This window comes from Streptomyces sp. NPDC056452 (assembly GCF_042796085.1).
In the GTDB taxonomy this organism is placed as follows: Bacteria; Actinomycetota; Actinomycetes; order Streptomycetales; family Streptomycetaceae; genus Streptomyces.
In genome coordinates this window covers 1-57,671 of record NZ_JBHTRI010000008.1, presented here as the reverse complement: position 1 = coordinate 57,671, position 57,671 = coordinate 1, and the positions used below count along the sequence as shown (strand labels likewise).

35 protein-coding genes (1 of these 35 running past the window's edge) are annotated in these 57,671 nt (G+C 70.3%); 14 read left to right on the top strand and 21 right to left on the bottom strand.

Annotation, left to right across the window (positions count from 1 at the left end):
• Positions 1-959 carry the 5' portion of an oxygenase MpaB family protein gene (locus ACFQ6X_RS10390; RefSeq protein WP_383178930.1) on the bottom strand. It extends 103 nt beyond the left edge of the window, so only the first 959 of its 1,062 coding nucleotides appear in the window; its start codon is at positions 957-959; its stop codon lies beyond the left edge, outside the window.
• Between the two features lie 114 nt (positions 960-1,073).
• On the opposite strand from ACFQ6X_RS10390, the gene ACFQ6X_RS10385 reads away from it, so the two are divergent.
• The 4 genes from ACFQ6X_RS10385 (at position 1,074) to ACFQ6X_RS10370 (ending at position 6,100) form a co-directional block, all read left to right on the top strand.
• A complete protein-coding gene (locus ACFQ6X_RS10385) occupies positions 1,074-1,724 on the top strand; it encodes a TetR/AcrR family transcriptional regulator (RefSeq protein WP_383178927.1) in 651 nt (216 codons plus the stop codon).
• A 205-nt stretch (positions 1,725-1,929) separates the two neighbouring features.
• Complete coding sequence (locus ACFQ6X_RS10380; RefSeq protein ID WP_383178924.1) at positions 1,930-2,997, top strand: glycoside hydrolase family 43 protein; 1,068 nt, start codon at positions 1,930-1,932, stop codon at positions 2,995-2,997.
• 188 nt (positions 2,998-3,185) lie between these two features.
• Entirely contained in the window at positions 3,186-4,247 is a 1,062-nt protein-coding gene (locus tag ACFQ6X_RS10375; RefSeq protein ID WP_383178921.1) for an ATP-binding protein, read from the top strand.
• 71 nt (positions 4,248-4,318) lie between these two features.
• Positions 4,319-6,100 (top strand): hypothetical protein, encoded by a 1,782-nt coding sequence (locus ACFQ6X_RS10370; protein WP_383179305.1) that lies wholly within the window; start codon positions 4,319-4,321, stop codon positions 6,098-6,100.
• Positions 6,101-6,226: 126 nt separating this feature from the next.
• On the opposite strand, the gene ACFQ6X_RS10365 is transcribed toward ACFQ6X_RS10370, so the two are convergent.
• Positions 6,227-8,005, bottom strand: coding sequence for a pectate lyase (locus ACFQ6X_RS10365; protein ID WP_383178918.1), 1,779 nt, complete (start codon positions 8,003-8,005; stop codon positions 6,227-6,229).
• A 340-nt stretch (positions 8,006-8,345) separates the two neighbouring features.
• Between ACFQ6X_RS10365 and ACFQ6X_RS10360 the strand changes: the two genes are divergently transcribed.
• The 5 genes from ACFQ6X_RS10360 (at position 8,346) to ACFQ6X_RS10340 (ending at position 15,579) form a co-directional block, all read left to right on the top strand.
• Complete coding sequence (locus ACFQ6X_RS10360) at positions 8,346-8,762, top strand: nuclear transport factor 2 family protein (protein WP_383178915.1); 417 nt, start codon at positions 8,346-8,348, stop codon at positions 8,760-8,762.
• Between the two features lie 259 nt (positions 8,763-9,021).
• On the top strand, positions 9,022-11,424 hold the full coding sequence (locus ACFQ6X_RS10355) for a beta-galactosidase (RefSeq protein ID WP_383178912.1): 2,403 nt from the start codon (positions 9,022-9,024) through the stop codon (positions 11,422-11,424).
• Between the two features lie 91 nt (positions 11,425-11,515).
• Positions 11,516-12,589 carry a LacI family DNA-binding transcriptional regulator gene (locus tag ACFQ6X_RS10350; protein WP_383178909.1) on the top strand — a complete coding sequence of 358 codons (1,074 nt, stop codon included), beginning with the start codon at positions 11,516-11,518 and terminating at the stop codon, positions 12,587-12,589.
• Positions 12,590-12,683: 94 nt separating this feature from the next.
• Positions 12,684-14,108 (top strand): MFS transporter, encoded by a 1,425-nt coding sequence (locus ACFQ6X_RS10345; RefSeq protein ID WP_383178905.1) that lies wholly within the window; start codon positions 12,684-12,686, stop codon positions 14,106-14,108.
• Positions 14,098-15,579: a pyridoxal phosphate-dependent decarboxylase family protein gene (locus ACFQ6X_RS10340; RefSeq protein WP_383178902.1), complete on the top strand. Its 1,482-nt coding sequence runs from the start codon at positions 14,098-14,100 to the stop codon at positions 15,577-15,579. Before ACFQ6X_RS10345 ends, ACFQ6X_RS10340 begins: the two co-directional genes overlap by 11 nt.
• A 3-nt stretch (positions 15,580-15,582) precedes the next feature.
• Here the strand turns inward: ACFQ6X_RS10340 and ACFQ6X_RS10335 are convergent, their stop codons facing one another.
• Positions 15,583-16,176, bottom strand: coding sequence for a TetR/AcrR family transcriptional regulator (locus ACFQ6X_RS10335; RefSeq protein WP_383178899.1), 594 nt, complete (start codon positions 16,174-16,176; stop codon positions 15,583-15,585).
• A 198-nt stretch (positions 16,177-16,374) separates the two neighbouring features.
• On the opposite strand from ACFQ6X_RS10335, the gene ACFQ6X_RS10330 reads away from it, so the two are divergent.
• Entirely contained in the window at positions 16,375-18,312 is a 1,938-nt protein-coding gene (locus tag ACFQ6X_RS10330; protein WP_383178896.1) for a protein kinase, read from the top strand.
• Between the two features lie 140 nt (positions 18,313-18,452).
• Here the strand turns inward: ACFQ6X_RS10330 and ACFQ6X_RS10325 are convergent, their stop codons facing one another.
• On the bottom strand, positions 18,453-19,268 hold the full coding sequence (locus ACFQ6X_RS10325; protein WP_383178893.1) for an SAM-dependent methyltransferase: 816 nt from the start codon (positions 19,266-19,268) through the stop codon (positions 18,453-18,455).
• Positions 19,269-19,660: 392 nt separating this feature from the next.
• Here ACFQ6X_RS10325 and ACFQ6X_RS10320 point away from each other — a divergent pair, with 392 nt between their 5' ends.
• Positions 19,661-21,058 carry a hypothetical protein gene (locus ACFQ6X_RS10320; protein ID WP_383179302.1) on the top strand — a complete coding sequence of 466 codons (1,398 nt, stop codon included), beginning with the start codon at positions 19,661-19,663 and terminating at the stop codon, positions 21,056-21,058.
• A gap of 64 nt (positions 21,059-21,122) precedes the next feature.
• Here the strand turns inward: ACFQ6X_RS10320 and ACFQ6X_RS10315 are convergent, their stop codons facing one another.
• A complete protein-coding gene (locus ACFQ6X_RS10315; RefSeq protein ID WP_383178890.1) occupies positions 21,123-23,030 on the bottom strand; it encodes an RICIN domain-containing protein in 1,908 nt (635 codons plus the stop codon).
• Positions 23,031-23,324: 294 nt separating this feature from the next.
• Between ACFQ6X_RS10315 and ACFQ6X_RS10310 the strand changes: the two genes are divergently transcribed.
• Both ACFQ6X_RS10310 and ACFQ6X_RS10305 read left to right on the top strand, forming a co-directional pair.
• A complete protein-coding gene (locus tag ACFQ6X_RS10310) occupies positions 23,325-23,987 on the top strand; it encodes a TetR/AcrR family transcriptional regulator (RefSeq protein ID WP_383178887.1) in 663 nt (220 codons plus the stop codon).
• Positions 23,988-25,703: 1,716 nt separating this feature from the next.
• On the top strand, positions 25,704-28,583 hold the full coding sequence (locus ACFQ6X_RS10305) for an AAA family ATPase (RefSeq protein WP_383178884.1): 2,880 nt from the start codon (positions 25,704-25,706) through the stop codon (positions 28,581-28,583).
• On the opposite strand, the gene ACFQ6X_RS10300 is transcribed toward ACFQ6X_RS10305, so the two are convergent.
• From ACFQ6X_RS10300 to ACFQ6X_RS10285, 4 genes are all read right to left on the bottom strand, one after another.
• Positions 28,544-29,239, bottom strand: coding sequence for a 4'-phosphopantetheinyl transferase (locus ACFQ6X_RS10300; protein WP_383178881.1), 696 nt, complete (start codon positions 29,237-29,239; stop codon positions 28,544-28,546). The two genes, ACFQ6X_RS10305 and ACFQ6X_RS10300, sit on opposite strands and share 40 nt — an antisense overlap.
• A complete protein-coding gene (locus ACFQ6X_RS10295; protein WP_383178878.1) occupies positions 29,236-30,093 on the bottom strand; it encodes a metallophosphoesterase family protein in 858 nt (285 codons plus the stop codon). The genes ACFQ6X_RS10300 and ACFQ6X_RS10295 overlap by 4 nt, the downstream gene beginning before the upstream one ends.
• Positions 30,090-30,836 carry a thioesterase II family protein gene (locus ACFQ6X_RS10290; RefSeq protein WP_383178875.1) on the bottom strand — a complete coding sequence of 249 codons (747 nt, stop codon included), beginning with the start codon at positions 30,834-30,836 and terminating at the stop codon, positions 30,090-30,092. The genes ACFQ6X_RS10295 and ACFQ6X_RS10290 overlap by 4 nt, the downstream gene beginning before the upstream one ends.
• A 107-nt stretch (positions 30,837-30,943) precedes the next feature.
• Positions 30,944-32,416, bottom strand: a complete 1,473-nt coding sequence (locus ACFQ6X_RS10285) for an MFS transporter (protein WP_383178872.1) — start codon at positions 32,414-32,416, stop codon at positions 30,944-30,946.
• Between the two features lie 188 nt (positions 32,417-32,604).
• Between ACFQ6X_RS10285 and ACFQ6X_RS10280 the strand changes: the two genes are divergently transcribed.
• Positions 32,605-33,336, top strand: a complete 732-nt coding sequence (locus tag ACFQ6X_RS10280) for a TetR/AcrR family transcriptional regulator (RefSeq protein ID WP_383178869.1) — start codon at positions 32,605-32,607, stop codon at positions 33,334-33,336.
• A gap of 86 nt (positions 33,337-33,422) precedes the next feature.
• Here the strand turns inward: ACFQ6X_RS10280 and ACFQ6X_RS10275 are convergent, their stop codons facing one another.
• The 12 genes from ACFQ6X_RS10275 to ACFQ6X_RS10220 form a co-directional block, all read right to left on the bottom strand.
• Complete coding sequence (locus ACFQ6X_RS10275) at positions 33,423-33,776, bottom strand: nuclear transport factor 2 family protein (RefSeq protein WP_383178866.1); 354 nt, start codon at positions 33,774-33,776, stop codon at positions 33,423-33,425.
• Entirely contained in the window at positions 33,773-35,008 is a 1,236-nt protein-coding gene (locus tag ACFQ6X_RS10270; protein WP_383178863.1) for a cytochrome P450, read from the bottom strand. The genes ACFQ6X_RS10275 and ACFQ6X_RS10270 overlap by 4 nt, the downstream gene beginning before the upstream one ends.
• A gap of 58 nt (positions 35,009-35,066) precedes the next feature.
• On the bottom strand, positions 35,067-36,323 hold the full coding sequence (locus ACFQ6X_RS10265; RefSeq protein ID WP_383178860.1) for a cytochrome P450: 1,257 nt from the start codon (positions 36,321-36,323) through the stop codon (positions 35,067-35,069).
• 30 nt (positions 36,324-36,353) lie between these two features.
• Complete coding sequence (locus ACFQ6X_RS10260; RefSeq protein WP_383178857.1) at positions 36,354-38,066, bottom strand: acyl-CoA dehydrogenase family protein; 1,713 nt, start codon at positions 38,064-38,066, stop codon at positions 36,354-36,356.
• Positions 38,067-38,181: 115 nt separating this feature from the next.
• Positions 38,182-39,438: an NAD(P)/FAD-dependent oxidoreductase gene (locus tag ACFQ6X_RS10255; RefSeq protein WP_383178854.1), complete on the bottom strand. Its 1,257-nt coding sequence runs from the start codon at positions 39,436-39,438 to the stop codon at positions 38,182-38,184.
• Positions 39,435-39,626 carry a ferredoxin gene (locus ACFQ6X_RS10250; RefSeq protein WP_383178851.1) on the bottom strand — a complete coding sequence of 64 codons (192 nt, stop codon included), beginning with the start codon at positions 39,624-39,626 and terminating at the stop codon, positions 39,435-39,437. Before ACFQ6X_RS10250 ends, ACFQ6X_RS10255 begins: the two co-directional genes overlap by 4 nt.
• Before the next feature lie 94 nt (positions 39,627-39,720).
• Positions 39,721-41,475: an acetyl/propionyl/methylcrotonyl-CoA carboxylase subunit alpha gene (locus tag ACFQ6X_RS10245; RefSeq protein ID WP_383178848.1), complete on the bottom strand. Its 1,755-nt coding sequence runs from the start codon at positions 41,473-41,475 to the stop codon at positions 39,721-39,723.
• Between the two features lie 26 nt (positions 41,476-41,501).
• Complete coding sequence (locus ACFQ6X_RS10240) at positions 41,502-41,696, bottom strand: acyl-CoA carboxylase subunit epsilon (protein WP_383178845.1); 195 nt, start codon at positions 41,694-41,696, stop codon at positions 41,502-41,504.
• A gap of 10 nt (positions 41,697-41,706) precedes the next feature.
• Positions 41,707-43,257 (bottom strand): acyl-CoA carboxylase subunit beta, encoded by a 1,551-nt coding sequence (locus ACFQ6X_RS10235; RefSeq protein ID WP_383178842.1) that lies wholly within the window; start codon positions 43,255-43,257, stop codon positions 41,707-41,709.
• A 36-nt stretch (positions 43,258-43,293) separates the two neighbouring features.
• The gene (locus ACFQ6X_RS10230; protein ID WP_383178839.1) at positions 43,294-44,754 is read right to left on the bottom strand and encodes an FAD-dependent monooxygenase; all 1,461 of its coding nucleotides are present in this window, start codon (positions 44,752-44,754) and stop codon (positions 43,294-43,296) included.
• Between the two features lie 44 nt (positions 44,755-44,798).
• Positions 44,799-50,387, bottom strand: a complete 5,589-nt coding sequence (locus ACFQ6X_RS10225) for a type I polyketide synthase (RefSeq protein ID WP_383178836.1) — start codon at positions 50,385-50,387, stop codon at positions 44,799-44,801.
• Between the two features lie 4 nt (positions 50,388-50,391).
• On the bottom strand, positions 50,392-57,671 hold a 7,280-nt coding region (locus ACFQ6X_RS10220; RefSeq protein WP_383178833.1), incomplete at its 5' end, for an SDR family NAD(P)-dependent oxidoreductase.

Genomic DNA, 57,671 nt, shown 5'->3' with positions numbered 1-57,671 from the left:
AGATGCGCCTCGGCGGGCTTGGCGTAGCCGTGACGGGCGCGGGCCTCGGCGGGGGTCAGCACCTCGTCGGTGCGCGGGGGGATGCCGAGCTTGACCGGTGCGACGACAGGGACGGTGGAGGGCGAGAGCTTCTCCAGGATCGTCAGCTCGGCACGGGGGCTGAGATGCAGGAGGGCGAAGCCGGCCTTCATGACGGGCACGATCAGGACGTCGGTCAGGCGCGACTGCCGGATGCCGGCCATCCGGCGCATCCAGCGAGGGAGTGTGGCGATGGTGGCTGCCCGGATCGCCCTGGCCGCCATCAGGGCACCGGGCTTCTCCCACCAGGGCATCCCCGGCAGGAGGACGAGTTCTGTCCTGAGCAGGTGGTGCATGGCCTGCCTGGCGATCGGGCTGGCAGACATCTGCGGGCGCATCCGCTCGAAGTACGCGCGGACGCCGGCACGGTCGCGCGGGATGTCACCGGGCGGGCAGGTCTGGAACTCCGCGGCCACGGCACAGGATTCCCAGTACTCCTTCTCCTCGTCCGCGGAGAGCTTGCCCGGCCCGTACTTCTCGTAGGCGTAGAGGATCGAGTGCCAGCCCGTGAGCTGGATCCACAGCTGGGAGTCGGGGTCGTTGGCGTCGTAGGTGCCCCCGCCGTAGGGCAGGTTCCCGATCGCCTTGGAGTGGACCTTGACCAGGATGTCCGCTGCTTTGCACACGTCCCGTGAGCCTGCGAACGCCACCATCGAGAAGTAGCGCAGGGTCCGGTCGTAGCGGGTGCGGGGCCGCCGGTAGATGTCCTGGGTCCCGTGCACGGCCGCCACCAGGGGCGGGTCGAGTTCCTCCACCACGACAGCCCGCTGCAGAGCGACAGTCGGCGCCGTGGGATAGCCCCAGACCTTCCACACCACCGAGCCGGGGCCGAAGAACCCGTGGTCCTCGTGCGGCTCGACCGTACTGTGCCGTTTCGGCATGCTGCGCCTCCTCGTGTCCGTGCTGCGTACGCCTGTTGGCTGTCCCGGGTCCGCCCGACCGCATTTACGACACTGCCGTCGTAAATTAAGACACGGATGTCGTAAGATGCCAAGGTGTCGACCACGAGCAGTCCGAAGGCCAGGCCGCGCAAACGTCGCCCCTACGCCCCGCGGGTACCGATCGAGGAGCGCCGCGAGCAGCTGCTCGACGCGGCGCTCGCGGTGATCGTGGACGCGGGGCACGACCGGGTGTCCATCGATGCCGTGGCGAAGCAGGCCGATGTCGCGCGGGCCGTGGTCTACAGCGCCTTCGGTGATCTGAACGCACTGCTGAGTGCGTTGCTCGACCGGCAGCAGGCGCGCGCCTTCGGTCGTCTGCTCGCCGTATTTCCCCAGGGGGACGGGCTGCGTGATCCGGCCGGGTTCGTCGCGGAGTCGGTGCGCCGCGGGGTGGAGATGCTCTCCGAGGACCCCGACACCTGGCGGCTCATCCTGCTGACCCCGTCGGCCATGCCCCCCGTGGTCCACGAACGCATCGAGGCGGACAGGGAGCGGGTGCGGCAGCGCACGGCCCTGTGGATCACCCGGCTCGGGGCCGCACGCGAGGACGCCCCTGCCCTCGATCCCGAGATCCTGGCCCATGCGCTGGTCGCCTGCGCGGAACACTTCTGCCGCATCGAGCTCACCGAACCCGGCAGGTTCGCCCCGGAACACCTGGCCGGACAGATCCGAGCGGCCCTCGGCGCGTTGTGGCCGCCCGGCTGATCGACCGCCAGAAGGCTTCCGGTGGGAAGTCGTTGTACCTGGCGGGTCCGTCAGGCGCCGGGTGAGGCGAAAGCGGCGCATCCGCCGCCGCTCCATGCGTTGACATGTCCCGGACTAGTCAGGATGCTGTGAGAGCGCTCTTCCATCGATGTAAATCCCCCCGCCGGCCCGGCGTCGCAGCGGAGGCCAACCTTGGAACGGGACCATGAAGCTACCTCGACTTCTTTCCGGCGCCGCCGCCGTTGCCCTGTCCGGCGTCCTCGCTGCCGTCATGTCCCTGTCGTCCGCCCAGCCCGCTCAGGCCGAACAGACCATCAGGGCCGCGGACCCGAGTGTGATCCGGGTCGGCAGCACCTACATATCGGTGCAGTCCACCGGTGGGGGCCTCGCCGTGCGGCAGGCGTCGTCGACGGCGGCACTGGCCTCGGCGCCCGCACGGCAGGTGTGGTCGGACACGGCAGGCCGCGGTGAGGTCTGGGCCCCGGAGATCGTCACCGACGGAGGCCGCTACTACATCTACTTCTCGGCCGGCCGCGGATCGGCCCACCGGATGTACGTCATCAGCTCGGCCGGCCCGGACAGCGGATACACCGGCGAGAGCCAACTGGCCCTGCCGGACGGCAAGTGGGCCATCGACGGGACGCTGTTCACCTTCGGCGGGCAGCGCTGGTTCGTGTGGTCCGGCTGGGCCGGCGACACCAACGTCGAGCAGAACCTCTACATCGCGCGGATGAGCAGTCCCACCACGCCGACCGGAGCGCGGTACGTCATCTCCCAGCCCCGGGAGGGCTGGGAACGGGTGGTCGGCAACCCGTTCATCAACGAGAGCCCCGAGGCCATCAAGGACCCCAACGGGCAGTTGCACATCGTGTACTCCGCCAACGGCAGCTGGAGCGACCAGTACTGCCTGGCCGACCTGCGCCTGCGGGCAGGCGGCGACCCCACGTACGTCTGGGACTGGTACAAGTCGAACGGCTGTCTGTTCGGCTCCAACCGCGCGACCATGATGTCCGGCTGGGACCCGACGCTGTACGTCAACGGCCCCGGCCACCACAGCTTCGTCCTGCTCAACGGCGACATCGACACCAGCCCGCCCGCCGGACCGAGGTTCCCGCTGATGTTCCACGCGGTCCCGAAGGGGACGCCGTACGCGTGGGAGAACCGGTACTGGTACACGGGCACGTTCGCCTGGTGGGGCAACACCACCTACAGCCGCGCCAACGTCCCCGGCCCGACCGCCGACACCGGCTGGAGCCTCAAGTTCTTCGAGTAGCGCGGAGAGTGGCACGCTCGGTCGAGGTCCCGGCGCATCGGGGCGGGCCGGAGAACGTGCGGGGGACCGGTCGGCCGTCGTCCCCGGCCGGCCCCGCACCGGCCGGCCCGATATTCGGCTGCGGTGCTCCGCGGGGCCTCCCATACTGAGCGGGCTCGAACTCCCAAGCCCCGAAGGAACTTCCCCGCGTGCAGGCCGCCGTCACCGTCACTCCCGCCCAGATTCCCGAGCTCCTGCTCGGGCTCGCCACCGTGCGGCCCGTGTTCCTCTGGGGAGCCCCCGGGATCGGTAAGTCGTCGCTCGTGCGGAGGTTCGCCGAGTCGCTGGGGCTGGAGTGCGTCAGTCTCCTCGGGACGCAGCTCGCGCCCGAGGACCTGATCGGCGTGCCGCAGATCCGTGACGGGCGTTCCGTGTTCTGCCCGCCGGAGATCATCGCCCGCGACGAGCCGTACTGCCTCTTCCTCGACGAGCTCAACGCCGCCACCCCCGATGTCCAGAAGGCCTTCTACTCGCTGATCCTGGACCGGCGGATCGGCTCGTACGAGCTGCCCGCCGGGTCGATCGTCATCGGGGCGGGCAACCGTGCCACGGACAACGCGCTGGCGAGGCCCATCGCGTCCGCTCTGGTGAACCGCCTCACCCACGTCCATCTGCGGGCGTCCGGAGCGGACTGGCTGGTGTGGGCGGGGGAGAACGGCATCCACCCCTGGGTCACGGACTACCTCATCGACCGTCCCGACCACCTGTGGTCGCAGCCGCCCAAGACCGAGGAGCCGTTCTCCACGCCCCGCTCCTGGCACATGCTCTCCGACGCCCTGCACTCCTTCGGGCCGGCCATCGACGAGCAGACGCTGAAGGTGATCGTGCACGGCACACTGACGCCCGCGCACGCTGTCTCCTTCTGCGGCTACGCGAAGATCGTCCGCCATACTTTCGGCATCGAGGCGATCCTCAAGGGCGACGCCTCCTGGCCCGCCCGGCTCGAGGACCGTGACCTCCTCTACTACCTGGCCGAGGCGTTCCGCGGACGGCTGGTGAAGGAACTCCCGCGGCAGAAGGAGCACGTCTCGGCGTCCATGCGGCAGACCTCCTACCGGGCCAAGTCGCTGCTCGTGCAGCTGGCCGAGATCTCGGTCGAGGTCGCGCAGACCGTCATCGCGGACGACGCCGACGGCCAGCCGGTGCTGCCCGCCTGGTTCCTCATCGACGCGGCGCGCGACATGCCCAGGCTGGTCGAGGCCCGGCGATGAAGGCCACCGCACGCGGGGCCGACGGCAGGAGCGGGAAGAACGGCAAGGGCCGGAAGAACAGCAAGGGCGGCATGTCCGACCCGGCCGCCGAGGCGTTCGCGGCGGGGCTCGCGAGGGTCAAGCGGAACCCGGCCTTCGCCGCCGTCCACGCTTCCGTCTGCCGACAGGACAACTGCGCCCTGACCCCGGCCGGGGGACTGGCCGCCGTCACCTCCAACGGCACCATCCACGTGCACCCCACCAAGCGCGCGGATCCCGCCGAATGGGCCTGGGCCCTGGCCCACTGCCTGCTGCACCTGGGCTTCGGGCACGTGCCGGCCGCCGCGGACGACCCGCGCGAGCAGCCCGACCGGTTCGACCTCGCGGCCCGCTGCACGGTCGTCAACCGTTTCCTGCTCACCTTCCCGGTCGGCAGTCCCCCCGTACACCTGCCGGAGTCCTTTCCCGGCGGTGACGAGGCGGAACTCGCCGCCCGCTGGCGCCGCGACGGCATCCCCGCCGCCCACGAGCTCTGCGGCACCGCGGGCGGGCACCCGGACCAGGTCCTCACGACGTGGCCGGCATGGAACAACACGGCAGTCCCGGACTGGGAGACGGCCTTCGCACGGGCCCTCACCCGGAGCGTCTCCACCGCCATGGACGTGGCGGGCGGACGCGTCGACCGGATCACCGGAGAACGCGCACCGCAGCGCCCCTGGAGCCGGGCCATGAACTGGTTCGTCTCCTCGTACCCGCTGCTCGGCGGAATCGCCGCGGGCCTCACCGTCGTGGCCGACGCCGAACTCGCCCGCGCGCAGGGCATCGCGATCGCCGCGGTGAGCTCGGCCGCGGGTGAGATCTACATCAACCCGCTGCGTACGTTCACCGATGACGAATGGCGCTTCATCCTCGCCCACGAGATGCTGCACGCCGCGCTGCGCCACGGCGAACGCCGCGGTGGCCGCGACCCGTACCTCTTCAACGTCGCGGCCGACTACGTCGTCAACGACTGGCTCGTCCAGATGCGCGTCGGCGACATGCCCGAGGGGCTGCTGTACGACCCCGACCTGCGGGACCTGTCCGCCGAGGAGGTGTACGACTGCATCGCGGTCGACCTGCGCCGCCGGCGGCGGCTCGCGACCCTCCGCGGCAAGGGTGCCGGCGACATCCTCGGCGAGCCACTGCCGCACGGTGAGGCCCGCCCGTACACGGACCTGGACGAGTTCTACCGGCGCGGCCTGGTGCAGGGTTTCGATCTGCACCAGTACGGTGAGCGCGGCCTGCTGCCGGCCGGGCTGATCGAGGAGATCCGGGCGCTGGCCCACCCGCCCGTACCGTGGGACGCGCGGCTCGCCCGCTGGTTCGACGAGTACGTCCCCCGACCGGAACCCCTACGCTCGTACGCCCGCCCGGCGCGGCGGCAGGCGTCCACACCCGACATCCCGCGCGCGGGCCGGTACTTCCCGCCCCAGGAGACGGCCCGCTGCACCTTCGGAGTGGTTCTCGACACCTCCGGCTCGATGGACAGCGCCCTCCTCGGCAAGGCGCTCGGTGCCATCGCCTCGTACGCGGAGGCTCGCGACGTACCCGCGGCGCGCGTGGTGTTCTGCGACGCGGCGCCGTACGACGCAGGCTATCTGCCACCGGCCGAGATCGCGGGCAGGGTCCGGGTGCGCGGCCGTGGCGGTACCGAACTGCAGCCGGGCATCGACCTGTTGCAGAGGGCGGACGACTTTCCGCGGACGGCCCCGGTACTCGTCATCACCGACGGCTGGTGCGACATTCTGCGGATCCGCCGCGAGCACGCGTTCCTGATCCCGCAGGGTGCCTCCCTGCCGTTCACACCGCGCGGCCCGGTGTTCCGGCTGAGCTGAGGGCGGCGTCCCCACGTGCCGTCACGGATGTCCGGCACCGTCCGGGCCCCGCGTGATCACGCGGGGCCCGGACGATCGGCCGACGGGGCATGTGCCCGTACGGGCGTCCACCGGCGCATCACGGAGTCAGAGGGCGGCCGTGTACGCCGTGAGGGTGTTCAGATTCTTGATGAAGTCCGACGTCGTGATGCCCGGCGGGCCGGCCTGCGGCGTATAGGGAGGCATCTGCGGCGGGCTGAGCGGGTCATAGGGTGAGGTGTCGTAGAGGTCGCCCACGTGGCGGCTCACACAGGCCTTGCCGTCATAGGGCGTTGCGGGTGGCGGCCCCTGGTACGGATTGGTGATCGAACCGATCCGCGTCAGCCAGTGGTCCCTGTCGCCCAGTCCCGACACGACCGCGTCCGCCTGCGCAGGGGTCACGGTGGGAAGCGTCAGGTCGGCGCCCCGGAAGAGGTCGTCCAGTCCCAGGTCCCTCGCCGAGAAGTAGCCGGGCAGTTCACGCCTGCCGCGCGCGGCGAGGGGCGATCGCGCCCTGAGGTCGGCGACCTCGGACCGGCTCATCGACATGAGCTCGTCGTAGGTCGCGCGCAGGGCAGCGGTGTCGACCTTGCGTCCGCCGCCGTAGTGGCTCGGGGTGTCCCGGTGGTCATGGTCGTTGTAGTAGGCGCCGTTACGGACGTTCGAGCCGAAGCGGTGTACGAACCGGGCGCGGTTGGTGCCCAGTTCGATGAAGGTCGGGTGCGTACTGGAGGCCAGGAGCGGGTTCTCCGCCTTCTGCTGGTCCGTCAGCCGGCAGCTCTCCAGCCAGGCGATGGCTTCCGGTGCCCGGCGGAGGAACTCGTGGTCGCCGGTGAGCCGGAAGTAGGCGAAGAGCTGCTGGACATTGGTCTGGGTGGTGTGGGTGACGAGCGCACGCGGTTCGTAGGAGCGGGCACCGGCGGGCGCTCCTGCCTTGCGGCCGCCGGCTGCGCGGGCGAGGTGCTGGAGGCCCCAGCCGGCCTGCGGTCCCGGCTGTTGCATGCGATGGAGGCAGGCCATGGCCCGCCCGACGTTCGGGATCAGATCGCGGCGCCCGAGCGAGGTGACGCACATCAGCAGGAACTTGATGTTCTCGCCGAGCACGTTGTCGTTGAAGGTGACGTGTCCGGTGTAGTCGCCGTCCTCCATGCCGTGCCGGATGCCGGCGGGCAGCCAGGACGGCAGCTCGTCCGGCCACGGCGTCTGCTCGACGGAGCCGGAGAACGCCGGGAAGCGCTGCGGCCAGCCGCCGTCCGCGACGCCGCCGCGGTACTGCGCCGCGACGACGAAGCGGATCGCCCTGTCCAGGGCGGCCTCGAACTTCGGGTGGGGCCTTTCCAGCTGGAGCCGGAGTATCAGCTGGGCGGCTGTCGCGGTCGCCGCGTCGTCGAAGGTGGCGTTGCCGTAGAAGTGCTGGAACTCCTCCAGACGCCAGCCGTTGGCACCGATCGTCTCGTACCAGCTCCGGAGTGAGCCCTGCCCCGCCGTGTCATGGATGTAGTTCCAGCCGCCGCAGGCAAGTTGGGCGTCCACCAGGGCCAGCCCGGTGCGCCTGGCGGCCCGGTAGCAGACCTCTGATCCGGTGGCGTGGTAGGCATCGAGCATGCTGTGGCCGACGGACGGTGTGCCGGGCGGCTGGATCCAGCACATGGTGCGCCGGGCCTCCATCTCGCCCCATGTGGTCGAGAGGTCCGGCAGGTAGCTCCAGACGTAGCCGCCTCGGTAGGAGACGTGCTCGTCCATGAACGCGGTCGCGCGGGCCACGGCGGCAACGATGTCGGCGCGCCCGGCTGCGGGGGCGGCCGCGGCCGAGGCGCGGTCGGCCGATCCGAGGACAAGGGCCGCGGCCGGTGCGGCGGCGAGGCGGGCGAAGGTACGGCGGCTCACTGGCAGGTGCATCGAACGACTGCCTCCAACTCTGGTGCGGAGTGCGGGTTCCAGACATGACGCAGTGTCACCACGTGGCCTGCTGCGCCATGTCTGAGGAGTTGTAGCACCGCCCGACGGAGCCGCCAAGAGTTCAGACACAACTACGGTGTTCATGTATGTGTCTCAAGGTGGGGTTCATCAGCTCATTCGGTGCTGAACGGTTCGGATACATGTGCGGGGTGGTCCATGTGGTGCGCTGTTTTGGAACGGGGCGGTCGTCACGCTGCGTCTGTGCGGGAAGCCGGTGCTTACCTCCGACGTAATCGACGCTCCGTCACCGCCTCGGCAGACTGCCCCCATGACACTCACCACCGCGGAAGTCACCCGCGCCACCGTGGAGAAGTTCCTCGCCCTCCGGCTCGCCGGGGACACCGAGGGGCTCACCGCTCTCTTCGCCGACCACGTCGACTGGCTGCTCGCCGAGAACCCCGCGGTCCCCTGGATCCGCCCCCGCTCCACCGCGGCGGAATGCGCGGCCCAGGGTGCGGAGTTGGCGGAGTACACCGTGCCGGAGGATGCCCGCGCCTCTGTCGACACCTTTCTCGTCGACGGTGCCGACGCCGTTCTGACGGGTCACCTCTCAGGGACCGTCCGCGCGACGGGCAAGTCCTTCGCGGGCCCCTTCGCGCTGCACCTGACCGTCGAGGGCGGCCGGGTCACCCGGCACCACCTTTACGAGAACAGCCTGTCGATCGCGGAGGCGTGTGCTCCCTGAAAGCGCCTCGTGGGCGCGGCGTCCTCGGGAGCGCCCGGGCCGGTCGGCGTGGGACCGCTCGCGGCCCAACCCTGGTTGCGGTGCGGGTGGTTACGCGTTCCGGGCGCGCCACGCCTCGTGCCGCCGACGCCTGCGCGGGCTTCTTGACGCGATGCGAGTTACCGGTAACATCAGGCCTGCTCCGAGTGGCCCCGCGTCCGAGTGCGGCGGGTTCCTCGACGGGCACGGCAGGCCCGCCCGCGGAATCGGAGATCTCCTGATGCGAAACCACCTGCGACTGCCGCCCCCTGCCCCCGCCCCGTTGTCGGGCCACCTGCCGTTCAGCGACGCGACGGAGGCCACCGACCCCATCGAGGTGACGAGCAGATACCTCACCCGCGGCGGCCGCCCCTGGTTCCCCGTCTCCGGCGAGTTCCACTACACCCGCTGCCCCGCACGGCACTGGGAGGAGGAACTCCTCAAGATGAAGGCCGGCGGGATCACCGTCGTCGCCACCTACGTGATCTGGATCCACCACGAGGAGACCGAGGGCCGTATCCGGTTCGACGGGGACCGCGACCTGCGGCGTTTCGCCGAGCTGTGCGCCCGCCACGACCTCGGCATCGTCCCCCGCATCGGCCCCTGGTGCCACGCCGAGGTGCGCAACGGTGGACTGCCCGACTGGATGCTTGCCCGGGACTGCACGCCACGCACCGACGACCCCGCCTATCTGGAGCCCGTGCGGCGGTGGTTCGCGGCCGTCGGGGAGCAACTGCGGGGAATGGACCGGGCCCACGGCGGTCCTGTCGTCGCCATCCAGATCGAGAACGAGCTCTACGACCGGCCCGGCCACCTGCTCACGCTCAAACGGCTCGCCCAGCACAGCGGCCTCGGCGCACCGCTGTGGACGGCCACCGCCTGGGGCGGCGTACAGCTTCCCCCCGACGAACTGCTGCCGCTGTACGGCGGATACCCCGAGACCTTCTGGACCGAGGCGGACGGCGGCTGGCCCGACACCTGCCGCAAGCACTACTTCTTCACCCACCAGCGCGACGACGAAGGCATCGGGGCAGACCTGCGGCCCACGACCGTACGGGGCGGGGCGGGTGCGCCCACCGACCGGTTCCCCTGGGCCACCTGCGAACTCGGCGGCGGCATGGCCCACTCCTACCACCGGCGGCCGCGGGTCGACGCCGCCGATGTGGCCGCACTCGGGCTCACGAAGATCGGATGCGGTTCGGCCTGGCAGGGCTACTACATGTTCCACGGCGGCACGAACCCGACGGGTGAACTCACCACCCTGCAGGAATCACACGCCACCGGCTATCCGAACGACCTGCCGGTCCTCAGCTACGACTTCCAGGCTCCGCTCGGCGAGTACGGCCAGTACAGGCCCTCGTACCACGAACTGCGCCTCCAGCACCTGCTGCTCGAGGACTTCGGACACCGCATCGCACCCATGACCTCCGTCCTGCCCGGCAGACAGCCCACCGGGCAGGACGACCGTTCCACCCTGCGCTGGGCGCTGCGCTGCGACGCAGCGGCGGGATTCCTGTTCGTCAACAACCATCAACCGCACGAACCGTTGCCCTCCCACCCCGACACCACCTTCGGTGTCGACTGGCCCGACGGCACCGAGCTCTCGCTCCCCAGCACGCCGGTGGCCATCCCCTCCGGCGCCTCCTTCTGCTGGCCGCTCCGCATGCGGGTGGCCGGCGCACAGCTGGAGTGGGCGACCGCCCAGCCCGTGTGCCGGGTCGAGAACGACGGGCAGACCGTCCTCGTACTCGCCGCCGTCGACGGCATCGACCCCGAACTCGCGCTGGACGCCTCCACGGTGTCGTCGGTGCGGACGCCGAGCGGCGACATCACCCAGGTCGACGGGCGCGTCCTGGTCACCGGCCTGGCAGCCGGGACCGACGCCCTCGTGGAGATCGACACCGCGGACGGAGGCCGCGTCGCCCTGCTGGTACTGGACGCGGCCACGGCCCGGAGTGTCTACCGTGGGCCCGCCTGGGGCGCCCGACGCCTCGTGCTGTGTTCCGAAGGGGTGGTCTTCGACCACGATGAGGTCCGCATCCACAGCGCCGCCGGGGAACCGTCCTTCGCGGTGCTCCCGGCCCCTCAGCAACAGCTGGAGGTGACAGGCGCCCAGGTGCGCACGGAGCCCGACGGAGTCTTCACCCGGTACCGCCTGACCCCGACCCCGGAGCAGGCGACGGCCCCGGTGGCCCTCGCCGCCCGGCTCACCCGGCCCGCAGGCCCCGCTCCCGCGCCGAAGACCAACGCCCTGGGCAGGGCGAGCGCTCCGGTCGACGAGGACTTCGACACCTCGGCCGCCGAGTACCGCCTCGACATCCCGGACGATGTCCTCGGCCGGCCCGACGGCGTCCTTCTGCACATCGACTGGACGGGCGACGTGGCACGCGCGTACACGGGAGACACGCTCGTGGCCGATCAGTTCCAGGCAGGGCAGCCCTGGGAGATCGGCCTGGACCGGTTGGACGCGACGGCGGTACGCACCCACGGGATCACGCTGCGGCTGCTTCCCCTGCACGAGGAGGAACGCGGAGTGCACCTCCCGCCCGCCGCGGAGCCGGCCCCCGAACGGGATCACCGAGAGGCACGGGTCATCGGTGCCACGCTGAGCGTGACGCGGCCTTGGGCGGTCCGGCGGGGCTGAGCCGGGTGGGCACCCCCGGCCGTCCGGCATATCCTGCTTTCCGGCCGGACGGCCGTGCCCGATCACCGGTGCTCCGGAGGGGACCCCAACGATGCCCGCAGCCGCTACCGGCGGATCGGCTCCGGCCGGGCGCAGCCGCCGCAGCTTCGCCCGGTCCAGGCCGGTCATGGACGATGTCGCCCGGCTCGCGGGCGTCTCCAAACAGACCGTCTCCAGAGTCCTCAACAAGAACCCCTCCGTGCGTGCCGAAACGCGTATGAAGGTGCTGGCAGCGATGGACGAACTGGGCTACCGGCCCAGTTCGAGCGCCCGCTCCCTGGCCAGCGGCCGTACCCGGGTGCTCGGCGTGATCTCGTTCGACGCGGCCCGTCATGGACCCGCATCCCTGCTCACCGCGATCAATCTCGCCGCTCGCGAGGCCGGATACCTGATCAGTTCGATCTCCTTGCCCCCGTCCGACGCGGACACCGTCATGAAAGCCGTGGACCTGCTGGCCGCGGAGGGAGCGGACGGTGTCATCGCCATCGCTCCGCAGCAGAACACGGACAAGGCGCTGTCCGGCGTCGTCCCGGCCATTCCGCTGGTCACTCTGGAGAGCCACCTCGGTCCGGACACCCCCGTGGTCACGTCGGACTCCGCCGCCGGAGCCCGCATGGCCGTCGAGCACCTCCTGGCCCATGGACATTCCACCGTCTGGCACATCGCGGGGCCGGACGGCTGGCTCGCCGCCGAGCAGCGCGTATTCGGCTGGCGTGAGGCTCTGGAGGAGGCAGGCGCGTTCGTACCCGGCCGGCTGATCGGCGACTGGAGCGCCGGCTCCGGGTACGCCCTCGGCCGGCAACTGGCCTCCCGGCCGGAGGTCACCGCCGTGTTCGCCTCCAACGACCACATGGCACTGGGCGTTCTGCGAGCCCTGCACGAGGCGGGGCGCCGGGTGCCCGAGGACGTCAGCGTCATCGGCTACGACGACATCCCCGAAGCCGCTTACCTCGTACCGCCGTTGACCACCGTCCACAACGACTTCGCCGAGACCGGCCGACGCGCGCTCCACCTGCTGCTGCGGCAGCTCCAGGGGGATGTGGAGAGCGACGTCCGCTCGGTCGTCCCGGTCGAACTGATCGTGCGGGCCAGCGCGGGACCTGCGCCGCGGCGAGCAGGCGCCTGAGGTCTCCCGGTGCCGACGTCCGGCCGCCGGAGTTCATGGCGCCGTCATCCGTACCCCTTGCCGCCTGCTCGAACGTTCGTTCATGATCTGCGGCATGCCAGCAGACATCCGTGCGGACGCTGAACCGGGTCCGCACCTGCCACGCCGGGTTCGTATCGGATACGGGCTCGGCTCCCTGTGCACCGGCACCTTCGCCACCGTGCCGGGCCTGATCCTGCTCTACTACCTCACCAACGTCCTCGCCGTGCCCGCGGCCGTCGCGGGGGCCGCGGTCTTCCTGCCGAAGGCCTGGGACGTCCTGATCAACCCACTGGTCGGCGCGGTGTCCGACCGCAGCAGGCTGCGCGGCGGACCGCGCCGGCCGTTCCTGCTCATCGGCGCGTTCACCCTCCCACCGCTCTTCGCGCTGATCTTCGCCGCGCCCCCGCTGCGGGGAGCGGCCGCGGCCGGATACGTGGCGGTGCTGTTCCTGCTGGCGGCCACCGCGTACGCCGTCTTCCAGGTGCCGTACGTGACGATGCCCGCCGAGATGACCGAGGACCCGGCCGAACGCGGCCGGATCCTGGGCTGGCGGGTGGGATTCCTCGGCGTCGCGATCCTGCTGTCCGGGGCGCTCGCACCGGCGATCGCCCACGCCGACGGCGACAGCCCGGCGAGCTACCGGACGATGGGGATCGCCGTCGCGGTCCTCCTCGCCCTGGGCATGTTCGGCGCATGGTTCACCACCCGGTGGGCCCCGGCGGTGGCCCGGAGCGAGGCCGAACCCTCGCTCCGGGCCCAGTTGGCCGCCGCCCGCTCCCACCGGCCGTTCCTGTTCCTGGCCGGCATGTGGACCCTGCAGGCGCTCGCCATCGGCGTGATGCTCGCGGGAGTCCAGTACTTCGCCACGTACACGCTCGGCTCGCCCACCGCGGTCACCCCGCTGTTCGCCTGCCTGATCGGACCGCTCGTCCTCGTCATGCCGCTGTGGAACCGGCTGGCCCGGCTGCGCGGAGTGAAGGAGGCCCAGTGGTGCGCGTCCCTGCTCTTCCTCGCCGGAGCCGTGCTGCTCGCCTTCACCCCGGCGGCCGGACCGGCCCTCGGCTACGCGGCGGTCGTCGTCATCGGTGTCGCCTACGCCGGGCTCCAGTTGCTGCCGCTGACCATGCTCGCGGACACCCTCGCCGCCGATGTCGCCCGTACCGGCAAGCGGCGGGCCGCGACCTTCACCGGACTGTGGACGGCCGCCGAGACCCTGGCCTTCGCACTCGGCGCGGGGGTGTTCGCGCTGGTCCTGGCGGTGACGGGGTTCCGTTCCTCCGACGCCGACCACCGGGTGGCCCAGCCCGAGGCCGCCCTGACCGGCATCACCGCGGGCATGAGCGTGCTGCCCGCCCTACTCGCCGGGGCGAGCCTGTGGCTGCTGCACCGCTACCGCGAGGACCCCACCGAACCCGTACCCCCGCAGTCCGTGACGCCTCCGCAGTCCGTACCTCCGCAGTCCGTACCTCAGCAGGAAGAGACCGACCGTGTCGACTGAACCCACCCGTACCCTTCCCGCAGGCCGTTCCGCGGCCGAGGTGCTCGCCGAGCTGCGCGCCCTGCGGGAAGCCGACGCGCCCACCCGCGGCGGGCGCACCTTCGCCTACGTCTACGACGCCGGCCTGGAGGGCCTCGACGAACTGGCCGCCGCCGCGTACACGGCGTACGCGACCGTCAACGGGCTCGACCCGACCGTCTTCCCGAGCGTGGCACGGCTGGAGAACGACCTGGTCGGGGCGGTCGCGGCGCTGCTCGGCGCGCCGGGCGCCCAGGGCACGTTCACCAGCGGCGGTACGGAGAGCATCATGCTCGCGGTCAAGACGGCCCGGGACCACGCGCGTTCGGTACGAGGCATCACGGCGCCGCAACTGGTCCTGCCGGCCACCGCCCACGCCGCCTTCCACAAGGCCGCCCACTACCTGGGCCTGGAGACCGTCGTCGTCCCCGTCGATCCCGTCACCTTCCGTGCCGACGCCGGCGCCGTCGCCGCGGCGATCACCGACCGCACCGCGCTCGTGGTCGCCTCGACACCCTCGTACGCGCACGGAGTGATCGACCCGGTGGCCGAGATCGCCGGGGCCGCCGCCCGGCGCGGAGTGCTGTGCCACGTCGACGCGTGCATCGGCGGCTGGCTCCTGCCCTACCTGCGGCGTTCCGGACGCGAGGTGCAGCCGTTCGACCTGTCGGTTCCCGGGGTCACCTCGCTCTCCGTCGACCTGCACAAGTACGCGTACGCCGACAAGGGCGCATCCGTCGTCCTCTACCGGGACGCCGAACTGCGCCGGTACCAGTACTTCGCCCATGCGGGCTGGCCCGGCTACCCGGTGGTCAACCCGACGGTCCAGGGCACGAAGTCCGGCGGTCTGCTGGCCCAGGCGTGGGCGGTCCTCCAGCATGTCGGCGAGGACGGCTACACCGCGCTGGCCGGCCGGGTCGCCGAGGCTTCGGACCGGCTCCTGGCGGGCCTGCGCGGCACCGGCGGCGTACGGGTGCTGGGGGAACCGGCCGCCGGACTCGTCGCGTTCACGGTCCACAGCGGGCCGGTGGGCGGTGACCCCGACCTGAGCCTGCTGCTCCACCTCGCCGACGAGATGCGCGACCGCGGCTGGTACCTGCAGCCCCAGCTCTCCTTCGACGGACTGCCGCCCAATCTCCACCTCACCCTGACGCCGGCCACCGTCGGGCAGGTCGACGCACTGCTCGAGGACCTCGTGGCCGCGCTGCGGGCCGCCCGGGCGCTGCCGCCGGTCACCGTGGACCCGGGGCTCGCGGAGCTCGCCGCAGGACTCGACCCGGCGACGCTCGGTCCGGACGAGATCGCGGCCGTCCTGGCCTTCGCGGGGCTCGGCGGCGGTTCGGAGCTCCCGGGCCGGATGGCTCCGGTTCTGGTGCTGCTCGACGCGCTCGACGGGCCGCTCAAGGAGCGGCTCCTCACGGAGTTCATCGGCTCGGTGTTCCAGGCCCACTGAGTTTCAGGGGCTGAGCGAGCGCCAGATCCTGTCCGGCAGGATGCGCGCGGCCTCATCGAGGTCGACGTCGTCGACGCCGGACAGCCAGCGGCGCGCGGTCGCGACGACGGGTCCCATGACCAGTGCCTCGACCAACGGGACGGACAGGGGAGCGAGTTCTCCCGTCCCGATGTGCTGCCGCACCCACTCGGCCATGGGTGACAGCCTGGCCTCCTGGGCGTCGCGGAGCTGCCTGGCCTGCGCCATCCCGAGCCGGTCGGCGTAGGAGGAGTGCAGGAGCCGGGCGGCGTCCGGGTGCTCCTGGATGAAGGTCAGATAGGTCCGCACGAGGGCGCCGATGCCGGTCCGGGCGGTGCGGGAACGCTCCACGGCTGCGGCCAGCTCGCCGAGGAGGCGGCCGAGCCAGCGCAACAGCAGGGCGTTCATCAGGCCGTCGACGCTCCCGAAGTGGTGGTAGAGACTGCCGAGACTGACACCGCTCGCCTTGGTGAGGGCACTGACGGTGACGCCCTGCTCGCCGGACTCGGCGTACACCTGGAGGGCGGCGTCCAGGAGGCGGTCGGCAGTTTCCTCGCCACGTTGTTGCTTGGGGCTCATGGTGACCACCAGCGTAGTCCCCCGTGGTCACGGTCACGCCGACGGGAAGTGGAATCGTTTTCTAGAAAGATCTTCCAATCGGGACGATCGATGGTTAAGACTGTTCCCCGTGTCGGGAGCCTGTGCCGGCCCGTGCGGACCGGGGGAGCGCATGGACCGGCACAGGTCCCGGCCGACCGGCTGGTGAACGGGGAGAGCGTGAACGGGGAAGACGGGTTCGACCTCGCGGGCAGTGGTGCGGAGCCGCTGCGCGCACAGGACCCACGGCGGATCGGACCGATCCCTCTGCTGGGCCGGATCGGGGCCGGCGGCATGGGACGGGTGTACCTCGGCGTCACGGACGGCCGGTATGCCGCCGTCAAGCAGATGCTGGCGTCCGTCGTCGCCGAGGACGAGGGGTTCGTGCGCCGGTTCGGGCAGGAGATGGACAACCTCGCGCGGTTACCGGCCGAGGCCACAGCGCCCCTGCTCGCGAGCGACCGCACCGCGGAGCCGCCGTGGTTCGCCACCGCGTACGTGCCCGGGATCACCCTGGCCGAGGCCGTCGAACCGCACGGCACTCCTTCCCCCGGCCCCGAACCGAGCTCCCGACCCGGTGCGAGCAGCGAGCGCCCTGTCCCGGCCTCCGCCCTGTGGCTGCTGCTGCGGGAGGTGGCCGCAGGACTGCGGCCGGTGCACGCGCTCGGCATGGTGCACCGTGACCTGAAACCGTCGAACGTCATGCTGACCCTCGACGGCGTCACCCTCATCGACTTCGGTATCGCCCGTGCCGCCGAGCAGAGCCAACTGACCCGGACCGGCCTGATCGTCGGTACGCCCGCGTACATGTCGCCCGAACAGGCCATGGGCACACGGCGGTTGACCGGTGCCTCCGACGTGTTCGCGCTGGGCCTGCTGGTCGCGTACGCGGCGGCCGGCCGCTGGCCTTTCGGGGACGGGGCGGAGGGCAGCCCGCTCTACCGCATCGTGCACGACGAGCCCGATCTGGCGCCGGTGCGCGAGCGCGACGCCCGGCTCGCCGAAGTGGTGGCGTCCTGCCTGGACAAGGACCCGGAGGGCCGTCCCACCGCCGCCGAGCTGGTCGAACTCATCGGGAGGCGGGGCCCGTCGGCCCCCGGCGGCTGGCCCGAGGCCGTCATGGAGCAGCTGGCCCGGCGGGCGGCCTTCGCCGCGAGGGTGCCGGAGAACATCGAGCCGTACGTCCCTGTCGTACCCGGGGCAGCACCGGACCCGGCCGAAGGTGCGGGGACCGCAGGAGGCGCGGGGGACACGGCTGGTGCGGGCGGTACGGGGGACATCCCGGAGACCGCACCCGACGCACGGTCGCCGCGGCGTGAGCGGCGCCGTCCCCGCATCCTGCTGGCCGTGGTGCCCGTCGTGGTGACCACCGTCGGGGCGACACTCGCCGTCCAGAACCTGCCGTACGCCACCGGCCCGGACCACGCCGCGGGATCGACGCCGTCCGTCTCCGTCACCGCACCGCCCGACCCCACGCGGTCGTCCGGCGCGAGCGCGTCGGCCGCTCCCGCGTCGCAGAAGCCGAAGAAGCCGGCGGGGAAGGGCACCGCGTCGCCGGACGCCGCGAAGGGCGGTGCGGGTGCGGACGGAGCGGCATCGGGGAGCGGTGCGCAGGACGCGGCCGGGGGGAGCGACGGGTCCGGTGGTTCCGCCGGTTCGGGCAGCTCCGGTACGGGCGACGGTGCATCGTCCGGTTCGTCCGCCTCGGGCGCCTCAGGCTCGGCCACCGGCGGAGGAGACCCGGCACCGCCGCCCTCGTCGGGCGCCTTCCGGCTGAAGAACGCCGACAACGGCTCGTGCCTGATCCAGGTGTACGGCTCCGCGGACGACGGCAACTGCACCGACCCGAGCGCTTCCTGGACCACTGTGAGCGCGGAGAACAACAGTCTCAAGGTGGTCAACAAACAGTCCGGTGCCTGTCTCGTCGCCAACATGCTGGGCCAGGCCGTGTTCGTGGGCGACTGCACCCAGGGCACCGCGCGCCTCTGGCGCTGGGGCTCGGGCGGCACCTTGAAGAGCGTCCCGAACGGCGGCTGCCTCGACCTCGCCTACGGCGGCGGCGTGTCGACGGCGACCTGCGCCTCCGGGAAGGCGTCCCAGAACTGGCGGAAGTCGTAGCCCCGTACTCCGCCGGGGCCGGACAGCCACCCCGCGGCCCGGCCGGCCCGACGTAGGCCACGAGCGCCCCCGGAACCGGACTCGAACCGGCACGGGGGCGCTCGCCCGGCGCGGTCGTCGGGCCCGGCGGGGGAGGGGAGCTACGGCTTGCGTCCCAGTGCCACGTAACCCGCGCTGACGATGTCCTCCTGGCCGGGGATCGGCTCGCCGAGCTCGGGGTGCCACGCCTCGGCGGCCACGATGCCGGGCTCGACGATCTCGAGTCCCTCGAAGAACGCGGCGAACTGGGCGCGGTTGCGCGGCGCCAGCGTGAGCGTGTTGGCCTTGTACATCTCGTCGACCTTGCGTGCCTCCTCCGGATGGAAGTCGGCGGTGAGGTGCGAGATCACCAGATAGCTGCCCGGCGCCAGCACGTCGGTCAGCCGGCTCACCAGCTCGTAGGCGCCGCCCTCGTCGGAGACGAAGTGCAGCAGCGAGATCAGCGAGAGCGCGACCGGACGGCTGAAGTCCAGCGTCTTGCCCGCGTGTTCGAGGATGGCGTCCACGTCCCGTGCGTCGGCCTGCACGTAGTCGATGCTGCCCTCCGGAGTGCCGCTCAGCAGGGCTTCGGCGTGGGCGAGCACGATCGGGTCGTTGTCGCAGTAGACGACCCGCGTGGCGGGTGCGGCCTCCTGGGCCACCTGGTGGAGGTTGGGCTCGGTGGGTATCCCCGTACCGATGTCGAGGAACTGCAGGATGCCCTGGTCCGACAGCCAGCGCGTGGCACGGTGCATGAAGGCCCGGTTGACCTTCGCCATCACCGGGACACCGGGCTCCACGGCGAGCATCTGCCGGCCCATCGCCTCGTCCACCGGGTAGTTGTCCTTGCCGCCGAGGAACCAGTCGTACATCCGCGCGGGGTGCGGCTTGCTGGTGTCGATGTGCAGTGCGGTGCCGTCGTTCTCCGGTCGGGACATTGCGAACTCCAGGGGGCATGAAGCTGTGGATGATCAGTTCGCCCCAAGAATAGGGAACTTGAGCGCCGAAGAGGACACGTTCGCAGGCCGGCGGGCCATCGGCGGCGTCGTGTCGCGGAAGCTCGTGGTGGATCACCTTCCCGGCCTCGCGCGGAAAGGCTGCAACACGTTCTTCATGCCCCGTGCATGGTTCGGGGGCGGGATCTCACGCGATGATCGGCAGCACCTCGGAGGGAGGCCTCCGCCCGTCCCGCAGAGCTCTCGGAGGAACCCCACCGATGTCCAGCCGCCGACATTTCCTCGCCCGAGTCACCACCGTGCCCTCAGCCAACGGGCGTTGCGGCACACGGCGTCTCACGGCCCCCGCAGCTCTGCTCGCCGCAGCGCTCCTGATGTCCGGCACCCCGGCGACGGCCGGCGCCGCGGGCCCGGCCGCCGCCACGTCCGTACTGCCGGCCAACCCGTACGCGGGTCCGCGCGGAAGCGCGACCATGCACGGTGACACCGGCTCCTCCGACACCACCCCGCTCGCCGGCCCGGGCGCCGGAAGCATCTCCGGCAAGCTGAAGGGGCTGCTCTCCGCCTGCCCCACCGTCCTCATCGGGTCCGACGACCACCCCGTGGCGCTGTGCACCCCGATTCTGGGCCAGGTGCCCACCGTCCACCTCCTCGATCCGCATACGGGCGCCTCCCTCACCTCGCTCGAACTGACCAAGGGCTCCCTGCTCGGCGGCGTCTACGCCTACATCGACCACGAGGACCGGCTCGTCGTCGTCGACGGCAGCCGCTCCCTGCTGCGGATCGGGCACCGCCGGGACGCGGCCGGCTCCTGGCGGCTGACCGTCGACAGCAGTCTCCCGCTCGGCTCGGCCGTGCCCGCCGACGATGCCGTCACCGGGCTCTCCCCGGACTGGCAGGGGCGCGTCTGGTTCGCCACGGGCGGCGGCGTCGTCGGAACGGCGGACGACAGGACCGGGGCGGTGAGGTCCGTGGCCCTCCCCGCCGGCGAGCGGATCGCCAACAGCATCTCGACGGCACCGCAGGGCACCGCCGTGACCACCACCCACGCCACCTACCTGCTCACGGCGTCCACCGACGGCACGCCGAGGATCTCCTGGCGGCAGGCGTACGACCGGGGCAAGGCCCGTAAGCCCGGCCTGCTGAGCTGGGGCAGCGGTTCCACGCCCACCTTCTTCGGCCCCACCGACGGCACGGACTACGTGACGATCGTCGACAACGCCGACGCGTCGGTCCGGCTGAAGGTCTACCGCACCTCGACCGGCGAAACCGTCTGCTCGGTCCCGGTGCTGCTCGCGGCGGGCGGCCCCGGCAGCGAGAACTCCCCTGTCGGCGCGGACCGCAGCGTCTTCGTCGCCGGCACCTACGGCTATCCCTACCCCGCGGTGCCCGAAGGCGCGGGCGCCAGCGTGCCCGCTTCGGCACCCTTCGCGGGCGGACTGAGCAGGGTGGACGTCCGGGCCGACGGCAGCGGCTGCGACCTGGTCTGGGACAACGAGCTCCGCTCCGCCGCCGTACCGAAACTCTCCACCGCGGACGGCAAGCTGCATACGGTGCTGCGGGACCCGGTCATTCCCGGAACCAAGGGGAACAGCCTGCTCGACCCCTACCGCTACGCGCAGATCGACCCGGCCACGGGAGACGTCCTGCGCAGCAAGCTGATAGGGGTCGGCGCCCTGTACGACACCCTCCAGATGGCCGGCACCGTCGCGCCGGACGGCGCCTACCTGCAGGGCACGGTCACCGGCATCCTGCGGATCACCGCGGGCTGAGGGAACGCCGAGGCGTCAGGGCCCGGTCCCGCCGGACCGGGCCCTGCGCGTCCGGAGCGCCGTGTCAGTGGCTCAGGGTGAACGCCTGGGCGGCGGACCCGTTGCACGGCTGCTGCGACAGCGCGGCACCGTTGGCGGCGGAAGAGCCGTTCACCGTCAGGCACTTGCCGCTGTGGCGCGCGGCGAAGCGATACGCGCCGGCCGAGCCGACGGCCTCGGGCCGCCACTGCTGGTTGGTGCCCCCTTCGTAGCTCCAGAGGTGGACCCTGGTGCCGTCGGCGGTCGCGCCGGTGCCGCCGTCGACATCCCAGACCTTCGCGTTGTGCTGGTTGACGACCTGGTAGTTCCCGTCGGTGGTCGGCCGGAACTGCCAGTTCTGGTTGGCACCGTTGCCGCAGGCCCACTGCTGGAGCCCGGTGCCGTTGGCGGTTCCCCAGTCGGCGGCGTCGAGGCAGGCGCCGCTGTGGCCCCTGACCTGGTACCAGGTGCTCGGGTCGATGGAGCCGACGGGCGGCTCGGTGGTCCCGCCGTCGCCGTTCCAGACGAAGGTGGCGACCGCGCCCGCGGGGAGGGTGTAGGCGAGTGACTTGCCGTTGTCGGTCACGGAGAAGCGCTGAGCGCCCGCCGCGGTGTTGACGACGTAGGCGGCGCGGGTCCCGTCGGGGTTCTGGAAGGCGACGTTCTGGACGCCTCCGGCGCCCTGGCTGGTGGAGCCGATACGGGTGGCGCCGGGCTTGATGAACTTGGTGACATGGCCGAGGACGTAGTACTCGGCGTTGCGGCTGACGTTGCCGTTCGCGATGTCGACGATGCCGTTGCACCGGTTGGTGCAGTGGCCCTGGTGGGGGCCGCCGTTCTGGTCGAGGGCGAGGTTCCAGTTGATGACCGTCTCGCCGCCGTTGCGCATGTTCTGAACGACGAGGTTCTCGGCGTGCCACTGAAGGGTGTCGCGGAAGGTCGTCCCCGGGTCGGCGCTCTCGGTCCCCGAACATTCCGTGAAGAAGACACGCTTGCCCGCGTTGACCACCTGTTGCTGGGCCGAGGGCGTGCCGCCGTAGCAGTGGAATGCGGCGCCGATCACACGGCTGATCCCCTGGGTGCCGTTGAAGACTTCGACCGGGTAGTTCGGGTGGTCCCAGTTGTGGTCGTAGGCCAGCAGATTGGTGGGCAGGCCCGCCGAGGTGAGGGTGCGGTCGAGCACCTTGAAGAAGTCGGCCTGCTGCGAGGACGTCATGCTCATGGACGGGTAACTCGTGGCGAACTCGGGCTCGTTCTGCACCGTCAGGTCGGTCAGGGTGATGCCCTGCTGGCCGTACGCCCTGATCGAGGCGACCAGGTAGTCGGCGTACGCCTGGTAGTGCTCGGTCCTGAGGCTGCCGCCGTTGAGGGAGTTGCCGGTCTTCATCCACGCGGGCGGGGACCAGGGCGACCCCATGAAGCGGATGGCGGAGTTGACCGCGGTGGCCTGCTTCAGGACCGGGATGATCTCACTCTTGTCCCTGTCGATGGAGAAGGCGCCGCGGGTGTCCTCGTAGGTGTAGAAGTCGCCGGTGGCGTTGAAGTCGGTGCTGCCGAGCGGCTGGCGCAGGTAGTTGAGACCGATGCCGTCACCGTCGGCGGAGAACAGCGACGTCATCAGCGCGCTGCGCCTGTCCTGCGGAAGGCTCTGGATGAGGCGGGCCGAGGCGCCGGTGACCGAGGCGCCCGCACCGGTGAACTTCTGGCTCTTGCTGGTGCCGTCGATACGTATGTCGACGGACTGGGGGGTGCCGGTGAACGGCACGCTGCCTTCGGCGGACAGCTTCTTGCTGCCGTCGGCCGTGGTGACCCACACCTGGGCTGTCGGGTCGGCGGCCTGCGCCGTGCCGGCGCCGGTGCCGGTGAGGCCCAGTCCGGTCACGGCCAGGACGAGGGCGGCGCCCGCGGCACGAGTCCGCGGACGGAGGGGGCTGAGGGGACTGAGAGGTGGCATGGTGCGGCTCTCCTTCGGTCGGTACCTGACGGGGTGGTGCGGCCGGCTGTCGCACCCCAGCGCGCCGGGGCCGGGGTGAGCGGACGGGTCTCGCCGCGATGGCTCCCGGTCGGCAGGTGAGACCGGTGCGCGTAAGGAGGCCATGAGCGTCCTTCCCGCCATGACGACGGCATTTCGTGGGGGCGACGGCGACATAGAAGCACACTCACTAAGTGGTTAGTAAGTGCCCTGCCCGGGCTTTCCTCAAGACGTGAAGATCACCATGAGATCACCGGGCGGGCTTAGGCTGTGCCGGTGAGCAACCAGTCAGTGGGCGGACCGGCGCGTCCGGCCAAGCCGCGTGTTCCGCGCAGCCCGGAGGCCCGGCAGCGGCAGCGGGACATCCTGCACATCGCGACGGACACCTTCGCCGCGCGCGGCTACAACAACGCCTCGCTCGCGGAGATCGCGGACCGGGCCGGCCTGACCCAGGCAGGCGTGCTGCACTACTTCCGTTCCAAGGCGCTCCTGCTCACCAGCGTCCTCGAACTGCGCGACCAGACGGACATCGAGCAGCTCGGGGCCGACCGGCCGCAGGGCCTGGAGTTCCTGCGCCATCTGGTCGACACCGCGCTGCGCAACGCCGAACGGGAAGGAATCGTCCGGCTCTACGCGGTGCTGTCCGCCGAATCCGTCACCGACGACCACCCGGCGCAGGCCTACTTCCGCGACCGCTACAGCGGGCTGCGCACCTTCGTCGCCGACGCCCTGCGCGAGGCGTGCGACCTGTCCGAGCGCGACGCGGACAGAGCCGAGAACGCGGCCAACGCCATCATTGCCGTCATGGACGGCCTCCAGGTGCAGTGGCTTCTCGCACCCGACGCCGTGGACATGGCTGCCTCGACCGAGCTCGTGGTCACCTCCCTGCTGACAGCTCTCGCGCCGGGCACGTTCGGCCCGGCCGCCGGTAACCCGTAGCCCGGCTTCTGTCCCGCCCGGGGCGCTCCCGTACCCCGGCAATGTTCCGGACGGCATTGCCTTATGGTTTTCGGTCACCGTTTCTGCCGTACGCGTGTCCGATTCGGATCAGCCCTCAGTGACCGGGATGTCGAACAGGCCTCATCGAGGAGCAACTTCCGTTCTCCTGACGTCTGCTGGTGCCTGTGGGCGGAAAGCGCAGCCGGACCGCTCGGGCGTCCGATGAATACCTCGTTCCGCGCCCGGTCCGGGCCGCGTCGCCCCGCGGCGGCTGCCGCATATGACCGCACGACATGTCATGGGGCCGAGATGCTTCGGCTGCCTCGACGGGACGCCCCGACGGGCCGCGGCATCGCTCAAGCGGAACCATGCCGTCCGGACTGCCCGGCGTGACTTTCTGGGCCATTGCCCCTGCTCGCCACCCACGTACGGCTCGAAAGAGGGGCATGCGGAACCACGGCAGAGGAACGGCCGGCGGTATGGCCGGAAACCTTTTCCGAGCCTACTTCGTGACAGCGGATCGAGATATGAATGGTGTGGATGCCATTGAAGTCACGGACCATCAGAGTTCCTGTACGAGGATTCTCGCCGCGATTCCTGCGGGGGCTCGGTGGGTACTGAATCCGATGCGGTTCCTGTGAGAAATGGCAGCCACTGAATTCGGTGAGGAGTGCGGTCCGGGTGGCGTTGTCCGATCTCGGGATATGTTACGTGAGGAGCGGGGCTGACCGGTCAATGGAGTTCTGTGTCTAGATACAGAAGAAGGCGGTGCTTTTTGGACGTTCGATCGAATGGTGCCGTGTCGGACGATAATTCCTTGGGTGAAGTCGCAGTGCGCGGTGGGTGGTCTGTGCAGACCCCGGGCCCGGCCGAGTCGAAAGATGGAGGGGGATATTCCGTTTACTGCGTCGGTCGCCCCTGGGGTGAGGGCGTTGGTAGTTGACGAAGTAACGGTCTTTTGGTGGTGTGCGGGCGGGGCCGGACTGCCTGATCGGAGTAGATCGCCCAGGTCGGCGGAGCTTTGAGGGTGTGCGGTCACCTGCATCCGGTGCGATCAGGACGATTGGCCGAAACGCCGCCGGGGCCATCTCGTTGACTGTCGGCGTACAGGTCATCGGGCATTCTGCGGAGGCGCTTCGCATCCGTTGTGTCAGGCGCCGTGGCAACGGATGCGGTGCAGGGGCGTCACTATTTCTTCGTAAAGAATCTGATGGCCGGCCGACTCGGTGGATGCGGTGTCCGGCCTCGGTGCCGCCGGAATGTGACACACGGTGACCCGCCTGATCGGGTCCCGGCCGGTCCTTCTGCTGTCCGATCTTTCCCGTCCGTACCGAGGGTGCGGATGTCGAGATGAACGCATACGCCGTACCGGGTGGATTCCTAACTCGCGAGGCCGCGCGAGGCGCTGAGATTTAACGTGCCTGCAAAGGCTCCGACGTGCGAGTGACTCATTCGTGGCATTAGTGTGAGATGAATCACCGCCCGGGTTGTCAGGTAGTCCTCCGAGCGGCCGGGTGCTCCCGCCGCAGTCGCGCGGCACAGGCCTTCCGGTGCTTGACCGAGGCGTTCGGCAGTTGCCCGAGGCTACGCAACCCCAGTAGTTCCCGGTGGGCAGAATGGCGTTGACGAAACAGGTCGTCCGGTATTTAAAATGCCCGGGAGGGGCGGGCTTGAGTAGCCGTTCCGTGCACACACTCATGACTTCAGGGGGAGCGAATGAGTATCACGGGGGCTTGCGGGCCCACAGAGCTGGTCGGGATACCGCGGGATCGGGCGGCCGCGTCGATGCTGTCGGAGCGTGTCGGGCAGCTGGCCTCACTCCAAGGACTCTTCGCCGAGTGCCTGCGCGGAGACAGCAGGATCGCGATCGTCGACGGAGCGGTCGGGTCCGGGAAGACCGAACTGCTCAACGCGTTCTCGGCACAAGTGGCCGGTTCCGGGGCCCAGTTCCTCGAGGCGACCGCTGCCCGCGTCGAACGGACGGTGCCCTTCGGTGTCCTGGCCCATCTGCTGCACAGCGTGCACATCGATGACGATCTGAGAAGCCGCGCATCTCTCTGGGTGGAGGAAGCCCAGTCCCTGCTGCTGTCCCGGTTCCTGCTCGACGGAACCGCGGACGAAGTGGCCCCGCAGACGTTTCACGGCATGTGCATGACCCTGCTGGACATCGTGGAGCGATCCCGTGGCCCTCTGGTGATCGGCATCGACGATGTGCAGTACGCGGATGTCTCGTCCTTGAAGTGCCTGTCGTTCATCGTCCGCAGGCTTCGTTCGGCCCGGTTGCTCGTCGTACTGAACGGGTCGCTCCACTCCGGCAGGCCGACCGCCCTGTCGGAGGCGGAGCTGCCGCCGGAACCTCTGGCACGGTTCGTCAGCCTCCCGCTGCTTTCACCCCAAGGTGTTCAGGACGTGATGTCCGCCCATCTGGGCGATGCCGTGGCCCGGGCGACCGCAGCCGAGGCCTATGCCGTCAGCGGTGGGAACCCGCTGCTGCTGCGCGGGCTCATCGAGGACAACCGCGGCCACGCGTTGCCGGGCCTCGACCCGGAGCTCAGGGTGGACAACGGTTTCCGCCAGGCCCTCATCGCCTGCCTGTTCCGCTGCGAACCGGAGATTCTGCACGTCGCGCGTCGGCTCGCGGTTCTGGACGAGGCCTGCTCCGTTTCGCAGCTCGCGCAGATGGCGGGGCTGGACACCGTGTCCATCCGTCAGGCGCTGGGTGTCATGCAGGAAACCGGCCTCCTGTCCGGAGGGCTGCTGCGTCACCCGCAGGCCTGCGCCGCGGTGCTGAGCGGGATGACCTCCGACGAACGCGCCGATCTGCAGATCCGCACCGCCAACGTGCTGTTCAAGACCGGGGCTTCGGTCGTCACCGTGGCCTCACAGATCATCGCCGCCGACCGCATCGACACCGACTGTGTGATTCCGGTCCTGCACGAGGCTGCGGAACAGTCCCTGGCGGACGGCAACGCCGAGTTCGCGCTGGACAGTCTGAGGCTCGCCCATCAGCACGACACGGACGACAGACGCCGGGCGACGACCACCGCGATGCTGATCCGTGCCGCGTGGCGCACCGAGCCCTACGCCGCGTTCCGCCGAGTGCCTGCCCTGATCGCCGACTTCAGGGCAGGCCGACTGGCGGGCTGGCGCGTATCGGCCGGGGTCGACGCCATGTTGTGGTTCGGACAGCCCGCCGAGGCCGCCGAGCTGATCGAGCACCGCAGCGTCGACGCGCTGGACGTCCACGACACCCGGACCGCGTCGCATCTGGGAGCGTCCTTTCGCTGGCTCCGCGCCATGTACCCCGGGTGGGCCGCCGACGACACGGGCGAGAGCGCCGTCGCATGGCTGGACAGTGCCTCGCCGGAGCTCGGTGCCAGGCGCCGGGCCGCATCCATGTTCCGCGACATCCTGACCGAGGGCCCCGACCCGGCGACGGTGGCCGAAGCCCGCCGGGCCCTGCGCCATCATGCGCTGGGCGAGGACACGATGTGGCTCCTGCTCGTGTCCGTGCACACCCTCATGTACGCGGAACAGCTCCGGGACGCGCACGACTGGGCCGAGAGGCTCGCTGCCGAGGCGAAGCGGCAGTCCGCGGTCGTGTGGGAGGCCTTCTTCCATTGCGCCGTCGCCGAGATCCTCCTGCGGCAGGGTGAGCCGAAGCTCGCCGAGGAGCAGGTCGACCGGGCCCTGGTGATGCTCCCCGCGCGCAACTGGGGTATCGCGCTGGCTCTTCCGCTGAGTACCGCTCTGCAGGCGAGCGCGCTGACGGCCGGCGATTCCGCGGTGGTCCGTGACGCGCAGCCGCTGATCCCCTCCGCGGTCTTCGAGACGCCGCTCGGCATGCGTCTGCTCATTGCCCGGGGGCACAGGGCCTTGGCGAGCGGCCAGGCCGCTGCCGCACTGGACGACTTCCTCGCCGTGGGGGAGATCGTCGGCCGCTGGCGCATGGACAATCCCGTGGTCGTACCGTGGCGGTCCGGCGCTGCCCTGGCCTGTATACGTCTGGGCGATCTTGCGCGGGCGCGAGCACTGGCAGCCGAGGAGGTCCGCAGGTGCGGCCCGCGGCATCCGCGTGTGTACGCGGCCGCGCTTCGCGTTCTCGCCGCCTGCGGGGGCAGGGGCGGGGCGGCCGTCGAACTGCTCGGCAAGGCCGCGGATTCGCTGCGTGTCTGCGAGGCGCCTCTCGAACTCTCCTTCGTCCTGTACGACATGGGCTGGGCTCTCCAGGAACAGGGCCAGTACAGCAAGGGCCGTCTGATGCTCCGTCAGTCCCGTCTCATGGCAGAGGAGTCCGGAGTGCAGATGCCCGTACGGATCGCTCCGGGTGCCGATGAGCACCAGTCGTCGCCCGAGGCGACGGCGCAGCAGGAGGACGTCGGGACGGGGTCGCTGAGCGAGGCGGAGCTGCGCGTGGCGCACCGTGCGATGAGCGGACACAGCAACCGTCAGATCGCGAGCCAGCTGTTCGTCACCGTGAGCACGGTGGAGCAGCATCTGACGCGTATCTACCGCAAGCTCAACATCAAGCGGCGCACGGACCTGGCCCTGGCGATTCAGACCACCGGGTCTGCCGACTCCCCCCGGGCCGCCTGACGGCGCAGCGCGACAGCTGTCGTCACGAGCCCCGCGTCGGCGCACCACATGCCCGTCAGCTCCTGGAATCCGGACTCCGCACCCGGCGGGGCCGGGACCAGGAGACGGGCGTGGAAGCGTGCGGTCCGCGGATCGATGTCGACCGTGGCGTCCTCGAACCGCAGCATCCGCCCGACCACCGGGTACCACGCCTTGTAGACGCTCTCCTTGGCGCTGAACAGGATGCGGTCCCACGCGGTCCCGGGGTGGGCGGAGTCCAGCAGGGCCAGCTTCTCCCGCTCCTCGGGAAGGGTCACTGCCGCACGGACGTCGGGACCGAGCGGGATGTGGGGCTCCGCGTCGATGCCGAGAGCGATCAGGTCGTCGGACCGCGCCACGGCGGCGGCCCGGAAGCCGGCCGTGTGGGTCATGCTGCCGACCACGCCGGCGGGCCAGCGCGGTGCGCCACCCCGCCCCGGCACGAGGGGGCCGGGCCGGTGGCCGCCCAGTCGGGCCAGGGCCTGCCGGGCGCAGTGGCGTACGGTCGCGAACTCGCGGCGGCGGGCCTCCACCGAATCTGCGACCACCGCCTGCTCCTCGGGGAACAGCCGGACGAGCGGCGGGTCTTCGTAGGCCTCGGCGGTCTCGACCACCGGTGGCAGCAGCAACTCGATCACTGTGACCTCGCGCGGTCGGCGGAGCGGGTGAGGACCGGTCGCAGCCGTCCGGGAGCGGTGGACCGGGTGCGCCATTCCCTGGGGTAGCCCAGGGAGACCTCCTGGAAGGGCACGTCGTCGCAGACGATCGTGCGGGGGATGTGGAGGTGCCCGTAGACGACCGCGTCGGCGTTGTACCGCGTGTGCCAGTCCGCGGTCCGTTCCGTACCGCACCACAGTGCGAACTCCGGGTACCGCAGGATGCGGGTCGGTTCACGGACGAGCGGATAGTGGTTGACCAGTACGGTCGGCGCACCGTCGAGGGCGTCGAGCCGGGCTTCGGTGTACGAGATCCGGGCACGGCACCAGGCATCGCGGCTCGGGTACGGATCGGAGTGCAGCACGAACTCGTCGGTACACACCACGCCCGCCTCCTCGGCCCGGGCGAGGGCCGCCTCCTTGGACGTCGTGCCGGCCGGCCGGAAGCTGTAGTCGTAGAGCACGAACAGGGGAGCGATGACCAGTCGGCGCCCGTGCTGCTGCAGGACCGGATAGGGGTCCTCCGGTGTGTGGACCCCCAGATCACGGCAGATCCGGACCAGTTCGAGGTAGCGCTCCACTCCGCGCAACTGGACGGGATCGTCCGGCGGGGTCCACAGTTCGTGATTGCCGGGAGCCCAGACGACGGTGTGGAAGCGGTCCCGTAACAGGGTGAGGGCCCACACGATGTCGGAGAACGTCTCTCCCACGTCACCGGCGACGATCAGCCAGTCCCCGTCCGTCCGGGGGCGCATCTCCTCGACGATCCTCCGGTTCTCCGGATGAGCGATGTGAAGATCGCTGATGGCGAGCAGCTCACCGCCCGGGGAACTCACATCGCACCGACGATCGCGGAGGCGACCTCGGGGACGTGCTGGTCGAGATAGAAATGGCCGCCGTCGAACACCTGCGTGTCGGTGCCTTTCGTGGTGTGTGCCTCCCAGGCCGTCATGTCCACGGCCGAGGTCACGGGGTCGGACGCGCCCACGAACACGGAGACGGGACAGGTGAGCCGCGCTCCGGCCGGGGCCGTGTAGGTCTCGATCGCGCGGTAGTCGGCCCGTACGACCGGCAGGATCAGCTGCCGCATGTCGGGGTCCTCCAGAACGGACCGGTCCGTGCCGCCGAGCCGCAGGATCTCCGCGACCAGGCCGTCGTCGTCACGGAGATGGACCGTACCCTCGCGCACGACCGACGGCGCCCGGCGGGAGGACGCGAAGAGCCGTACCGGTCCGTGCGGAGTCTGCTGCTCGAACCGGCGGGCCACCTCGAAGGCCACGACGGCACCCAGACTGTGGCCGAAGAAGGCGAAGGGGGGTTCGAGCCGGTGGCGCAGGGCGGCGAAGGAGGCGTCCGCCAGCTCACTCACGCTGTCGAGGAGCTGCTCCCGGTGCCGGTCCTGACGCCCTGGGTACTGGATGGCCAGGGTGTCGATCCCGGGTGCGAGGGCGTGGGCCAGGAGACGGAAGTATCCCGCTGATCCTCCCGCGTGCGGAAAGCAGACGAGTCGTGCCGTGCTCTGCGCGGTGGCCGCGAAGCGCCGTATCCAGGAATCGTCGTCATGTATGTGCTGAGACATGAGTTCACCAAGTCGGGGGCGGAGCTTGCTGGTGGTGGCAGAACAGGATAAGGGTTCATGGCCGGTGACGGGGGAGACACCGGCCATGAACCGTCGGGGGGAGGCCGTCAGCCGCTGCTGCGCGCTCCGACCTCGTCGATCGCCGGGCTCGGCACCTCGACGACGGGCTGGGGTGCGGGAGCTCCGGGCTTCCTCAGAGTGAAGGCGAGGAGGCCGCCGATGATCGAGGCCGCACCGCCGACCCACATCGCTGTGCGCAGACCGTCGGCGACGTCCGCGACCGCCGGGGCGTCCCCGGACAGGCCGGCGGTCGCCAGCGCCACGAGCAGGGCGAGGCCCGCGGCGCCGCCGATCTGCTGGGATGTGGAGGCCAGCGCGGAGGCGATACCGGCCTCCTGCGGGGCGACTCCGGACGCGGCGCAGACGAACATGGCCGGGAAGGTCACGCCGCCACCGACGCCCCAGATGATCAGGCCGGGGACGAGGGACCAGAAGGACGCACCCGTGGACATGGACACGGCCAGGACGACCATGCCGACGCCGTTGATGAACATGCCGGTGAAGAGCGTGGCCCGCGGACCCCACTTGCCGAGCAGCGCACCGGCCAGCTTCAGCGAGGCGCCCATCGAGATGATCGTCAGCGGGACGAAGGCGAGCCCGGCTTCCAGCGCGTCGTACTGAAGCACGCCCTGGAGGTAGTTGGTGAAGATGTAGTACGAGCCGCCGAGGGCGCTCTGGAAGACCAGGATGATCAGGATCGCCGTCACCAGGCTGCGATTGCTGAACAGCCGCATCGGGACGAGCGGGCTCCTGGTCCGGTTCTCGACCAGGATGAAGACCGCGAGGATCACGACACCGGCGACGATCGAGCCCGCGCCGCGCAGGGAGCCCCAGCCGGCCTCCGGTCCGCTGACCAGGCCGAGCACGAGCAGCGAGGAACCGGCGGTCGCGAGGATGGCGCCGAAGGCGTCGAAGCCGCCCCGGTCGCCGGTTGCGCGCTCATCCGGTGCGAGGGTGCCCGGGGCCACGACGGCCGCGACGAGGGCGAGCGGGACGAGGACGAACAGCACCCACTCCCAGCCCCATGCCTCGGTGAGCACACCGCCGAGCAGTGCGCCGGCAGCCAGACCACCACTGCCGCAGGCGCCCCAGACGGCGAGAGCCTTGTTGCGCTCGGGGCCTTCGGCGAAGCGGGTGTTGATCAGGGTGAGGGTGGCCGGCGTGAGCAGCGCGGCGCCGAAGCCCTGGATCGCACGAGCGGTGACCAGGAGTTCGGGGCTCTCCGCGAAGCCTCCGAGGAGGCAGGAGAGGCCGAAGATCACGAGGCCGAGGATGAACATGCGGCGGGCGCCGAGGCGGTCGACCACCCTGCCGCCGAAGAGCAGGAATCCACCGAAGGCCACGGCGTAGGCGCTGACGACCCACTGCAGGGACTGGGAGGTGAAGCCGAGTGCGCTGCCGATCTCCGGAAGCGCAACGAACACGATGTTGTAGTCGACGGCGACGATGAACTGGGCGAACGCCAGCAGGGCGAGCATGGGCCCGGTCCGCCGCTGGGTCCGGGGGACGGTATCAACCACGACTTGGCTTCCTTAATCACTTGGGTGACTGGGCACGGGTGGGTGGGCAGCCCGGGGCATTCGGAGGGCCGGTGCGCGACCCCCCCGCGGATCCGAGCTCATGAAGCTCTCTGAACGCCTCAACATTACTACACGGCGTTCAATGTCTGCACGGAGTACTGTGGCTCAACACTGTTAGGCTGTCAAACATGGGAGAAGCGACGCAGAGCCGGAGAGCCCGACTGAGGGCGGAGACCACGTCTGAGATCAAGACGATTGCGCTCAAGCACATGGCGGCCAGCGGTCCGGCCTCCATCTCGTTGCGGGCCATCGCTCGCGAGATGGGCATGACGGCAGGTGCTATCTACAGCTACTTCACCAGCCGTGACGACCTCATCACCGCCCTCACGGCCGATGTCTACGACTCACTGGCGAACGTCCTCGAAGCGGCGCACGAGGCGGCTCCGTCGGGCAGCGCCACCGAAAAGGTGCTCGCCCACGCACACGCCTACCGGAGGTGGGCCATCGCCCATCCCGAGGAGTTCCGCCTCGTCTACGGGGACCCGGTGCCCGGCTACACGCCCCCCGAGGCCGGCGCCGCGCAGGAGGCGGAGCACCGGCTGTGTGCGGTGCTCCTCGGTCTCGTCGCCGCGGCATGGCCCCAGGCGGCGGCGTCCCGGGCAGGCTGCGACTACGAGTGGTCCGACTTCCGGCCGAGCCTGGTCGCCATGGCCCGCGAGTCCTTCCCGGACCTGCCGCCCGCGGCTGTCGCGCTGTGCCTGCGGGTGTGGAGCCGGATGCACGGGCTCCTCGCGCTGGAGGTCTACGGGCACCTGCGCCACCAGGTCGTGGATCCCGCGAAGCTGTACGAGACCGACATGCACGACCTGATCCGCACACTGGGCCTCGCGTCGCCGGAAGGGCATCCGGCGACCGCCTGACGCACAGGGCCTGCCGGTGCCTTCCGGGCACCGACAGGCCCTGTCACGTTTCCGCGGTGTCGGGCGTCGGAGGTCGGGTGCCGGCCTCAGGCGAAGAAGCCGTGCACCTGTCGCAGCCGGCCGTCCTCGATGAGGACCGCGTCGTACCCCCTGGCCACCGGGGCGTCCACGCCCGCCGGTCCGAGCTTCCAGGAGAAGAGCGCGGTGCCGTGGTGCGAACCGATCAACTCCCCGAGGCTGAAGACCAGGTCGCCGAACTTCTTCCGTTCCTGGCCGATGTAGACAGTGATGTCCTCGGGTCCCGTGGCCGCGACATTGGGATCGATGTAGTCCCCGTCTCCGGTGAACAGTTCCCCGGCGAGCTCACGACGCCTGATGTCGTCCGTCTCGTTCCACAGGCCGATGTACCGCTGGACGAGGTCGAGAACGTCCTGGCTCACTTGACCTCCCCCAGCGTCACGGGCAGCTCCGCGAGGCTGCGGATGGCCAGCGCGCCGTTCGTGCGCGGGGTCTCGGTGACCAGCTCGACGTCGTACGCGGTCAGTGCGTTGAGCCCTACCTGGGTGAGCAGCCTGGCGATCGGAGCGGCCACGCAGAAGTGGATGCCGTGGCCGAAGACGAGGTTGCGGCTGGGCGTACGGGTCAGGTCGAGGTCGGCCGCGTTCGGGTAGAAGGCCTCGTCCCGGTTGGCCGCGCCGAGGAGCAGGAAGACCTCGTCGCCCGGCTCGACGGACACACCGTTGATCTCGGCGGACTCCAGGACCGTGCGGTTGGCGAGCTGCACCGCGGAGTCGTACCGCATCAGCTCCTCGACCGAGTTGGCGACCTTGTCCGGGTTGGCGCGGAACCACTCCAGCTGTGCGCGGTGGCGCAACAGGCCCAGTGCGCTCAGCCCCATCATCGCCTGCGGGGCGCTGAAACCCGCGAGGAAGATGTTGGCGGCTGTGGTGAGCAGCTCGGTCTCGTTGAGCTTCTCACCGTCCTGCTCCACCGCGACGAGCTCGCTCATCAGGTCGTCGACCGGCTTGGCGCGGCGCTGCTCGATCAGCTCGACGGAGATCTCGACGAAGCCCTCACGGGCCTCCATCCTGGTCGCGAGCTCCGCCTCGTTGAGGGTGTACTCGGGGTCGAGGCCCCGGCCCGCGTCGTTGGCGAAACCGATGCAGCGCTCCAGGTACTTCTCGGGCACGCCGACCAGGACGTTCAGCACATAGGCACCGAGCGGGCGGAAGTACTTCGATGCGAGGTCGATCTCGCCGGAGCCGTGCTCCGTCCGCAGCGCGGCCAGCAGATCGGCGGCGTACTTCTCCGCCTGCGGCCGTACCCGCTCCACGGTCCGCGGCGTGAACACCTTGTTCACCAGGGACCGGATACGGGTGTGGTCCGGCGGGTCCATGAACATGAAAGCGCGACGGAGCCCCTCATCGGTGGGTATGAGGGTGTCCTGCACCCCCGCACCGTCGCCGCGTCCGAAGCGCGGATCACGCATCAGGTCGGAGATCTCCTTGTAGCCCAACACGGCGACACCGGCAGAGGTGCGGATGACCTGGCCGTGCTCCGCGCGCAGCTTCTCGTAGACCGTGTACGGGTCCGAGTGGTACTCCGGGTCGAAGGGGTCGTACGGCAGCACCTCGGGTGCGTCGGACGAGGGAATGACGTCGGACTGTGTCATGTGACCGATCCTGTCTGGGAGTTGGCAAGTGACGTGATGGGGCCGATGACCTCGGAGGTCATTCGGCTGCGGGGACGAGCTCGACCGGCATGTCCAGAATCACGGTGTGCTTGTTGTTGGGCGCGTAGGTGACGGGTGCAGTCGTCCTGATCTCCGCGACCTGGTCCAGCAGCGCCTCCAGGACGAGCCGGATCTCCAGCCGGCCGACCTCGTCACCCATGCAGAAGTGGGTGCCGGTGCCGAACGACAGATGCGGGTTCGGGTTCCGCCGGATGTCGAACACATCCGGATCGGGGAAGACGTCCTCGTCCCGGTTCGCCGACGGCCACCAGAAGGTGACCTTGTCGCCGGCCTTGATCTGCGCCCCCCGCACTTCCGTGTCCCGCGTCGCGGTACGGCGGTTGTACGGATTGGGAGGGTTCCAGCGCAGCGCCTCCTCCAGCGCGCCCGGCAGCAGCGAACGGTCCTCGCGCAGTGCCTTCCACTGGTCGGGATGACCGGCGAACGCCTGGACCGCCGCGGCGATGGTGTTGCGGGGCTGCTCGAATCCCGTGATCAGGAGAAGCGTCAGGTTGGCCTCGCGCTCGTACGGGGACAGGGCGTTCTGCCCGCCCTCCGCGCTGATGTCACCGGACGCGAGGACAGCGCCCAGATCGTCGCCCGGCAGACCCCGCTTGGCGTCCAGCAGCGCCTTGAAGTAGGCCTGCATGGCGTGGAACGTGGTCGTCGAGAACTCATCGACCTTGCCGGTGCGGCGGTTGACGAATCCCAGTACCCCGCGGCCCCACTCGGCGAGCCGCTCCCAGTCCTTGCGCGGCACGCCCAGCATCAGCGCGATGGCACGCAGCGCGAACGGTTCCGCGACCTCACCCATGAAGTCCACGCTGCCGCGGGCAACGGCGTCGCCCACGAGCTCCGCAGCGATCTCCCGCAACTCGCTCTCGAGGCCTTTCGCCACCCTGCCGGTCACGGCGGGGGTCAGCAGACGCTTGATCAGCTCGTGGCGCGGATTGTCCATCATGGCGAACAGCACCCCGGCGTGCACGCCGAAAGGGAGGTCCTCCAGATGGGAACCGCCGCCGGACCGCCCGCCGCCGCCCTGCGCCGAGAACGCCGTATCGCCCCCGGCTGCCACGATGTCGGCATGCCGGGTGAGTACCCAGAAGCCTTCGCCGTCCGCAGTCGTGCCCGGGGGATGGAACAGAACCGGGGCCTCCTTCCGCAACCGGGCGAATACGTCGTAGGGGACGCCGGCGGAGTAGAGGGACTGGTCCGTGAGGTCGAAACCGCCCAGAACATCGGGGAGTTCACTCATGAGAACCTCGCATTCTTCTGCCTGTACACATCAATTCCTGATCAGGTCGTCAGAGGTTGTTCCGGCCAGCCAGCTGCCGCTCACCTTCGCGAAGTCCGGCTCGACCGGGGTGTGCAGTTCACGCCAGTGGGAGGAGACGCGGTGCAGGGCCGCGGTGCAGTGGATGTCGGCGAGTTCCTGGCCCTCGCTCTCCGCGGTGCCGGCGGTCCGGCTCGCGCGGGAGAGCACCGCGCACATGGTGAAGATCTCGGTGGCGATGCGGCCGATCAGGAGAACCGTCCGCTGCTGTGCGAACAGCTCTTCCTGGGCCGGGTAGGTGCGGATCAACGACGCGCACAGCCTGCCCAGTTCGGCCAGCTGTTGGTCGGCATGCCGCAGATGCTCCTGGTTGGCCGGCGACAGCTCCGGGTCGCCGGCCGACGCGCCGCCACCGGGCGCCGGCTGCTCGGCCTTCCCCGCGTAGTGGCGGTTCAGCAGCAGTCGGCCCGCCTGCTCGTCGAGCCGGAAGTCGATGTTCCCGGCGATCCGCAGGCCGCGTGCATCCCGGAAGGCACGGTCCAGCGGAATGGCCGGGGCACCGCGCCGTGCCTTACTGGCCGTGGTCTCGAACCCCTCGGCCGCGAGCAGCGACATCGTCCGGTCCACCACGCGCCAGCACGTGGTCGTCAGAATGTTCTTGGCCACGAACCGTTCGAACAGCTGGTCCTGAGGGCCCGGTCCGCTCAGGGTCCAGCGCACGGCGCTGTCCATCGCGAAGACGTCGGCGAGTGTGGTGGCCACGATGCGCTGCACCGAATCGTAGGAGCCGAGCTCCCGGCCGTCGACGGAGCGCCGTGCGACAAAATCGCGCGTCCAGGCAAGACAGTTCCGGGCGATCGCCAGTGCCGGGGCACCGGTGAAGTACGTGCGGCCCGTCAATGCCATCAGACCGACGAGCGGCGGGAGTTGGTCCCCGGTCGGATCCAGCAGCGCATGCTCGCGCGGGACCCGGACGTCGTCGAGGACCAGCGCCCCGTTCGGCAGCCCCCGGCTGCCCAGGTAATCCAAGGAGGAAGCCACCCGGAAGCCCGCGGCGTCCCGGGTGTCGACGAAGAACGCGCCGACCCGCCTCCGGCCGTCGGCGACCACGGTGGCCGACACCCCCAGCAGATCGGCGACGGTCCCGTGCCCGGTGAACAGCTTCCGGCCACGGAGCAGATAGGAGGAGCCGTCCTCGGTGAGCGTGGCGGTCATCGAAGGGAAGGCGTTGTTCTGTCCCGATTCATCGGTGTCGGCGAACCCGGAGACCGTCCCCTCCGCGATGCGGCGGCGAACGAAGTCCCGCAGCTCGCCGGCGGGAATCGCCGGAAGCATGGCGCCCGCGCCGACACCTGCCTGGATACCGAGGACCTGTCCGGCCGGAACCGACCAGGCGGACACCCGCTCGATGACCCGGAAGGCGTTGTACGAGGAGAGGCCGAGGCCGCCGATCTCCGGGTCCGCGCGGAGCCGGAGATAGCCCCGTTCCTGAAGTCCCGCCAGGAAGCCGTCGGGCAGCCGGCGGGTGCCGTCGACGACCTCCGGGTCCAGAACGGACTCGACGAAGTCCCCGGCCTCCTGGACGACACGGTCACCGGCGTCCCGGTCGCCGGGTTCCTGCGTGGGGAATTCCCGGAGTGAGGGCCACAAAAGCTTTCCCGCGTCGAAGCTTTCCAGGAATTCGGCTGTGGAACGCGGACGGATACCGGGGAGGCTTGAACTCATGGCCGCAAGGATTCCTTCTGCCTCGGACGTACAACGCCCGTGACCGGGCCCTTACTTGCACGCTAGTGACAGAGGGCCCCTATCGCATACCCCAGATCAGGAATGCGGAAGACCCCTACCAATTCCCGTTGCTCGCGGTGCGTGCGGCATCGAGAGCCCGTCCCCAGTCCGTCGGCCCGGCCGCCACCGCGCGCAGCGCACGCGTCCCGGCCGGACGCAGACCGATGCTCACGGCGCCCCGGGCCAGGTCCCGGTCCCCGTACAGGGCAAGCATCTTGGGAGGTCGGTCCGGAGTGCCGGGATCGGCGCGGAGCACTTCGACGCGGTCCGCCCCGGCGGTCACGCCGTACGCCTGCATCCGCCAGCCGTACTGATCCGACCAGAAGTACGGCACCGGCGCGTACGCGGTCGGCGGTGCGTCGATGACGCCGAGCGAGGCCAGGACGTTGCGTGCCACGACCGTGCCCTGCTCGGAGGCGTTCATACGGTGCTCGACCCGCATGGTCCGCCCGTAGCGCGGATGCCACCAGCGTGCCACGTCCCCCGCCGCGAAGACGCCGGGCGCCGCGGCACAGAAGGCGTCGCAGCCGACGCCGTCGGTGAGGTCGAGACCGCTTCCCGCCAGCCAGTCGGTCGCCGGGACCGACCCGACGGCCAGCACCACGACGTCCGCGGGGACCAGCTCCTGCCCGTCCAGATGGACACCGGCCACCCGGCCGCCCGCGGTCAGCAGGCCGGTCACGGTCCGGCCGGTCCGCACGCGCACGCCGTGGCGCCGGTGCTCGTGTGCGATCAGGAGGCCGAGCGAGCCGCCGAGGACCGGGGCCATCGGCTGGTCGTCGACGGTGATCAGCGTGACGTCCAGCCCCAGTCCACGTGCGGCGGCCGCCACTTCGGTGCCCAGCACACCACCGCCCACGACGGCCACCGGGCCACCGGCCACGAGGTCCTTGCGCAGCGCCAGGGCATCATCGAGGGTTCTGAGCACATGGACGCCCGCGACGCCCTCGGTGCCGGGAAGCCGACGGGGACGGACCCCGGTCGCGACGACCACCGCGGTGCAGTCGAGTTCCTCGCCCGTCCCGAGAGTCAGCCGGCGGGCCGGTACGTCCAGGGCCGTGGCCCGGACGCCGAGTCGTACGTCGAGGGAGAGCCGCTGTTCCAGGTGGCCCGGGTCACCACCCGCCTCCGAATCCGGGGGGCCGTCGCCCGCCAGGACCGCCTTCGACAGCGGCGGTCGCTCGTACGGCAGTCGTGTCTCCTCGCTGATCAGGGTCAGCGGGCCGTCGTAACCGCCCCGGCGCAGCCCCTCGGCCGCTGCCGTGCCTGCGGCCGACATCCCGACAACGACGATTCCGGCGGCGGCGCTCACCCCTCCACCTGAATGGCCATGCCGGGACACACGGCCTCCGCCTCACGAACGGCCGCGTGCCGCTCGGCCGGAGGCTCGGGGAGAAGAACCAGGACGGAGCCGTCGTCGGCCTGGTCGAAGACGTCCGGGGAAATCAGTACGCACTGGCCCGCGGCGCAGCACTTGACAGGGTCGACGGAAACGCGCATGGAAAAGACTCCTCCACGGAGAGGGAAAGGGAAGAATGAATTGCTGGACAAGAAGAGGAATACGTTGCGGCAACGGGATTGTGCGGTCCGCGCCTCAGTCCTTGATTTCGCAGATCGTGGCGCCGGAGGAGACGGAGCTGCCGACTTCGGCGGCGAGGCCCTTGACGGTGCCGGAGCGGTGCGCGTTGAGGGGCTGTTCCATCTTCATCGCTTCGAGGACGACGATGAGGTCGCCTTCCTTGACTTCCTGGCCTTCCTCGACGGCGATCTTGACGATGGTGCCCTGCATGGGGGAGGCGAGGGTGTCGCCGGAGGCGGCGGAGCCGGCCTTCTTCGCGGCACGGCGCTTGGGCTTGGCGCCGGCGGCGAGGCCGGTGCGGGCCAGGCTCATGCCGAGCGAGGAGGGCAGGGACACCTCGAGGCGCTTGCCGCCGACCTCGACGACCACCGTCTCGCGGCCCGACTCCTCGTCCGCTTCGGTGTCCGCGGGGACGGCGAAGGCGGGGATGGTGTTGACGAACTCCGTCTCGATCCACCGGGTGTGGACGCGGAACGGGTCGGCGGTGAACGCCGGGTCGGCGACGACGGCACGGTGGAAGGGGATGGCGGTGGCCATGCCCTCGACGGTGAACTCGCCCAGCGCGCGGGCCGCGCGCTGCAGCGCCTGCTCACGTGTCGCACCGGTCACGATGAGCTTGGCGAGGAGGGAGTCCCAGGCGGGGCCGATGACGCTGCCGGACTCGACGCCCGCGTCGAGGCGGACACCGGGGCCGGAGGGCGGGTTGAAGGTGGTGACGGTGCCGGGGGCGGGCAGGAACCCGCGGCCGGGGTCCTCGCCGTTGATCCGGAACTCGAAGGAGTGGCCGCGCACGGCGGGGTCGCCGTAGCCGAGCTCCTCGCCGTCGGCGATGCGGAACATCTCGCGGACGAGGTCGAGGCCGGTGACCTCCTCGGTGACCGGGTGCTCGACCTGGAGGCGGGTGTTGACCTCGAGGAAGGAGATCGTGCCGTCGGTGCCGACGAGGAACTCCACGGTGCCGGCACCGACGTAGCCGGCCTCCTTCAGGATGGCCTTCGACGCGGCGTACAGCTCGGCGTTCTGCGCCTCGGAGAGGAACGGCGCGGGGGCTTCCTCGACGAGCTTCTGGTGGCGGCGCTGAAGCGAGCAGTCACGGGTGGAGACGACGACGACGTTGCCGTGGGAGTCGGCCAGGCACTGGGTCTCCACGTGGCGGGGCTTGTCGAGGTAGCGCTCGACGAAGCACTCGCCGCGCCCGAACGCGGCGACGGCCTCACGGACGGCGGAGTCGTAGAGCTCGGGGATCTCCTCGAGGGTGCGGGCGACCTTCAGGCCGCGCCCGCCGCCGCCGAAGGCGGCCTTGATCGCGATCGGCAGGCCGTTCTGCTCGGCGAACGCGACGACCTCGTCCGAGCCGGAGACCGGGTCGGGGGTGCCGGCGACGAGCGGGGCGCCGGCACGCTGGGCGATGTGCCGGGCGGCGACCTTGTCACCGAGGTCACGGATCGCCTGCGGGGGCGGGCCGATCCAGGTCAGGCCCGCGTCCAGGACGGCCTGGGCGAACTCGGCGTTCTCCGAGAGGAAGCCGTAGCCGGGGTGGATCGCATCGGCCCCGGAGTCCTTGGCCGCCTGCAGGACCTTGCCCATGTCCAGGTAACTGGCCGCCGGAGTGTCACCGCCCAGAGCGAACGCCTCGTCGGCCGCGCGGACATGCAGAGCATCCCGGTCCGGATCGGCGTAGACCGCTACGCTCGCGATTCCGGCATCCTGGCAAGCCCGAGCAACGCGGACAGCGATTTCGCCACGGTTGGCGATGAGCACCTTGCGCATGATTCTCCCAGTCACCTCCGTCGCTGTCATGACGCGTACTTCCAGGAACCCGCCGGAGTACCGAACCTGCGGCCGGTGCGGCCCCAGGTCACCTTCGCGGGTGTGGCGGCAAGGGAACCGGCAGACGATTCGGGCTGCTGGCCGACTGTCATCAACACGGCCAGCACCGCGGCCAGTTCCTCCTGACTCGGGTTGCCGTGCAGCACTTTCAGAGCGTTCATCTCTTCGCCTTCACGCAGGGGGGTTGCCGTGTTTGCGGGACGGGAGGTCCGCGTGCTTCGACCGCAGCATGGCCAGTGAGCCGATCAGCGCGGCACGCGTGTCGCGCGGATCGATCACGTCGTCGACCAGCCCGCGCTCCGCCGCGTAGTAGGGGTGCATCAGTTCCGACTTGTACTCCTTGATCTTCTGCTGCCGTACCGGCTCGGGGTCCTCGGCACCGGCGATCTCGCGGCGGAAGATGACGTTGGCCGCGCCCTCCGCACCCATGACGGCGATCTCGTTGGTCGGCCAGGCCAGGGAGATGTCCGTACCGATGGAGCGGGAGTCCATGACGATGTACGCGCCGCCGTACGCCTTGCGCACCACCACGGAGATCCGGGGCACGGTCGCGTTGCAGTAGGCGTACAGCAGCTTGGCGCCGTGCCGGATGATGCCGCCGTGCTCCTGGTCCACACCCGGCAGGAAACCCGGCACGTCCACCAGGGTCACCAGGGGGATGTTGAAGGAGTCACACGTGGTGACGAAGCGCGCGGCCTTCTCGCTCGCATGGATGTCCAGCACACCGGCCATGGAGGAGGGCTGGTTGGCGACGATGCCGACCACGTGACCGTCGAGCCGGGCGAAGGCGCAGATGATGTTGGTCGCCCAGGCGGAGTGCACCTCGAAGTAGTCGCCGTCGTCGACGACTTCCTCGATCACGGCCCTCATGTCGTACGCCTGGTTCGCGTCGGCGGGCACGAGGTCGAGCAGTGCGTCGTTGCGGCGGTCCGCGGGATCCGAGACGGGGGCGACCGGCGCCATCTCGCGGTTGTTCTGCGGCAACAGGGAGAGCAGGTAGCGCACTTCCTCGAGGCAGGTCTCCTCGTCGTCGTACGCGAACCCTGCGACGCCGGAGACAGAGGCATGGACGTCCGCGCCTCCGAGGCCGTTCATGGTCACCTCCTCACCGGTCACGGTCTGTACCACGTCGGGTCCGGTGATGAACATCTGCGAGGTCTCGCGCACCATGAAGACGAAATCGGTCAGGGCCGGTGAGTACGCCGCACCGCCGGCGCACGGTCCGAGCATCACGCTGATCTGCGGAATCACACCGGAGTTACGGGTGTTGCGCTGGAAGATCCCGCCGTAGCCCGCGAGGGCGGTCACGCCTTCCTGGATCCGTGCGCCGGCGCCGTCGTTGAGACTCACCAGAGGAGCGCCCGCGGCCTCGGCGAGATCCATCAGCTTGTGGATCTTGGCGGCGTGGGCCTCTCCCAGGGCGCCGCCGAAGACACGGAAGTCGTGCGCGTAGACGAACACCGTCCGCCCGTGCACGGTGCCCCAGCCGGTCACGACGCCGTCCGAGTGGTGGCGCTTCCTCTCGAGCCCGAAGCCGGTCGCCCGGTGGCGGCGCAGGGCCTCGATCTCCTGGAACGACCCCTTGTCCAGCAGAAGGCCGATCCGCTCCTGCGCGGTCAGTTTGCCGCGCGCGTGCTGCCGTTCCGTAGCCTGCGGATCCGGCCCCTGCCGGGCCAGTTCCTTGAACGCGTGCAGTTCGTCGATGCGTTCCTGGGTTGTCACGGTGTACCTCCTGCAATCGGTTGGGGGCGGGCCGGGTCAGGCCGCCGCATCGGCCAGCAGGCGCTGCGCCCGCTCCCAGTCGGCGGGCGTCCGCCCGCTCGCGGCGACATAGCCGTCCGGCCGCAGCAGCACGAACCCCGCTGTGCCGCGGCGCACATGGCTGTGGACCACCAGACGCGGCCACAGACCGGAAAGCGCCCGGCCGCGCCGCAGCGGATCCCCGCCCGCGGAGCCCAGCGTCAGGAGCCGGTAGCGGTCGGGGTCCTGCGAGGACGTCGCCCAGTGGGGCGAACGGGTACCGACGGCCGGAAGCCGGTGACCCGTGAATGCGGGCAGGCGCCGACCGGAGGACTCCGGGTCCGGATAGCGGACCCGCCAGCCCGCGAGCAGCGGTGCGAACCAGCGCCGCAGGACTCCCGCGCTCTCCAGCGTGCTCCACGCTGTGTTGCGGACGCGTGCGGCCGCCGGTCCGAGAGTGAAGATCCGCAGGAACTGGCGCGTGTTGTGGACGATCTGCTCGGCGGCGAGCAGCCGCTCCGGCCCGTAACTGTCGAGGACGGAAGGCCGCAGGGTGCCGTTTACGGCTCCGGCCAGCTTCCAGACCAGGTTGTGCACGTCCTGCAGGCCGAGGTTGAGACCCTGGCCGCCGATGGGGGAGTGGGTGTGGGCGGCGTCGCCCACGAGGAAGCACCGCCCCGCGCGGAACTCGGCCGCGATCCGCTCCTGGCTGCTGAAGCTGTTGACCATGTCGAGGGATTCGACACGCAGCCCACCGGGCCCGCGCTCGTCCAGGAGCAGCTGTACCCCTTCCTGGGTGAGCGGGTGGCCGGCGGGGACGGCCGCCGATATCCGGACCCGGTTGCCGGGCATCGACGCGAAGACGACGGAACCACTGCGGCCCAGGAAGTAGTGGACCGCGTCGTCCGCGGGGCGCCCCTCGATCCGGCCCTCCGCGAGGAGGAAGTTCACCGGCACCTCGGCGCCGACGAATTCGATGCCCAGGTGTTCCCGCACGGGGCTGCGGACACCGTCCGCAGCGATCAGCCAGTCCGCCTCGATGCGCACCGGCCCGTCGGGACCGTCGGCGCGGACGGTGACCACATCGTCGGCCGGGGCCACCTCCGTGACGGTGACGCCTCGTTCCACGCGTCCGCCGAGCTCCTTGAGCCGGTGTTCGAGCAACTCGCAGGTGATCTCCTGCGGCAGCATCAACGGTTCATTGAGCGCCCCGAGTTCGACCGTCAGCGTCCGCCCGCCCGCAAGGTGGTACCGGTTCGACCTGATGCGCAGCCCACGCTGCTCAGCCTGCTCCGCCACCCCGAGCTCGCGGAAGATCCGCAGCGTCGGCGCATGCAGCTGGACAGCGCGCGAACCGACGTGCGGAGAGTGCTGGGCCTCCACGACCCGGGCGCGCACACCCCGCTGCCACAGTGCGCACGCGGCGGCCAGGCCGACCGGCCCGGCGCCCACGATCAGTACCGGAACTCGCTGTGTCATGTCGTCCGCCGCTCCTGGCTCGTTGTGGGTGCTGCTGCCGGGGCTCATGCCTGTTCCGGTGCTTCGAGGGCGGCCAGCCAGTGGCCGACGGTCCGTGCCGCGTCCCCCGCGTGCTCCTCGATCATCGAGAAGTGGTCGCCGGGCACATCGGCCGTGTACGGGATCCGCCACGACGACAGCCGGCCGGCACCGTCCGCCTCGCCCGCCCCCGGCACCGGCTCGACCGGCCGGGCCAGCAGCACCGGCGCCTTGACGGCCGTGGGCCGCCAGCCGTCGAGCAGGCGCAGATAGCCGCTCATCGCAGTCAGCCGGGCATCCTCGAAGCTGCCGAACTCCGTCAGCCTCCGGGCCATCCCCGCCATCAGCGCGTGCTCGGTACCCGCCAGGGCCGCTTCCCCCGGTACGAAGGTGTCGAGCAGCACGAGGGCGTCGGGGAAGACCCCGGACTCCTCCAGTCTGCGTACGGCCTCGTGGGCGATGACCCCGCCCGACGAGTAGCCGACGAGGACGAACGGTTCGCCGTCCGTGCACCGCCGCACCGCCTCCGCCGACGCCTCGGCAATCGCGTCGAGCGATGCGGGCAGTTGCTCCCCGTCCCTGAATCCGGGCAACGACAGCGCGAACACGCCGCGTTCACCGGCGAACGGCGCCGCGAAGCGGGCGAACTGGTGCGGTCCGGAGGTCGCGAGGACCGTCGGGAAGCACAGCAGCCGCGGCGCGCCGGATCCTTCCGAGAGGCGCACCACCTCAGGAAGCCGGGGCTGTTCCGGTGTGAACACCGTGCGCTCCTGCGTGAGGTCGGCCAGGCGCGCCATGAACCCCTCGCCCGTGCCGCTCTCATAGGCCTGCGCGAACTGCGCGCCCAGCCCCGCGGTTCCCGCTCCGGCGTCTCCCGCACCTGCCAGCTGTTCGTCGAGATGGCGAGCCAGGGCCTCGGGGGTCCGCCGGTCCAGGATCACCCGGGCCGGCAGCCGCAGCCCGGTCGCGGCGTCCAGCCTGTTGCGCAGAGCCACCCCGGTCACCGAGTCCATGCCCAGCTCCAGGAACTCACGCCGGGCCACGACCGCGGCCGGGTCCGAGTGGCCGAGTACCGCCGCGAGTTCGCCCCGTACCAAGTCGAGCAGGAGCTCGTGACGCTGCGCCGGAGACAGCCCGGGAAGCCGTCCGACGATGCTCCTCGTACGGTCCGCCGAAGCCGCGCCGGTCTCCCTACGGATCTCCCTGACCTGAGGGATCTCCGAGATGAGGGAGCTCTGCCCGGTGCCGTCGAAGACCCGTGTGAAGCGGTCCCAGACGATGTCGGCGAGAACGATCGTCGCGCCCGCGGGACTGAGCGCACGCTCGAACGCGGCCAGTGCCGGAGCCGGACGCAGAAGGGGAAGCCCGCGCCGGCCGAGGCGCTCACGCCGGGCCTCCTCGAGGGCGGCGGCGGCAGGTTCGTCCGGCTCGCTCTCCCATATGCCCCAGGCTTGCGCCGTGGCGGGCAGCCCGCGGGCCCTGCGGTGCGCCGCCAGAGCGTCGAGGTGGGCGTTGGCAGCCGCGTACCCGGCCAGGCCGAGCCCGCCGCCCAAGGTGGCGGTGATCGACGAGAACAGTACGAAGGCCGTCAGTCCGGCGTCCGCCGTCAGCGCATGCAGGTTCTCGGCCCCGAGCACCTTGGTGCGCAGCAGGTGTTCCAGGCTCTCACCGGTCAGTGTGTCCAGCGGAGTGTCCTCCAGCAGCCCCGCCGTGTGCACGACCGCGGCCAGGGGCGCTTCCTCAGGTACGTCGGCCAGCAGCACCGCCAGCGCGTCCCGGTCGGCCACGTCGCACGTGGCCACGGTCACCTCGGCACCCAGGGCGGTGAGTTCGGCCTTCGCGTCGGCCACCGATTCCGGCGCGGTGCCTGGGTCGGTGGTCAGGAGCAGACGGGCGTTCCCCCTTTCTGCCAGCAGACGGGCCACATGCCTGCCCATGCCCTCGACACCGCCCGTGATCAGGACGGTTCCGCTCTCCCGGAAGGCGGTACCGGAGCCCGCAGCGGGCCCGGGGGCCGGTACGAGACGCCGTACGAGCACGCCTCCGGGACGCAGCGCCGCCTGGGTCTCGCCGCCCGTCGCCGCGAGCAGCGAGACCAGCCGGGCGAGCGTCCGGTCGTCCAGCTCGTCCGGCAGATCGATCAGGCCGCCCCAGACCTGCGGAGTCTCGATCGCGGCGATCTGTCCCAGGCCCCAGATCTGGGCCTGCTCCGGGCTGTTGACCCGGTCGCGGGGGTCGGCCGGGACCGCGCCGCGCGTCAGCGACCACACCGGTGCGGCGAACGGTGCGTCGGACAACACCTGCAGGAGCAGCACCGTACCGGCGAGAGCGGGTCCGGCCGCCGTGCCCCGCCCGGCAACCGGTCCGAACGGCAGCAGAGAGACGATGCCCGCCACGCTCCCGCCGCCCGCCGCGTCCGCCAGCCGGCGCGCCAAGACCTCACGGCCCTCCGCCACGTCCACCTGAACCGGCAACGGGTGCCCGCCCGCATTCCGCACGGCACCGGCAACAGCCTCGGCCGCCTCCTCCGCGTCGCTGCCCGCCGGACGGACCAGCAGCCACTTGCCGGACAGCAGCGCCTGGGCCGGCTCGGCGGCGGGGCGCCACACCGCCTGATAGCGCCACGCGTCGGCGGCGCCGATCTCCTTGCTGTCGCGCCGCCACGAGGACAGTGCGGGCAGCAGCTCGCCGAGGGCCGTGGGGTCCGTCAGACGCAGGGACGAGGCGAGTCCAGCCAGGTCCTCGCGCTCCACGGCATCCCAGAAGGCCTCGTCCACGGACCGCGTGCCGGTGCCCGACGCGGCTCGGCCGTCGGCCGGGTCCACCCAGTAGCGGCGCCGCTGGAAGGGGTACGTGGGCAGCTCGACCGCCGTACGGCCGGTGCCGAACACGGACCCCCAGCCGACCGGCAGCCCACGGACGTACGCCTCCGACAGCGACTGGAGGAACCTCTTCGGATCACCGCTGCCGCGCCGCAGGGTGCCGGTCACCAACGCCTCCGCGCCGGCGTCCTCGACGGTCTCCTCCACACCGAGCACCAGCACCGGGTGCGCGCTCGACTCGACGAACACGTCGAAGCCGTCCTCCAGCAGGGTACGGACGACCGGCTCGAAATTGACCGGCCGCCGGCAGTTCTCGAACCAGTAGCCGGCGGTCAGCTCCGGGCCGTCCAGCACCTGGCCCGTCACCGTCGAATACAGCGGAATGCTTCCCCTGCGCGGCTGTACGAACGCGAGCAGATCGGCGAGGCGCTCACGCAACGGGTCGACCTGCGCGCAGTGCGAAGCCACGGTGGCGGGCACGATCCTGGCCCGGATCTCACGCGCCGTCAGTGCCGCCACCAGGTCCTGGAGAGCCTCGGGCTCACCGGCCACCGTCACCAGCCGCGGGCTGTTCACGCCGGCGACGGCCAGCCGGTCCCCGTACGGCTCCAGCCAGCCGTCCATCTCCTTTCGGGACAGCCCGACCGATGCCACGGCCCCGTGTCCCATCAGCTCGTCGGCGAACAGCTGCGACCGCAGGACGACGATGCGCGCGGCGTCCTCGAGGGTGAGCGCACCCGCGACACAAGCCGCCGCTATCTCTCCCTGCGAGTGCCCGACGACGGCGTCCGGCTCGACTCCGTGGTGGCGCCACAGCGCGGCCAGCGACACCATCACCGAGAACAGAACCGGCTGGACGACCTCGATGCGGTCCATCGACGGCGCGCCTTCACGCTCGCGCAGCACATCCTCGACCGACCAGTCGACATGGGCCCCGACAGCGGCGTCGCACGCGCGCAAGCTTTCCGCGAACACCGGCGCACCGTCGATCAGGTCCACCGCCATGCCCGTCCACTGCGAGCCCTGTCCCGGAAAGACGAAGACCGTCTTCCCGCGCTCCCTGGCAACGCCGGCGACCAGACGTACCGACGACTCGCCACGGGACAGCGCCTCCAGCCCCGCGGCCAGCTCGGTCGCGTCGCCGCCCAGGACGACAGCCCGGTGGTCCAGAGCCGACCGGGTCGCCACGAGCGAGTGGCCCACATCTGCCGGCGACAGCTCGGGGCGGGCGTGCAGGTGAGCACGCAACCGGGTCGCTTGTGTCCGCAGCGCCGCATCACCGCGCGCCGACAGCAGATAGGGGACCACCGGAAGCACCGCGGGCTCCGCCGGCTCGTCACCGGCACCCGCCCGCTCGTCCTCCGCGCGCGGGCCCTGTTCCAGGACCACATGGGCGTTGGTGCCGCTCATGCCGAACGCCGAGACTCCTGCGCGGCGTACCCGGCCCGTCTCCGGCCACGCCTGCCGCTCGGTCAGGAGCTCGACCGCCCCCGAGTCCCAGTCGACGAAGGGCGACGCCTCGTCCGCGTGCAGCGTGCGGGGCAGAAAACCGTGCTGCATCGCCTTGACCATCTTGATGACGCCGACGACTCCGGCGGCTGCCAGCGTGTGCCCGACGTTCGACTTCACCGACCCCAGCCACAAAGGCTGTCCGGAGTCCCGGCCCTCCCCGTACGTGGCGAGCAGGGCCTGCGCCTCGATCGGGTCACCGAGCCTCGTACCGGTGCCATGGGCCTCCACCGCGTCGACGTCGGCGGGGGCGAGACCTGCCGAGGCGAGCGCCGATCGGATGACACGCTGCTGGGACGGCCCGTTGGGGGCGGTCAGCCCGTTGCTGGCCCCGTCCTGATTGACGGCGCTGCCCCGCAGCACCGCCAGGACGTTGTGGCCGTTGCGGAGTGCGTCCGACAACCGCTCCACCACCAGCACGCCCACGCCCTCGGCGAAGCCCGTACCGTCCGCGCCCGCACCGAACGCCTTGCAGCGCCCGTCGGGTGAGAAGCCCCGCTGGCGGCTGAAGTCCACGAAACCGGTGGGAGTGGCCATCACCGTGACACCTCCGGCCAGTGCCAGTGAGCACTCGCCCCGGCGCAGCGCCTGCGCGGCCAGATGGAGTGCCACCAGTGAGGACGAACAGGCGGAGTCGACGGTGACGGCCGGACCCTCCAGCCCGAAGAGGTAGGAGACCCTCCCCGACAGCACACTGGCCGCCGACCCCGTCATCCGGTACGCCTCGATCTCCTCCGGTGCCGAGGTGAGCAACACCTGGTAGTCGGAGGTGACACAGCCCGCGTAGACACCCGTGCTGCTGCCACGCAGCGTGGCCGCGTCGATGCCCGCCCGTTCGAAGGCTTCCCAGGACGCCTCCAGGAACAGCCGCTGCTGGGGGTCCATGGCCAGAGCCTCGCGCGGCGAGATCCCGAAGAACTCGGAGTCGAACTCACCGGCGTCGTACAGGAATCCACCGCTCCTGGTGTACGACTTGCCCGGCCGGTCCGGCTCGGGGTCGTAGAGCCCGTCCACGTCCCAGCCGCGGTCGGCGGGGAACTCCGAAATCGCGTCCGTACCGGACTCGACCAGATCCCACAGATCCTCCGGCGACCGGACGCCGCCGGGGAGACGGCAGCTCATCCCGACGATCGCGATCGGTTCGGAGGCGGAGTCCTCGGCCTCCTGGAGCTTCAGCCGGGCGTCGCGCAGCTCGACCGTGACCCGCTTCAGATAGTCCCGCAGCTTCTTTTCGTCAGACATCGTGTTCCTCGCTGGTTCAATGCCGTGGTGCTCGGCGGACATCGGGTCAGGGCGTGCCGAGTTCGGAGTCGATGAGGTCGAAGAGGTCGTCGTCGTCCTCCGCCTCCCGGAGTCGGTCCGCAAGCTCGTCGGTCGATCCCGTCACCGGGACCGCGGTGGCTTCCAGGCCGGACAACAGGGTCCTGAGCCGGGCCGCGGCCCGGTCCCGCACGCTTCCGTCGGCCGCCGACCAGGCGTCCCCCAGCCGGTCCACCTCCTCGTCGAGGGAGGCCACCGGGATGTCCGGGGCGAGCGCCGCACCGATGTGTGCCGCCAGGTCCGCCGGCGTGGGGTGGTCGAACGCCAGCGTCGCCGACAGCTTCAGGCCGGTGGCCGCGTTCAGCTTGTTCCGCAGGGTCACGGCAGCCAGTGAGTCGAAGCCGAGCTCCTTCAGCGAGCGCCGCGGTTCCACAGCCTCCTTGCCGGAGTGCTTCAGGGCGGCAGCGATCTCGGTACGCACCAGGTCGAGTACCCGGCGCTCACGCTCCTGGCCGGACAGCGAGCCGAGGGTCACGGCCAGGCTCTCGTCGGCCGCTGGTTCGGCAGCCGGCTCCGAGGTCGCCGTCACCGCGTCGGCACGTGACCGCGACGGCTCTGAGAGCCGTCGCCGCCAGGCCGACAGCACGGACAGCGCCTCACCCAGGACCGAGGCGTCCTCCGCGCCCACCGTGGCCGCCAGGGATTCGAGGTCCTCACGCTCGACGGCTTCCCAGAATCCGGCTTCGACGGAACCGGTGGGCGCCACCGTGTCGGGAGCCTCCATCCAGTAGCGCCGGCGCTGGAACGGGTAGCCGGGAAGGCCCACCAGCGGCTGCGCCGCCGAACCGGCGTACACCGCACTCCAGTCGACCTCGGCGACACCACGTACGTGGGCCTCGGCGACGGCGGCCGCGAACGTCTCCACCTGCGGATGTCCACGGCGCAGCGTCGGTACGAGAACCGGATCGGGTCCGGCCGGGCCGGTCAGCGAGTCCTGCGCCAGCGCGGTGAGGACGGCGTCGGGTCCGAGTTCGAGGTAGGTGGTGACGCCTGCCTGGGCGAGGGTGGTGATGCCGTCGTGGAAGCGGACGGTTTCGCGGACGTGGCGTACCCAGTAGTCGGGGGAGGTGAGCTGTTCGGTGGTTGCGGTGGTGCCGGTGACGTTGGAGATGACGGGGATCTGTGGAGCCTGGAAGTTGAGGTTCTCGATGGTGGCCCGGAATTCGTCGAGCATGGGGTTCATGTGGGGGGAGTGGAAGGCGTGGCTGACGCGTAGGCGGCGGGTTTTGATGCCTTGTTCGGTGAGGGTGGTTTCGAGGTTCTCGAGGGTGGTGCGGTCGCCGGAGAGGACGGTGGAGGTGGGTCCGTTGACGGCGGCGATGGATACGTGGTGTTCGTGTCCGGTGAGGTGGGGGGTGATGTCGTCTTCGGCTGCGAGGGCGGAGAGCATGGTGCCGTTGGCGGGGAGTGCCTGCATGAGGCGGCCTCGGGTGGCGACGAGGGTGCAGGCGTCGGCGAGTGAGAGGACGCCGGCGGCGTGGGCGGCGGCGACCTCACCGATCGAATGGCCCATCAGATGGTCGGGTCGCAGCCCCCAGGACGTGGCCAGTCGGAAGAGCGCCACCTCGAGAGCGAACAGCGCTGCCTGGGTGTAGGCCGTCTCGTCGAGCAGCTCAGCCTCTTCCGACCCTTCCGTCGAGAAGATGATGTCCATCAAGGGGCGGTCCAACTGCCCGTCGAACGCCGCACAGATGGCATCCATCGCCTCGGCGAAGACGGGGTAGGCGTCGTACAACTCCGCCCCCATACCCGGGCGTTGACTGCCCTGCCCGGTGAACAGGAAGGCGAGCTTGCCGCCGTCGACGACTCCCTCACCTTCCGGGCTCCGCACCAGGCCGGGGGCGGAGCCGCCGGTGGCGAGAGCCACCAGGCCCGACATCAGCGACTCGTCGTCGGTGGCGAGGATGACGGCTCGGTGGTCGTGGGCGGCGCGGGTGGTTGCGAGGGCGAGGCCGAGGTCGTGGGCGGTGGTGTCTGGGTGTGCCGTCATGTATGCCGAGAGCTGGGCGCCCTGCTGGGTGAGGGCTTCGGGGGTTTTGGCGGATATGGGGAGGAGTGTGGTGGAGGGTTTGGTGTGGGTGGGTGTGGGTGTGTTGGTGGGTGTGGTGGGGGGTTGTTCGAGGATGACGTGGGCGTTGGTGCCGCTGATGCCGAAGGAGGAGATGGCGGCGCGGCGGGGTTTGCCGGTGGTGGGCCAGGGTTGTGTGTGGGTGAGGAGTTGGACTGTTTGGGCGTCCCAGTCGATGTAGGGGGAGGGTTCGTGGGCGTGGAGGGTGGGGGGGAGTGTTGCGTGTTGGATGGCTTTGACCATTTTGATGATGCCTGCGACGCCGGCTGCGGCTTGGGTGTGGCCGATGTTGGATTTGAGGGAGCCGAGCCAGAGGGGTTGTTGGGGGGTGTGGTGTTGGCCGTAGGTGTTGATGAGTGCTTGGGCTTCGATGGGGTCGCCGAGTCGGGTGCCGGTGCCGTGGGCTTCGATGGCGTCGATGTCGGCGGGGGTGAGGTTGGCGTTGGTGAGTGCGGTGTGGATGACGCGTTGTTGGGAGGGGCCGTTGGGTGCGGTGAGGCCGTTGCTTGCGCCGTCCTGGTTGATGGCGGTGCCGCGGATGGTGGCGAGGATGGTGTGGTTGTTGCGTTGGGCGTCGGAGAGCCGTTCGAGGACGAGGACGCCTACGCCTTCGGACCAGCCGGTGCCGTCTGCTGTTGCGGAGAAGGGTTTGCAGCGTCCGTCGGGTGCGAGTCCGCGTTGGCGGCTGAATTCGATGAAGGTGCTGGGTGTGGACATGATGGTGACGCCGCCGGCGAGGGCGAGTGAGGTCTCGCCCTGGCGCAGTGACTGGGTGGCCATGTGGAGTGCGACGAGGGAGGAGGAGCAGGCGGTGTCGACGGTGACTGCCGGACCCTCCAGACCGAAGGTGTAAGAGATCCTTCCGGTGTTCACACTGCCCGTGTTTCCGGTGCCGACATATCCCTCCAGGTCCTCCGGCACGACGGGCAGGCGAGTCGCGTAGTCGTGGTACATGACACCTGCGTAGACGCCGGTGCTGGTGCCGCGGAGGGTGGTGGGGTCGATGCCGGCGTCCTCGAAGGCCTCCCAGGAGGCTTCGAGCAGCAGCCGCTGCTGCGGATCCATCGCGAGTGCCTCACGGGGCGAGATCCCGAAGAACTCGGCATCGAAGTCGGCGGCATCATGCAGGAACCCGCCCCTGCGAACGTACGTCGTGCCGGGGGCCTCAGGGTCGGGATCGTACAGCGACTCCAGATCCCAGCCGCGGTTCTCCGGGAACCCCGAGATCGCGTCTCCGCCGGAGGCCACCAACTCCCACAGGTCGTCGGGCGAGTTGATGCCCCCGGGGAAGCGGCTGCTCATTCCGACGATCACGATCGGGTCGTCATCGACGACGGTCGCGTCGGTCGCGCGGACCGCTGAGTCGGCCACCGTCCCGGATCCCGTGTTGTCGATTTCGGTGCGCAGGAGTTGGGCGACGGCGAGGGGGCTGGGGTAGTCGAAGACGAGGGTGGCCGGGAGGCGTAGTCCGGTGGTCTTGTTGAGGCGGTTGCGTAGTTCGACGGCGGTGAGTGAGTCGATGCCGAGTTCCTTGAAGCCCCGGCGCCCGTCGACCGCCTCCGAACCGGAGTAGCTCAGCGCTGCCGCGACCTCGGTCCTCACCAGATCCAGCAGGAAGTCGTCCCGCTTCTCCGGGGTGAGGCCGGCCAGCCGTTGCGTCAGCGAGCCGGCGGACGCAACGCCGCCCGACTGCGCTGCTCGGCGCGCGGTCGTCCGGATCAGCCCGCGCAGGACGTACGGAATCTCACCGCCCTGGGACCGGAGTCCCGTGGCGTCGAGCACCATCGGCACCACATCGGGCAGCCCCGATGTCAGCGAGGTGTCGAACAGCTCCAGACCGTGTGCCGGCTCCAGCGCCCCGATGCCCGTGCGGGACAGACGGGCCAGATCGGCCTCGCTGAGTGCCGCGGCCATGCCTCCGTCGGACCAGGGCCCCCAGGCCAGGGACACGGCGGGCAGCCCGAGGCTCCTGCGGTGGTGGGCCAGCGCGTCCAGGTAGGAGTTGGCGGCAGCGTAACTCCCCTGCCCCGCGGTGCCGTAGGTGCCGGCCACCGATGAGAAGAGGGCGAAGGTGGTGAGGTTGTGGTGGCGGGTTGCTTGGTGGAGGTTCCAGGCGGCGTCGGTTTTGGGGCTGAGGACGGTGGAGACGCGTTGGGGGGTGAGGGTGGTGAAGATGCCGTCGTCGAGGATGCCTGCGGCGTGGATGACGGCGGTGAGGGGGTGTGCGGTGGGGATGGTGTCGAGGAGGTTGTCGAGTGCGGTTGGGTCGGTGACGTCGCAGGCGGCGAGGGTGATGTGGGCGCCGAGGTTTGTGAGTTGGTCGTGGAGTTGTTGGGCTCCGGGGGCGTTGTTGCCTCGGCGGCTGACGAGGAGGAGGTGGCGCGTGCCGTGGTGGGTGATGAGGTGGCGGGCGAGGAGTCCGCCGAGTGCTCCGGTGGCGCCTGTGATCAGAACCGTGCCCTCGGGATCGAAGGGTGTCTCGGTTGCTTCGGTTGCTTCCGGTGTGGTGAGGCGGGTGAGTCGTGGGGTGAGGAGCTTCCCGTTGCGGAGGGCGAGTTGGGGTTCGGTGGTGGTGAGGGCGGTGGGCAGGATGGTTTCGAGGTTGGTGGGGTGGTCGAGGTCGAGGAGGATGATGCGGTCGGGGTTTTCGGTTTGTGCGGTGCGCAGGAGTCCCCAGGCGGCGGCTCCTGCCAGGTTGTGGGTGTCTTCGTCGGGGGTGGTGGCCATGGCGTTGTGGGTGACGACGACGAGTCGTTCGTGGTCGGGGCGGTCTTCGGCCAGCCACTGCTGGGCGTGTGCCAGTGCGGTGTGGACTGTGTCGTGGACGGGTTCTCCGGTGGGGAGCTGAACGACGGTGGCACCGGCGATGTCCTCGGTCGTCGGACCGGTTGCGGTTGTGGCCGGCACCCACTCCACCCGGAACAGAGCATCGTGCTGGGCCGACCGGGCGACGCCCTTGAGCTGCTCGGAGGAGGCGGCACGCAGAGTAAGTGAGTCGACCTGGGCGAGCGGCTGCCCGGTGGCGTCGGCCAGGAGCAACGAGACCGCGTCCGGACCTGCCTTGGCCAGCCGCACGCGTGCGGCGGCGGCACCCTGGGCGTAGAGCCGGACACCGCTCCACGCGAACGGCAGCCGCAGATCGTCGGACGCCGGCAGCACGCCGAGTTCGATGGCGTGCAGGGCCGAGTCCAGGAGAGCCGGATGCAGACCGAACGCGCCCGCCGACTCCGACTGATCGTCCGGCAGCACGATCTCCGCGAATACCTCGGCACCGCGCTGCCAGACCGACCGCAGCCCCTGGAATGCGGGGCCGTAGTCGAAGCCCTTCGCGGCCAGCGTTCCGTACCAGCCGGTGAGGTCCACCGGCTCCGCGTCCGTCGGCGGCCAGACGTCGAGCGCGTCCTGGTTGCCGGACCGGGCGTCGAGGACGGACTGCGCGTCCGGGACGAGTACGCCCGTGGCGTGCCGTACCCACTGCTGATCGGCCGCATCGTCCTCTGCACGCGAGTGAACGCTGAACGAGCAGTGTCCCGACCCGTCCGGTTCACTCACCGAGACCTGTACCTGCACGCCACCGGACGAGGGGAGCACCAGCGGTGATTCCAACGTCAGTTCATCCACGGCCTGGCAGCCGACGAGGTCTCCCGCGCGGATCGCCAGCTCCACCAGGGCCGTGCCCGGGAAGAGGACTGTGTCCAGCACGGCATGGTCCGCCAGCCACGGGTGCTCGTCCAGGGACAGCCGGGAGGTGAGTACCAGACCGTCGGCGTCCGCCAGGTACACGGCCGCACCGAGCAACGGGTGTCCGGCTGGGCGGAGGCCCAGTCCGGTTGCCGAGGCGTCGGCGCTGCGCGAGGCATCGTGACTCAGCCAGTAGCGCTTGCGCTGGAAGGGGTAGGTGGGGAGGTCGAGGACCTGGGGTGTGTGGTGGGTGCCGTGGACGGCTTTCCAGTCGGGGGTGGTTCCGCGTGTCCAGAGGTGTGCGAGGGCGGTGTTGAGGGTGGCGGGTTCGGGGCGGTCCTTGCGGAGTGTGGTGAGGAAGGCGGGTTCGGTGCCGGTGGTGGTGTCGGGGATGCAGGCGCGGCCCATGGCGGTGAGGACGGCGTCGGGTCCGAGTTCGAGGTAGGTGGTGACGCCTGCCTGGGCGAGGGTGGTGATGCCGTCGTGGAAGCGGACGGTCTCGCGGACGTGGCGTACCCAGTAGTCGGGGGAGGTGAGCTGTTCGGTGGTCGCGATCGTGCCGGTGACGTTGGAGATGACCGGTATCCGGGGCGGTTGGAAGTCCAGGTTCTCGATGGTGGCCCTGAACTCGTCGAGCATGGGGTTCATGTGGGGGGAGTGGAAGGCGTGGCTGACGCGTAGGCGGCGGGTTTTGATGCCTTGTTCGGTGAGGGTGGTTTCGAGGCTCTCGAGGGTGGTGCGGTCGCCGGAGAGGACGGTGGAGGTGGGTCCGTTGACGGCGGCGATGGAGATGTGGTGTTCGTGTTCGGTGAGGTGGGGGGTGATGTGGTCTTCGGCTGCGAGGGCGGAGAGCATGGTGCCGTTGGCGGGGAGTGCCTGCATGAGGCGGCCTCGGGTGGCGACGAGGGTGCAGGCGTCGGCGAGTGAGAGGACGCCGGCGGCGTGGGCGGCGGCGACCTCACCGATCGAGTGTCCTGCGAGGTACTTCGGTCGCAGGCCGAAGTGCTCCGTCAGCCGGAACAGCGCAACTTCCAAAGCGAACAACGAGGCCTGCGTATAGAACGTCTGGTCGAGAAGCCCCTCGTCGTCGGTGAACATGATGTCGCGGAGGGAGCGTCCGAGGTGGGGGTCGAGGTGGGTGCACACCTCGTTGAGGGCTTCGGCGAAGACGGGGTGGGTGTCGTAGAGCTCTTTGCCCATGCCGGGGTACTGGCTGCCCTGGCCGGTGAAGAGGAAGGCGACGTCTCCGGTGACGGGTTCACCCTTGATCAGTCGGGGTGAGGTTCCGCCTGCGGCCAGCACGCTCAAGTCGTCGAGGACCTCTTCGTCGTCGGTGGCGAGGATGACGGCTCGGTGGTCCAGTGCGGCGCGGTGGACGGCGAGGGAGAGTCCGGTGTCGGTGAGGGACGCGGTCGTGGTCTTGAGCGTGTCGGCGAGGCGTCGTGCCTGGGCGCGGAGCGCTTCGGGGGTCTTGGCGGATATGGGGATCAGAGCGAACG

What these genes read in the sequence shown, in the direction of transcription:
- ACFQ6X_RS10380 (WP_383178924.1), top strand. Translation starts at nt 1,930, where the DNA reads ATGAAGCTACCTCGACTTCTTTCCGGCGCCGCCGCCGTTGCCCTGTCC.
- ACFQ6X_RS10370 (WP_383179305.1), top strand. Translation starts at nt 4,319, where the DNA reads ATGTCCGACCCGGCCGCCGAGGCGTTCGCGGCGGGGCTCGCGAGGGTC.
- ACFQ6X_RS10360 (WP_383178915.1), top strand. Translation starts at nt 8,346, where the DNA reads ATGACACTCACCACCGCGGAAGTCACCCGCGCCACCGTGGAGAAGTTC.
- ACFQ6X_RS10355 (WP_383178912.1), top strand. Translation starts at nt 9,022, where the DNA reads ATGCGAAACCACCTGCGACTGCCGCCCCCTGCCCCCGCCCCGTTGTCG.
- ACFQ6X_RS10350 (WP_383178909.1), top strand. Translation starts at nt 11,516, where the DNA reads ATGCCCGCAGCCGCTACCGGCGGATCGGCTCCGGCCGGGCGCAGCCGC.
- ACFQ6X_RS10345 (WP_383178905.1), top strand. Translation starts at nt 12,684, where the DNA reads ATGCCAGCAGACATCCGTGCGGACGCTGAACCGGGTCCGCACCTGCCA.
- ACFQ6X_RS10335 (WP_383178899.1), bottom strand. Translation starts at nt 16,176, where the DNA reads ATGAGCCCCAAGCAACAACGTGGCGAGGAAACTGCCGACCGCCTCCTG.
- ACFQ6X_RS10325 (WP_383178893.1), bottom strand. Translation starts at nt 19,268, where the DNA reads ATGTCCCGACCGGAGAACGACGGCACCGCACTGCACATCGACACCAGC.
- ACFQ6X_RS10320 (WP_383179302.1), top strand. Translation starts at nt 19,661, where the DNA reads ATGTCCGGCACCCCGGCGACGGCCGGCGCCGCGGGCCCGGCCGCCGCC.
- ACFQ6X_RS10315 (WP_383178890.1), bottom strand. Translation starts at nt 23,030, where the DNA reads ATGCCACCTCTCAGTCCCCTCAGCCCCCTCCGTCCGCGGACTCGTGCC.
- ACFQ6X_RS10305 (WP_383178884.1), top strand. Translation starts at nt 25,704, where the DNA reads ATGAGTATCACGGGGGCTTGCGGGCCCACAGAGCTGGTCGGGATACCG.
- ACFQ6X_RS10290 (WP_383178875.1), bottom strand. Translation starts at nt 30,836, where the DNA reads ATGTCTCAGCACATACATGACGACGATTCCTGGATACGGCGCTTCGCG.
- ACFQ6X_RS10280 (WP_383178869.1), top strand. Translation starts at nt 32,605, where the DNA reads ATGGGAGAAGCGACGCAGAGCCGGAGAGCCCGACTGAGGGCGGAGACC.
- ACFQ6X_RS10270 (WP_383178863.1), bottom strand. Translation starts at nt 35,008, where the DNA reads ATGACACAGTCCGACGTCATTCCCTCGTCCGACGCACCCGAGGTGCTG.
- ACFQ6X_RS10265 (WP_383178860.1), bottom strand. Translation starts at nt 36,323, where the DNA reads ATGAGTGAACTCCCCGATGTTCTGGGCGGTTTCGACCTCACGGACCAG.
- ACFQ6X_RS10260 (WP_383178857.1), bottom strand. Translation starts at nt 38,066, where the DNA reads ATGAGTTCAAGCCTCCCCGGTATCCGTCCGCGTTCCACAGCCGAATTC.
- ACFQ6X_RS10250 (WP_383178851.1), bottom strand. Translation starts at nt 39,626, where the DNA reads ATGCGCGTTTCCGTCGACCCTGTCAAGTGCTGCGCCGCGGGCCAGTGC.
- ACFQ6X_RS10245 (WP_383178848.1), bottom strand. Translation starts at nt 41,475, where the DNA reads ATGCGCAAGGTGCTCATCGCCAACCGTGGCGAAATCGCTGTCCGCGTT.
- ACFQ6X_RS10240 (WP_383178845.1), bottom strand. Translation starts at nt 41,696, where the DNA reads ATGAACGCTCTGAAAGTGCTGCACGGCAACCCGAGTCAGGAGGAACTG.
- ACFQ6X_RS10230 (WP_383178839.1), bottom strand. Translation starts at nt 44,754, where the DNA reads ATGACACAGCGAGTTCCGGTACTGATCGTGGGCGCCGGGCCGGTCGGC.
- ACFQ6X_RS10225 (WP_383178836.1), bottom strand. Translation starts at nt 50,387, where the DNA reads ATGTCCGCCGAGCACCACGGCATTGAACCAGCGAGGAACACGATGTCT.